A 57671-nucleotide genomic window follows, 5' to 3' on the forward strand; every position below is an offset into this window, starting at 1 on the left:
CCAGGCTGGTGCGCGCCTTGCCGGTGAGGTCCGGGTCGCCGAACAGTGCCACGCCGAGCACGCGATCCCGCTGTGCGGTGGTCAACGCCCGGTAGACGGTCCCGGTGACCTCCGCGCCTTGGCTGTAGCCCGCCAGAATCAGCTGGGTCGACGCACAGACAGCCAGCGTGCTTTCGATCTTGACCTTGAGAGTGGCCTGCCCCTTGGCCACCGACCGGTCGTACCGGCCGAACATGCCCTTGGGCACGTTGAGCCCGGCGCCGATCAGGTCGGCCACGCCCTCCCAGCCACCAGCCACCGGGGCGGCCGGGTACCGGGCGTTCGTTTCCTCCTGCGTGGCCGCCTCGCCATTGGCCCACAGTTTCACTGTCCGCCCCGCGGCTTCAACGCGCTGTTGAAACGCGTCGTAGAACTGTTCGACCGCAGGCCCGATCCCCTTGTTGGCGCCGATGCTCTCGCCGGAGCCGCGCGAACCGAGAACCAGCACATCCGGACATTGCACGTCGGCCCGCGCCGTACCGGCAGGCGGCGCCGCGACCAACGAAACAATCGAAAAAAGCACGCAGAAAACCGCACGGCCCCGCACACGATCCCCCTATGACATCACCCGGATTTCGCACTGTAGTCGGCCACGGAAGCCCCTGTCAGCCGCGGTGGGGCAAGAGACAGCCGAATTGATATGGTGCGCGAACGGTTCACGGTCGCCGCGGTATGGTTGAGCCTTTCGGCGGTAGCGGCCCGCACCTGACTTAATAGTCGCCAATTCGCGGGAAGAACGAATTATCGTGACGCCGGTGAACGCGGCCCGCCTGCTGTTCGAACTCTGTGACTACTTGCTCTCGATGGTGTAGCCGCCGTCGTTGCTCCGCAGGGCTTTCCAGGGGGTGTCGTCGAGGCCGAAGACGTCCAGGAGGTAGGCGGACACCGCGTCCGCGACGAGAACCACGCGGTCGGCGTTCTCGTCGGTGGTCTCGGCGACCTTCTCCCCCGCGACGCCGCCGAGGGTGTGTTCGCCGTCGGTGATGGTGAGCAGGGTCTTCGGGGCCGGGCTGAGGTGGTAGGCGTCGGTGAACCAGTCCGGTCCGCGCGTGGACATCGCCGACTGGTCCTTGTCCCCGGCGATGACGAGCGCCGGTGCGGACATGGTGGAGTAGTCCGGCCTCATGAAGGGCAGGTGCTCGACGGCGAACGGGGTGAGCGAGTCGCCGGTGCCGGCCGCCGCGATGAGCGCCCCCGCCCTGACCGCGTGCTGGGTGAAATCGCCGTCGGCGCCGAACACGCGGGCGCCGAGCAGCGCACCGGCGGTCTGGGCGCCCCAGGAGTGGCCGACCGCCGCGATCCGCTCGCGGTCGATCCGCGTGTCCAGCCCACCGGCCTGCCGCACAACCTCGTCGAGGTTGTCCAGGATCGCGTGCAGATCGGCGATCCGGGCCCGCCAGATGGCGCCGAACCGCGGGTCGTCGAACCCGATGCCGTTGCGGCGGGAGTCGAGGTGGGTCGGCTGCACGACGACGAACCCGGCGGCGGCCCACCGGTCGGCGAGGGGTTCGTAGCCGTCCATCGACCAGGCGTTGCCGTGCGAGAACACGATCACCGGCAGGCGCTCGCCCCGCACCGGCGCGGTGAGCTTCACCTGCAGGTCGATCGAGCGGCCGGTGGTGGGGACGGTGATGGGCTTGACGGCGACGATCTGCCGTTCGAGCTGATGGGCAGTCATGGGTGCTGCTTTCGCTGAGTCGGGTAAATTTGGCGGAACCATGTTCCGTCAAAGTTAGCGGAACATGGTTCCGCGAACAAGGGAGGCTGTCGTGGCGGAGTCGGCCGGCGCACGCCAAGCCGGGATGGAACGCAACCGCGAGGCGCTGCTGGCCGCCGCGGCGGCGGTGTTCGTCGAGCAGGGCGTGCAGGCACCCATCCGGGACATCGCCGGGCGCGCCGGGGTCGGCGTCGGCACCGTCTACCGGCACTTCCCCACCCGGGCCGAGCTGGTCACCGCCGTCTACCGGCACCAGCTCGACGAGTGCGCCGCGCTGGCCCCGCAGCTCCTGCGCGAGCCGATCGCCCCCACCGAGGCGCTGACCCGGTGGGTGGCGACGTTCGTCGAGTTCCTCGTGACCAAACACGGCCTCGGGGTCGCCCTGCAGTCCGAGGACCCCAGCCTGCTGAGCCTGCACCGGCTCATGCTCGAGAAGCTCATCCCGGCCTGCGCCACACTGATCGACGCGGGCGTGGCCGCCGGCGAGATCGACCCGGAGGTCACCGCGTACCGGCTCATGCGCGCCGTCGGCAACCTGTGCATCCTCGGCGCCGGCTACGACCGCGCCGACGCGAAGGACATGGTCGCCCGCCTGCTCACCGGCTGCCGCCAGACCCGCGACTGACCGCCGGAATGGGTGTCAGACCCGATCGACAGGACGGGGCCGGGCGGGCAGCCTGGTGGTGTCGGACTTGTCGAGGAGGTCGGTGCGGGCGTGTCGCTGTTCTGGCGGATCTTCCTGCTGAACGCCGTGGTGGTGATCGTGGCCGCCGGGGTGGTGATGCTGGCGCCCGTGACGGTGTCCACGCAGGTCACGGTGACCGAGGCGGTGATCATCACCGGCGGTGTGGTCGCGATGTTCGTGGTGAACGCGGTGCTGCTGCGGGCGGGACTCGCGCCATTGCGGCGGCTGACCCGCGCGATGACCACGACCGATCTGCTGCGGCCAGGCCCGCGGCCGACGGTCACCGGACATGGCGGGATCGCTGAACTCATCGAGACGTTCAACAGCATGCTCGACCGGCTGGCGGCCGAACGGGGACAGAGCAGCGCGCGGGCGTTGTCGGCGCAGGAGGCCGAGCGGCACCGGATCGCGCAGGAGCTGCACGACGAGGTCGGTCAGACCCTCACCGCTGTGCTGCTGGAACTCAAGCGGGTCGCCGATCACGCGCCCGGCCCGGTCCGCGACGAGATCCTGCAGGTGCAGGAGACGACCCGGGGCAGCCTGGACGAGATCCGCCGGATCGCCCGGCGGCTGCGGCCCGGGGTCCTGGAGGAGCTGGGCCTGGTGAGCGCGCTCAAGGCGTTGACGGTGGAGATCTTCGGCCCGACCGGCGTGGTGGTGCGCCGCGAGTTCGCCCGCGACCTCCCGCCGCTGGGGCAGGCGGCCGAGCTGGTGGTCTACCGGGTCGCCCAGGAGAGCCTGACCAACACCGCCCGGCACGCCCACGCCGGGCACGTCGACCTCGTGCTCACCCGCACCGCGACGGGCGTCCGGTTGCGGATCGCCGACGACGGACGCGGGCTGGGCACCGCGGTTGAAGGCGCTGGGATTCAGGGCATGCGGGAACGCGCTCTGCTGATCGGAGCCAAGATCACCATCGGGCCGGGACCACGCGGCGGTACGGAAGTCTGCCTCGACGTGCCGAGGGGGACCGATGCCTGAGCCGATCCGGATCCTGCTGGCCGACGATCACGCGCTGGTCCGGCGCGGTGTCCGGCTGATCCTTGACGCCGAACCCGGCCTGAGCGTGGTCGGCGAGGCCGGAGACGGCGCCGAAGCGGTGGCGCTGGCCCGGGAACTGGAGCCCGACCTGGTCGTCCTGGACATCGCGATGCCGCGGATGACCGGGTTGCAGGCCGCGCGCGAACTGTCCCGGCGCTCCCCCGACCTGCGGATCCTGATCCTGACGATGTACGACAACGAGCAGTTCTTCTTCGAGGCGCTCAAGGCCGGGGCGTCCGGGTACGTGCTCAAGTCGGTCGCCGACCGGGATCTCGTCGAGGCCTGCCGGGCGGCGATCCGGGGTGAGCCGTTGCTGTACCCGGGCGCGGTGACCGCGCTGGTCCGCGACTACCTCGACCGGGCACGGCAGGGCGAGCTGCCCGTCCGGGCGATCACCGACCGCGAGGAGGAGGTGCTCAAGCTGGTCGCCGAGGGCCACTCGTCCAAGGAGATCGCGGGCATGCTGGTGATCAGCGTGAAGACGGTGGAACGCCACCGCGCCAACATGATGCAGAAGCTCGGCATGCGCGACCGGCTGGAGCTGACCCGGTACGCGATCCGGGCGGGGCTCATCGAACCATGACTCCGGCGAAGGCATCTCGACCGGGACCGCGGCTGTTCCTGCTTGTGGCCATGGTCCTGGCCGCGTTCGCCGTGCCAGGGGTGCCGCCAGGTGCTGGCGGCACCCCGCTTTCCGGTACCACCACCGTCTGGTCGGCCGACCAGGTGCTCACCGCACCGCAGCCGTTGCCGCGGCGAGCGGTCGAACCGTTGCTGTTCATCGTGGTGCCGGACGCGGTCCGGCTCGGGCTGCCGGGACCGGCGGTCGAGCAGGCCGCCGACACCCCGCACCAGCCGTCGAACGAACAACGCGCGCCCCGCGGCGGCCGCGCACCTCCCCCGGGACGGGTCTGACAGATCCCGAGCCGGTATGCGAGCGCATACCGGCTGAATCCCGTTCCCAGGAGGAAAAATCGTGCCGCGTACCAACGCGCGGCGGGGACTGCGTGGCCGGGCCGTGGTGTGCCTGGCCGTCCTCGCCGCGTCCGTCTACTTGCTACTGACCACCGCCCCGCGTCTCGGGCTCGATCTGCGTGGTGGCACACAGGTGGTGCTGCAGACCCGGGACTCACCGACCACGAAGGCCGACGCCGAGGCCACCGACCGCACGCTGGAATCGTTGCGGCGCAGGGTGGACGCGCTCGGCGTGGCCGAGCCGACGCTCGTGCGGTCCGGCGACAACCGGATCATCGTCGAGCTTCCCGGCGTGCAGGACCCGGCCAAGGCGGTCGAGGTCATCGGGCGCACCGCCCAGCTCAGCTTCCACCCCGTCGAGGCGGTCGCCGGACCGGACGCGCAAGGCGATCTGGTCCTGCCCGACGACACGGGTCAGCGCCTGCGGCTCGGACCGGCGGCGTTCACCGGCGAAGGCGTGGACGACGCCAGCCACGGCACCGACACGCAACCCGGCGCCGGATGGCACGTCGCCGTGCGGTTCCGTGGTGACGCCGAGCGCACGTGGGAGCAGCTCACCGGGCAGGCCGCGTGCTCGCCGGCAGGCAGTCCGCAGCGGCGGGTGGCCATCGTGCTCGACCAGAAGATCATCTCCTCGCCGCAGGTGGACCCGTCTGTCCGATGTGGAGTCGGCATCATCGGCGGCACCACCCAGATCACCGGCCGGTTCTCCCAGACCGAGGCCGCCGACCTGGCGTTGCTGATCAAAGCCGGTGCGCTGCCGGTGCCGGTGGAGATCCTGGAGCAGCGGACCATCGGCGCCACGCTCGGCGCGCAGGCCATCGACACCAGTGCCCGGGCCGCGATCATCGGGCTCGCTTTGACCGCGGTGTTCCTGGTCGTTGTCTACTGGCTGGCCGGGGCGGTGGCCGTTCTCGCCCTGCTCGCCTACGCGCTGATCTCGTACGCCGCGCTGCTGGCCATCGGGGCGACCCTGACCTTGCCCGGTCTCGCGGGTCTCGTGCTGGCCATCGGCATGGCCGTGGACGCGACCGTGCTGGTGTTCGAACGGACCCGCGAGGAGTACCTGGGCCGACGGCGAAGTTCGTTGCCCGGCGCGCTGGAACGGGGGTTCGGTGGCGCCCTTCCGGCCATTGTGGACTCCAACGTCACCACCCTGATCGCCGGTGGACTGCTGTTCTGGCTCGCATCCGGTCCGGTGCAAGGGTTCGGGGTCACGCTCGCGATCGGGGTGCTGGCGTCCCTGTTCACCACGTTGATGCTGACCAGGGTGCTGCTGATGGTCACGATGTCACGCAAACCGCCGTTGTCCGGTCTGGTCCACGAAGGTGCCGTGCGCCGGTGGGTCGCCCGGCAGAACCCTGGTTTCCTCAGTCGCCCCAAGCGGTGGCTGACCGTGGCGGGGTGCACGTTGGCCGTCGCGCTCGCCGGTTTGCTTGTGGCCGGACCGAATCTCGGCGTGGAGTTCACCGGCGGCCGGGTGCTCGAGTACAGCACGCCGGCCGCCGCGAACCCCGACCAGATCCGGGCCGCGGTGGCCGACGCCGGGTTCCCGCGTGCGGTGGTGCAGGCCTCCGGGGACTCGGCGGTGACCGTGCGCACCGAACCGCTGGAACAGCAGCAGCCCGAGCAGATCCGGGTCGCCGTCGCCAGTGCCGCGGGTGGTGCGACGCAGCTGCGGGACGAGCAGATCGGGCCGAGCCTGGGCACCGAGCTGCGGGTCAAGGCGGTCATCGCGCTCGGGCTGGCGGTGCTGGCGCAGCTGGCATACCTCGCGATCCGGTTCGACTGGCGGCTGGGCCTGGCGACCGTCGTCGCGCTGGCGCAGGATGTCCTGCTCGTGCTGGGCCTGTTCACCTGGCTGGGCAAGACTTTCGACGGGGTGTTCCTCGCCGCCTTGCTCACCGTCATCGGATACTCCGTCAACGACTCGGTGGTGGTGTTCGACCGGGTCCGCGAACTGCGCAAGGCACGTCCGGGCGACCCGTTCTCGCGCTCGGTCGGGTCCGCCGTGCTGCAGACCTTGCCCCGCACGGTGAACACCGGCATCGGAGTGCTGTTCGTGCTGACCGCGTTGCTGGTGCTCGGCGACGGATCGCTCGCGGACTTCGCCCTCGCGCTGTTGTTCGGGCTGGTCGTCGGCACAGTGTCCACTGTGGCCACTGCCGGCCCGGTCGCGATCCTGCTGCACCGGAGGGTCACATGAAGTAACGCAGCCACACGTACAGCCAGGCGACGATCGTGCTCATCACGGTGACCACGATGCCGTACCTGGTGAACTGCCAGAAGCTGATCCGGTGACCGGTGCGGGCGGCGATGCCCAGCGCGACCACGTTGGCGCTCGCCGCCACCGCGGTGCCGTTGCCGCCGAAGTCCGCGCCCAGCGCGAACGCCACCACAACGCCTGCCCGGTCACCGGATCCGGCGCCTGCGCCTGCGCCACCACGCCTTCCACGATAGGCGTCATCGTGGCCACGTACGGGATGTTGTCGAAGAACGCGCCCAGAACGCCGGACCCGAACAACAACGCCGTCGCCGCCACGAAGTAGTTGTCGCCCAGCACGTCCACGACCCACTCGCCGATGCCGCCGATCAGACCCGTGTGCACGAGACCGGACACCATCACGAACAGACCCATGAAGAACACCAGCGTCGGCCATTCGACCTCACGCAGGATCTCGCCGATGTCCACCTTGGACACCAGCACCATCACCCCGGCGCCGACCAGAGCGACGATCGACGGGTCGATGTGCACCACCGCGTGCAGCCCGAACCCGACGATCACGCCACCCAGCACCACGAGACACCGCGCCAGCAGGCGGACATCGGTGATCGCCCGCCGTTCCCGCAACGCCATCACCGCGGCGACGTGCTCGGGGTGGTACTGGAACGACTTGCCGAACAACACCCGGGTCATCAGCACGAAGATCACGAACACCACGACGGTCACCGGGGCCATGTGCGCCAGGAAGTCGTTGAACGTCAGGCCCGCGCGGCTGCCGATGATGATGTTCGGCGGGTCGCCGATCAGGGTGGCCGCCCCGCCGATGTTCGACGCCAGCACCTCCGCGATCAGGTACGGCTGAACACCCCGGTCTGCCGGATCACCCCGACGATGATCATCATGCCCAGCAGCAGGAAGATGACGTTCCAGTCGATGCCCTCGTGCTCGGAGAAGAACACCTCCGACCCCGCAACCAGCCCCAGCACGGCCATCGCACCGGCCGCGATGAGCACGACGGCGACCTTGTTCGCCTTCTCGGTGGCGATGAAGAAGAACGCCACCAGGAAGATCGCCAGCGCCAGAACCGCCGTCATGTGCCCAGTCCCGCCACGGCGAGGCTGGTCAGCAGCCGTTCCAGCGTGATCACCCCGGCCAGCACTCCCCCGTGCCCGGTCATCGCGACCACCGGGCTGTTCGACCGGACCAGCACGGCCGCCACCTCCAGCAGCGTCGCCCCGGCCGACACGGTCACCGGCTTGCGCGGTTCCCGGGGCAGGCAGTCACCGACCGTCAGTTCGGCGACCTCCAGCCAGAACTGGTCCGCGCTTTGTTCGTCCACAGTGCGCGCGAGCGCCGGATCCTCCTGGTACGAACCGGGAACCACCAGCCGCAACACCTGCGTCGCGGTCAGCAGTACCCTCGGTCGCGACAATCCGTCCACCACGACCAGTCCCGGCAACCGCCCGACCGCCATCACCCGGACCGCCTTGGCCACCGGATCATCCACCGTCACAGCGGGAAGACTCACAGCAACATCTCGCGCCAGCACACACAACCCTTTCAGACCGGGAAAACGCGCATTCACTCCACAATGGACATACGCGCAGCAACTCCTCCAGCCTGCCCGACGTCATGCTTCAGACCAATCGGGCGCAACACCCAACTCGCCTGGGGCTCACCATGTAGTGGCAGGCCAACCGGCCCGGGGTGGTGTCCGGAACGGTTCTTCCCGCGGCCACCGGTTCCGGCCATGGGGCAGCATGCCTGCAATGTCCTTGGGCGTCCCGCAAGGGCGTCGATACTTGGGTATGCGCAAGGCTCTCGCACTGGCCGGGCTGCTCGTCCTGACCGCCTGCGGCACGCAGGGCGGCGGTATCGAGCCGCCCGGGAACATCGCGGTGACTGATGTCCTGACGAGAGATGCTTTGACGCTCGGCCCCGACGGTCACGCGGTCGAACTCGGCGCCTCGGAGGCCGAGGTCACCGCGGCCGGATGGACGGTCCGTGACCAGCCTGCGCCGGGCCGCGCACAGGACTGTCCGGAGATCGCCACCATCCAGCTGCCGAACGGAGAGGACGGCACCCTCACCATCTCGGCCAAGGCCGGGGTGTCCCACATCAGTGCCGGGGGCGACATGCACACACCGGAAGGCGTCCGGATCCACTCGCTGGCGGCCGACGTGACGAAGGCCTATCCAGAGGTGAAGGACGCGGGATCCGGCGCGGACCTCACGGTCCCGGTCCCGGGCAACCCGCAGGCGAGCTACGTCATCAAGTTCCAGTCCGGCCAGGTCCTGTTCCTGGACCTGAAGCTCAACGACACCGATTGCTAGTATCCCGCGCCGTTCAGCGTCTGTTGCGCCCGGACCGCGCCCGGATCACCTTCACCAGAAGCAATGCCGTGACCAGGGCCGCCAGTGGCGCCAATGCCGCGACGACCAGTGCGGTGATCACCGGCAGGCCGGCCGACGGGGGTGGATTACCGGGCGGTACCGGCGGCGGAGCGAACCGCAGGTGCGAGTCCATGTGGTGCCACCGGGTCACCTCGAGATAGATGATCCGCCAGCTGCCCGCCCACAGTACGAGCGCGATCACCAGCGTCCCCAGCAGCCGGCGCCGCGCACAGTGTGCCTGTGTGATGCCCACTCGAAGCCCCTTCCGATCGTTTCGCTGGTCACGACCTCTCGGCCCGGTTCACGCCATCGGGCAGGGATCCTGCAATGCCCTCGGGTTTCGCGTGCGGGCGCGATACCGTTGGCACTCAACGCCTCTGGCCACAGCTTACGTTGGGAGCGGGTCTCGTCGTCCCGGCACGGGATTTGAGAGGGCGGCAGGAGAGGTAGGGGGCCATGTGGGGTTCGGGTGTTGTCCGCGGGAGACGGGTCCACGCAGGTACGGTCGTCGTGGCCGCGCTGCTGGTGGGTGGCGTGGTGGTGGCCGGTCAGGACGATGGCCATCCCGCGCAGCAGGTGCAGTTGCTGCCCGGGGCCGCCTGGTTGCCGTCGTCCCGGGTGGGCCAGGTGACGCTGCTGGACGGCAGTTCGGTCGAGGTGGCCGCCCAACTGCAGGCCGCGCCGCCAGGCAACGCCCTCGACGTGGTCCAGCAAGGGGCGACGGCCTACGTCATCGACCAGACCGCCGGCACGGTGCGCAGGGTGGACGGCGCCACCTTCGAGCTGACCTCACCCGCATCGCCGATTCCCGACGCCCACGCCGGGCTCACCGCGATCCCCAGCCGCAACTCACTGTACACTGTGGACACGCAACGTGGAATCGTGGCGGACACCGACCCGCACACACTGGCCCGCCGCGGCGAGATGCTTTCCCTGGCAAGCAAGCTGTCCGCCGGAGCGGCCACAGTGGACGACAACGGCACCCTGTGGGCGGTCGATACGGCCACCGGTGATCTCACCCGGGTATCGGGCGGGAGCCGCACCATCCAGCGCCAGGTGGCGCAGCCCGGGCGCAGCATTCTCGCCGTGGCCAACGGAAGCCCGGTCGTGCTCGACACCGCGGGCCGCAAGGCGATCACCATCGACCGGGACACCGGCCGGGTCCGCGACACCGTGGACCTGGACGTGCGGACCAACGACACGTTCGAGGTCTCCGGTTCGCCGCACTCCGACCGGCTCTATCTCGTCGTCGGCCGCGGCGTGCTGACCATCTGCGACCTGGCGGCCGTCAAGTGCGACAAGGCGATCCCGCTCGACGTCGGCAACAAGTACGGTGCCGCGGTGGAAGCCGGGAACCGTCTGTTCGTGCCGGACTACACCACCGGGCAGGTGTGGATCATCGACCTCGCCCGCTCCCAGGTGATCGCGAAACCCACCGTGCTCACCCGGCCCGGCCAGTTCCAGCTGCTCAGCCGCGACAGCCTGGTCTTCTACAACGACGCCAGCACCGAACACGCCGGTGTGATCCACCTCGACGGGTCGGTCGCGGCCGCCGCCAAGTACAACCCGGACAACCCGGCCAAAGGCGTGACCAACCCCAACCCGCCGCCCGGACGCCAGCCGGACGCACCCAATCCGTCGCCGGACAAACCCAAACCGCCGCAAGACACTCCCGGCACACCGCCACCCAGTTCCCGGCCGCCCCAACCCGATCCGCAACCAGGCACGCCCACCGGTGCGCCACGCCCCGCGGATCCAGGCGACCCACCAGTCAATCGTCCAGACCCGCCAGGGAATCCGGGTGATCCACCGGTGGATCGTCCGGACCCGCCAGGGAATCCAGGCGGCCCGCCGGAACCGCGGCTCGAGATCGCCATGAGCGAAGTCAATCCGGTCGTCGACGAGTCCATCACCCTGCGGGTCACCAACTCCTCGGGGGAGGCGCCCACCAGCGCGCACTGGACCTTCGGCGACGGCGCCCAGGGCGACGGGGTGACCACGTCGCACAGTTGGACCGCCGCAAGGCCCACCGGCTACCTGGTGGCCGCCGTCGTCACCTTGCCCGACGGCCGGGAACGCACCGTCTCGGTCACCGTTCCCGTGACGGAGAAGCCAACTGTCCCACTGACTGTGGCCGTTCCCGGCGGTGGCGGCACCATCACGGGCGGTGGCCTCAACTGTCCCGGCGTTTGCACCGTCGGTGTGGAACCCGGCAAACAGGTCACACTCACCGCGCGGCCCGACGGCGACCACGTGCTCGGGACCTGGTCGGGTGACGCTTGTGCCGGCAGCAAAGCGGCCACCTGCGTGGTGACCATGGACAGCGCCAAGACCGTCAGCCACCGCTTCGACAGTCCACTCCGGACGTTCACGCTGACCGCCATCCGCCCCAGCAGCGGATCCATCCGGTCCAACAATCCCCCGATCAGCTGCGGCGGCATCATCAGCGGGGCATGCAGCGCCACCGTCAACCAGGGCACCCAGATCCAGCTCACCCCCGCGCCGGACCAGAACCACGACTTCGTCAGCTGGGGCGGCGCGTGCGCCGGGCAAGGGACCACGTGCGTTCTCACGATGACCAAGGACGAAACCGTCTCGGCCACCTTCAATCGCACGCTTCCGCCCGACATCACCAGCTTGACCTGCGAGTTCTCCGGCAACAACAAGTTCTTCTGCGATGTCTCGCACAGCAACGGCGGCACTGTCGAGTGGATCATCGACAACAACCCCGCACCACAGTTCGACGGCCAGAACTCGATCAGCACGTCGTGCGGCAGCAGAACCGTGACCGGCATCAAGGTGGTGATCACCAACAGGGTCGGCCAGGACATCAAAACGACCTCGGTCAGCTGCCAGGGCGAACCGAAGTGACCACTCTGGTCCTGGCTCTGTGAAAGTGGTATTCCTGTCTGTGCCGCCGCAACGGCCCGCAGGGAGTACCCGTGATCCGTCGGATCGTCGTCGCGGCAGTAGCCGCGTGCAGTTTCCTGTCACTGGGACAAGTCGTGTCGGCGGCGCCCGAAACGCCGTCGAATGTCCATGTCGTCGCGGTCACCCAGACGAGCATCACGCTCGCGTGGGATGCCGTTCCCGGTGACCTGCTGTCCTATGAGGTGTACCAGAACGGCAGCATGTCCCGGATCGTCGGCGGCCGGACGACCACGAAGACCGTCGACAACCTGCAGCCCGGCCGGGAGTACCGCTGGACCGTGCTGGCCCGCGGGCGCGACCGGGTGCTGTCCGCGCAGAGTTCGTTGGTACTGGCCACAACCGCTGCCCGCCCGCCAGACGTGACGCCACCCACGGCGCCTGCGGGGATCGCAGTCGTCCACAGTGGAGCGAACAACGTCTCGCTTGTGTGGCAGCCGTCGACGGACGATGTGGCGGTCACCGGGTACGAAGTCCGGCTGGCGGACAAACGAATCGCGATGTCCACCGGTCCGTCGGCCTCGGTGAACGGGCTCAAGGCGAATACTGACTACGCGTTCACCGTGGTGGCCAAGGATGTTGGTGGTCATTTTTCCGCGCCGACACCAATCTCGGTTCGCACCGGCGAGGGGGCGGACCCGGTGGGCGAGGCTGTGCCGTTGGCTGTCAGCGACGATGTTCCCTGGGGGCTGACCTTCCTGCCGGACGGTTCGGCGTTGTACAGCGAGCGGGACACCTTCCGGGTCTATCACCTGACTCCGGACGGGACCAAGACCTTCGTCGCGACCATCCCGGACGTCGCCGGGACCTCCGGCGAGGGCGGTCTGATGGGCCTGGCGTACAAGGACTCCTGGCTGTACGTCATGCACACGACCGCGACGGACAACCGGATCGTGCGGTTCAGGTACTCGTCGGACGTGCTGGACCTGGCGTCGCGGGAGATTCTCGTGTCCGGCATCGCGCGCAGCAAGTTCCACAACGGCGGCCGGCTGCGGTTCGGCCCCGACGGCAAGCTCTACGCGTCCACCGGCGACGCCCAGAACTCCGCCAACGCCCAGGACCTGAACTCCCTCAACGGAAAGATCCTCCGGCTCAACCCGGACGGCACCGTCCCGTGGGACAACCCGTTCCACGGCAGCTACATCTGGAGCTACGGACACCGCAACCCGCAGGGCCTCGCCTTCGACTCACTGGGCCGGTTGTGGCAAGCGGAGTTCGGCAACTCCGAGACCGACGAGCTGAACCTGATCCGCAAAGGCGGCAACTACGGCTGGCCGTACTGCGAGGGCCGGTGCGGCCTGCACGACCGGGCGCTGCTGGACCCGGTGCAGACCTGGCGCACCTTCAACGGGTCACCCAGCGGGATCACCATCGTGCACGACACGATCTACGTCGCGGGCGAAGCGGGTCAGCGGCTGTACCGGATGGACATCCACGGCAACACGGTGACCGTGCCGGAGACGTACTTCTTCGGCACATTCGGCCGCCTGCGCACGGTCGAAGCCACCCGCGACGGCAACCTCTGGCTTACCGCCACCAACGGCGACAAGGACAACACGCCAGGAAACGACGCGAACACTGTGACGCTCATCAAGCTGAACTAGTGCCCCGCGGCTGCCGGTGATCGCGATACTCAAGGCATGACACACACCGGTCCGGCATCCGCGGAGTCAGTGATCGACAGCCCGCTCGAGGCCCAGTTCGAGACGTTCATCGACCAGCACCGGGCGGCCCTGCAGGCCTGCCTCGACGGCCTGACCGAGGAACAGGCCCGCAGGTCGCTCGTGGCGTCCCGCACGACGCTGCTCGGTCTGGTCAAACACGCCACCTTCGTGGAGAAGGTCTGGTTCGACGAGGCGGTGACCGGCCGCTCCCGCGCCGAGATCGGCATCCCCGCCACTCCCGACGAGTCGTTCGAACTCACCGGCGAGGACTCCATCGATACGGTCCGTGCAGCGCACCGCGAAGCGTGTGAGGCGTCCCGCCAGGCCACAGCCGGCATGCGGCTCGATCACATCCTGCCGGGCAACCGGCGCGGCCCACTCCCCCTGCAGTGGGTCTACCTGCACGTCCTGCGCGAACTGGCCCAGCACTGCGGCCACGCCGACATCCTGCGCGAGCAAATCCTCGGGTAGGGGGTCATGGCCGGTAGTAGTCGTCGATCGGGATGCGGGCCTCCTCGAACAGGGCCGGTCCGTCCTGCGGTACCACCGGCCAGGCAGAGCCCGGGTTGAGTCCGACGAGCTGGTCGGTGGACAGGGCGTAGACCACGCGGCCGAGTCCGGAGCGGACGATGCCACCGGTGCACATGCCGCATGGCTGGCAACTGGTGTACATGGTGGTTTGCGCGGCTGTGTCCTTGTCGAGCTCGCGGGCGGCCCAGCGGGCGAGCTTCAGCTCCGGGTGGGCGCTGATGTCGTTGTCGCGCTGCACGGTGTTGTGCGCCTCGACGAGGATCGTGCCGTCCGGCGCGGCCAGCAGGGAGCCGTACGGTGCGTCGCCCTCGGTGACGGCGTGCGCCGCGATCTCGATCGCGCGCCGCAGCAGGGCCTCGTCGGCACTGGTGATCACGATGATGTCCTCCAGTGGGTCGCCACGGCGGTGAGCGCCCGCCAGGCCTCCTGCGGCCGGCGGGTCTCTTCGGGATCGCCGTGGTACGGGTCGAGCAGCACCGTGTCGGCGCCGAGCTGCTGCAACTGGTCGAGATCGCCCAGGATCTGCTCCAGGGTGCCGACGCCCGTGAGCCGCTCGGGGTCGTCGACTGGCGTCGTGGTTATCCGCAGGGCGATGCGGGGCGTGAACGCCGGCAGTTCGTTGTCCGCCAGCGTCTGGCGCAGCCACGGCATGGTGAACCGCAGTGGGTGCCAGGGATAGCCGAACCGGACCGCGCGGCGGATCGCCGCCTCGCTGTTGCCGCCGATCCAGATGGGCGGCGCGTCCGCACCCCACGCTTCGCGCAGCGTGACCAGGTACTCGTCGGTCAGCTTGCCCCGCGCGGTGAACGGCACCCCCAGCGCCTCGAACTCCTGCCGCGCCCACCCCACCCCCACACCGAGCACCAGCCTGCCGCCGCTGAACTGGTTGAGGTTGGCCGCCATCCGCGCCACCAACATCGGGTGGCGGTACGGCAGGATGAGCACCGTAGTCCCCAACCGCACCCTGCTGGTGACGCCCGCGAGCCACGACAACGTGGTGAACGGCTCGTAGAACGGCTCCGGATAGTCCTGGGCCACATCCGCGGTGACCACCACGTGATCCGACATCATCAGCAGGGCGAAGCCGAGACCCTCCACCGTCCGCGCCCACTCACGCAGCACACCGGGATCCGTTCCGGGCCCGAAGTTGGGCACGTTGACGCCGAGACGCATGATCCCAGGCTATCCCGATGTGATCACCGAACACCATCGGCGGCCACTGTGGACTACCGACGGTGCAGCCGCGGCGCAGGGCCTCGGCCGGTGCGAGTCGAGCGGCGCGGACCGCCGGGTAGATGCCCGCCAGCACCGAGCCGGCCATGACGTTGGCCACGCCGACACCACCGGCAACAGCGCCCGAGCCCCCGACGCAAGGCCGCGCGGTGGTCGCCCGGGCGATCAACAGGTCGGATGGGCGGTCGACGGTGACCATGCCGGGGTTGGCGGGGTTGGTCGTGGCAGACCCGGTCCGGGTCGGCGCGCAGGTAGATTCGGCTCGGCTCGCCGGTGAAGCCGAACTCGTCGCGCGCCAGTGGCATCCCACCAGGGCGGCCGTGTCCAGTTCCGGCGCCAGCACACCGGCGACCACCGCGTACCGGCCACCGCGCCCCACCGGCGGCCCTCAGATTCCCCACCACCGATGTCCACGGCCGGGGCCATCAGTCGTTGGCGTAGCGAAGGTGCGGGCACCGACCTAGCCGATGCCCGCACCCATTCTCGTCGTCAGCCGCCGCTGACTCGGGTGGTCTTCATCAACCGACCTTCTCGATCTTCGCGTTCCGGATGAGCTGCTTGCCAGCCTCATGAATCTTGTTGAACGCCGCGTTGTTCAACAGCGCACAGCTACCCGATGTCGAGGTCACCGGCACAGTGATCGACTTGCCATTGTCCAGGTTCGTGACCTTCAGCATCGTGCCGACCGGGAACTGGTTGCTCGACGCCGCAGGGTCACCCGCCTCGCCCGACAACGTCACGGTCGACCCGGCACAGACCACACGGCCCTTGGCGGCCGCAGCACCAGACTGGTTCGCGTTGTTCCCAGCCTGGTCGAGGCCTTCGTTGGCCGCTGCGACACAGGCGGCGTCGGCAGCTGCGGCGTCGGCGTTGGGGTCGGCGTTGTCCTTGGCTGCCGCCTTGTCTTTGGCGGCCTTGTCCTTAGCCTTGTCCTTAGCTGCCGCGTTGTTCTGGGCTCCGGCCTTCTCCTCGTTCTTGGCTGCCGCCTCGTCCTCGGCTCCGGCCTTCTCCTTGTCCTTGGCTGCCGCCTCGTCCTCGGCTCCAGCGTTCGCCTTGTCCTTGTTGTTGTCCTTCGCCGCTGCCTTGGCCTTGTCCTTGGCAGCCTTGTCGTTCTGCTTGGCAGCCATGCCGTTTTGGTCGGCCATGCCGTTGGCCGCGGCCTGTGGGTCCGCAGCCACCTGGCACGCGATGATGGCCGCACAGTCGACACTGTTCACAGCAGCCGCGTTGTTGTCGGCAGCCGCGCCGCCTTCATCGGCAGCCATCCCGCCCTGGTCGGCAGCCATCCCGCTCTCGTCGGCCGCCATCCCGTTGTCGGCCTTGCCGTTCTGGTTAGCTGCCTTGCCGTTCTGGTTAGCTGCCTTGCCGTTCTGGTTAGCTGCCTTGCCGTTCTGGTTAGCTGCCTTGCCGTTGTCAGCCTTCTTGCCGTTGTTCGCCATGCCGCTCTCGTCGGCCGCCATCCCGTTGTCGGCCATGCCGTGCTGGTTTTCGGCCATGCCGTTCTGGTCGGCTGCCTTGTCCTTTTGCTTGGCTGCCTTGCCGTTGTCGGCCTTCTTGCCGTTGTTGGCCTTGCCGTTCTCGTCGGCTGCCATGCCGTTGGCTGCGGCGTTGGGGTCGGTGGCCGCCGCGCTGGCCTGACAGGCGGCGATGGCGGCACAGTCAGCAGTGTTGGCAGCATCCTTGGCCGCCGCACCGTTCTGATCAGCCGCCATGCCGTTGTCGGCCAGCCCGTTCTGATCGGCTGCCATCCCGTTGTGGGCCATGCCGTTCAGGTCGGCCGCCTTGCCATTCTGGTCGGCCATGCCGTTCTGGTCGGCCGCCTTGCCGTTGTCGGCCATGCCGTTCTCGTTGGCCGCCTTGCTGTTCCGGTCGGCGGCCTTGTCCTTCTGGTTGGCCGCCTTGTCCTTTTGCTTGGCGGCCTTGCCGTTGTCGGCCATGCCGCTACTGGGATCGGCGGCACCATCGACGGCACAGTTCAGTGCCACAGCGGCGGCCTTGCCAGCGTTGCCCTTCGCACCGCACCCGGCTGCCAGCCGCTGCTGGATCAGGTGGACGACGGCCTGCCGGTTGGCGATCCGGTCGGCGGACTGCGCGTCGGGTTTCGCCTGCTGACCTGCGATGAAGTTCTGATTGTTCTGCAGCGCCGCCTCAAGGTCACTACAGTTCTGGCTTGCTGCTGTCGTCGCGGCGTTGCTGTCCGGACTGCTCACCGCAATCACTGCCGCAGTTACCCCGGCGACTCCCAGCAGCGCGAAGAGCCCGATCTTCGCCTGCTTGCGGTGACGGCCGGAGCTACTAAAGCGGGGCATACGCCCTTCCCTTCGAATCGGCGCCTCACCCAAGGACACGACCGGATCACGCCACCGGTTCAGGGCGATTTCCCATAAACCACCAAAAAGCCCTGTGACCTCGACAGACACCACCCAGAAAACCTTTGCCCGGCAACGATTGCCCATCAGGCACGGTCACCCACGGAACCGGTTCCAGCGAACGGCATCACCACGTCAGGACGTGTCCACTATGGACTCAGCCGATGAACTCGCCAGCAAAACCACCAGGTTATGTCCCCGATGTATTTCCACACCCCCGCGCCAGCTGCTCAGCAATCCCTCGTATCAGACCGAACAGTTAAGCGAGCCTATTCGTCGGCGAACCCGGCGGCGCCTCGCCCTAGCCGATACGGATCCTGTGGTGACGATGCCAGCGCGGCGCGGGCGTGGCTGCGCCTAGGAACCTGTCAGCAGAGCGCCCAGCTGGTTGGGGGACGTCGGGCTTCCGGACGAGCTTTCCGTCCACTGTGGATAGAAATTCGGCAAGGGCGGGGCGTTTTCGTCGACTCCCTTCTCACAACGGCAGTTCGGTGCCGGTGTTCTCGGCGGTCATGTACTGGGCGTACCAGTCCGGCCAGTTCGGGTCGGCCTCGCCGGTGCGCTTCTCGTGCTCGCCGTGGGCTTTGGCCGCGCGTTGCAACGCGCCCGACAGGTCGCTCACCGAGCTGTACGTTGTGACACCGGTGTCCACGCGCCCGGGCAGCCGGGAGGTGATCTCCTGCAGGATCCAGGTATTGCCGTCCGGGTCGCTCAACAGGGCGCGGGACCGGTAGGTGCGGCGCTCGGGATCCAGGCCCGGCTGCAGCCCATCGGCGCCAGAGTGGAAGAACTCCCCCACCTCGACACCCACGCCGACCAACGCGTCCCTGGCGGCCACGATGTCGGACACCACCAGGTACCCCTTCGCCGATCCCGGCGCCGCGTCGGTCAGCGTCGGGCCGAACTGGATCGACGTCGCCGACCCGGGTGGCGTGAACTGCACGACGCCGGGCGGCGTGGCATCCAGCCGCCAGCCCAGCCGGCCGTAGAACTCCTTCGCCCGCTCGACATCCGCGACCGGGATGATGAGAACTTCCACCTTCATGTCGATGTCCACGATCATGGCGGACTCCTCTGGTGTTGTGGTGGCACTAACGACTAGCGGTGGCGGCAAGACGATGTTCGCGCGGTCGGCGCCACCAGAGCGCCGACGAGTTGTCGTGAGGAACACCCAACTCCGGTGCGCTCACGACGTCCAGCCGCCGGTCCGCAGGGCTGGGAACAGGCCAGCGCCGAACCTGGGATTCCCGCGGGAGTTTCCCTGTCGCTGGCACAGAATTTGCCGTTGACCGGCGGCCTACGGTGATGAGATGGAGTTCGTCGAAGGTTCACCGCCACCGCCCGGCACTCCGCCGCCCGCGCGACCGCAATGGTTCGGGCCGCCGGAGGACTTGGCCGGCGCGATCGTGCCGCTGGAGCGGGTCGTGGCGCGCCGCAGTGACCTCGGGCTCGTACTGACCCACGCCACCGTCTATCCACTGGGTTGTCAACTGCATCTCCAGTTCATTGCCCTGCGCGACTACGACGACGTCGAGGCGACGGGTCATCGGCCGGCGTTCCCGGAGATCGACACTGATGACCTGCACTTCGACCTGCGGTACCCGGACGGCGCGGTCAGCAGCACCCGCCGGTTCGGGATCGCCGGCATGGTGGACCATTTCCGGGTCGGCGGGTCACCACCAGGACCACTGTTGATGAACTTGGGCGGCGGCAGCTCCGGAGACGACCGACGGGTGTGCGGCGATCGCTCGTTGTGGATCTACCCGCTGCTCCCACCCCAGGTCTGCACATTGACCGTCGAATGGGCACGCCTCGCCGTCCCGCCGACCGATATCGAGATCGACGGCGCCGAACTGACAGCCGCCGCCAGCCGCGCCCGTCCCCTCCTGGACTAGGAGCCGGCTACCGCGGCGGGCTGGTGTCCGCGGCGGAGGGCAGCTCGTGCTGGAGCTGGAAACTGCGCACGAGCTGGTCGGTGAAGGCCCTGGGCATGGGGTCCCCGGTGACCAGTGCGCGGTAGTAGAGCGGGCCGAGCAGCTGGTCCACCGCGAGATCGACGTCCAGCCCGGCGGGCAGTTCGCCGCGGTCGATCGCACGCTGCAGCGGGACCCGGTCACGGCTGCGCTGCTGACTCAGATAGCCAGTGCGCAGCCGTTCGGCCAGTTCGGGATCGTGCTGGGCCTGGCCCGCCAGCGCACGGAACACCACTCCCGGAGCCGATCTGGTCAGGAAACGCGCGACGTTGGCCAGGTGGGCGCGCAGGTCGCTGACCAGGTCACCGTGGTCCGGCGGGGTGAGGTGCTGGGCCATGTCCTCGATGAACGTGTCCAGCAGGATGTCGACCTTGGAGGACCACCAGCGGTAGATCGTCTGCTTGGCGACCCCGGCCCGGGCCGCGATCCCCTCGATCGTCACCCCGGCGAAACCCCGTTCCACCACCAGGTCGTCGGCTGCCTGCAGGACCGCCTGGCGGGCCTGCTCACTGCGTCCATGCCGGTTGCCGTGGTGCATGACCGGACCCTACCCCGTTCTAGACAAGACGAGACGTTGCGTCTAGTCTAGCGCTCATGACAGCCATGCTGCACACACCACGAATCCGCACTGCCCTTGACCGGTTGTTCGCCGCGGCCGAGCTCGACGCCAACGTCTCCGCTCCCCCGCCGTCGGCCACCGCGCAGGAACTCGCCGACGCCATGGCAGGCGTGTACATGCCGATCTCCGCACGCGGCGGCGAGCTGCTCTACGCGCTGGTACGAGCGGTCCGCCCGCAGACCGTCGTGGAGTTCGGCACCTCGTTCGGGATCTCCACGGTCTACCTGGCTGCCGCGGTGGCCGACAACGGCACCGGGCGAGTCTTCGGCACCGAGATGAACGCCACCAAGGCCGCCGCCGCACAGTCCAATCTGGACGAGGCGGGACTCGGTGACGTGGCCACGATCCTGCCCGGCGACGCCCGCCACACCCTCGCGGACATCCCGGGACCGATCCAGCTCGTGCTGCTCGACGGCTGGAAGGACCTGTGCCTGCCGGTCCTCACCGCGCTGGAACCCCGCCTGGCCACCGGCGCCCTCGTGGTGGCCGACGACATCACCCTGCCGTCCATGGCCGGCTATCTCGACTACGTGCGCGATCCCGCCAACGGCTACGTCAGCATCGCCTTCCCGGTGGAGGACGGCATGGAGATCAGTTGCCGCGCATAGGGTTCGGTCACCACGTAACGTGCAGCGCGACCATTCGGGCCAGCTGGGCTCCGACGCAGTAGTGGACGCCGTGCCCGAAGGCCAGGTGGCCGGTCACGGCCTGGGCATTCAGCGGGGCGAACTGGCCGGGATGAGTGGGCAACAGGTGGACGAAGTTGGCGATCTCGTTCGCGGTGGTCTCGAAACCGGCGGCCAGCATCCCGAAGGCGAGCCTGATCATCTCGTCCTCGGTGAGCTGGTCGTCCTCCTCCCCGGCCAGGACCATGGCGCCTGCTCGCGGTCGTCGCCGGGCACACCCAGTAGTTCGTAGATCACTCCGATCGGCAGCGGGCGGGTGAACGAGCCAACCAGGTCTGCCGGTGGACCGGTGTCGATGATGGCGATGACCAGCTCGGTGGCGAGCCGCTGCGTGAACGGCCGGATCCGCTCCGCGCCGCGCACGGTGAACGCCTTGGTGAGCAGCCGGCGGCTCCTGCTGTGTTTGGGCGGCTCCATGTCCAGCAGGCCCATCGGCAGGGAGTCGGGAACCATCCGGGGCTGGTCGTGCATCGTGGCCTGGGCCCGGCTGAAACCCGGGTCGCCCAACACCGTCTTGACACAGAGAATCGCGCCGACTCAGCGGTGCTGGCCCAGAGCGGCGGCGGCGTCCTTCGCGAACACGAGCACGCACTTCTCGGGTTCGATGGTCTCGAACTCACGATAGGCCTCCGGATAGGCTTCCGCGCTTCCGGAGAACACTGCCTGAAGGCTGATCCGGACAACGACATTGCCGTCCCGGGCAAGAGCGACTTGCGTGGTGGGGTCGTGCGGCGCGATCGACAGACCCTCAAAACCGGGCACGTCACTGTAATCCGCCGGCTGGACCTTCCGGGCCCGATCGACCCCGGTCGCGCCGTCACCGGTGGAGTAGCGCAGGACCTGCACCGCGAGGAACAACCTGGAGTGCTCGTCCTGGAAATCGCGGTCGCATTCGGTGGCTTCGACGTGATCGCCGCTGCTGGTCCGGGCCTCGTCCTTGGTCTTCTGGAACGGGCGGGTCAGCTCGCCCACTGTCACATCGTTCAGCATGTCGCACGCGGGGATCGGCAGCCGGTACTTGTCCGGCGCGGGGACGCTCTCGGGCCGCCCGCACGCGGCTGCCAGCACCAGCACCGTGATTCCGGCCAGCCAACGCAGCATCCGCTCCCCAGTCACTCGCCGCGGATGTTACCCCCACGCAGATCGCGGCGTGGCGGGTGTGCGGCGCGTGTGGTGGCGGGTTTTATTGTGCCGGGTCATGTCTCTGGGTCCGGACGTTTTCGCCGCTGAAACAACTGAAGATGACCTGCGCGTCGCGATCCAGCTGGTCGCCGAGGTCAACGAGATCGAGGCCGGCAGGGTTGCCGAGCCGGATATGAGCTGGTTCACGCAAGTGGTGGCGTCCGGGGGTTCACTGGACAAGCAGGACTCGAGCAAGAAGAAAGAGACCCCGCTCATCAGAGCCATACATGGAAGCTGGCTGGCCGGTGGCATGCCTGGTGTGGTGAAGGTGCTCCTCGCGGCGGGCGCTGATGTCCATGCCACCGACTGGTTCAACAACACGCCACTGCATCACGCGGCCTACTACGGCGAACCGGACAGCCTCGAGCAACTGCTGCGGGCGGGCGCCGAGGTGGACGCGCTCAACGACTTCAAGTCGACCCCACTCAACGACATGTGCACGCGGTCCATCATCGAGGGCCCGGACGGCTCGGATCTGCCCTCACCCCGGTTCGCCGCGATCGCGCGGATGTTGATCGAGGCCGGTACGAACCTCGACTCCCAGGACAACAACGGCTGTACACCGTTGAACAACGTGTGTTACCGCGGCGGCGCTTCGCTGGCCCGCCAGCTCATCGAAGCGGGCGCGACCGTGGACATCCCGAACAACAAGGGCTTCAGCCCGCTGCACGCCGCCTGCGAGTACAAGCACCATCACGTGGTCTACGTCCTGCTGGAGTCGGGCGCCGACCTCAACCTCCGCGACAACTGTGGCTTTACCGCCCTGCACGGGGCCGCGGCGGTGGGTGAGAGCAGGATCGTCAGCAGCCTGCTCAGGGCCGGGGCGAACGCCGCCCTCCTCATTGACGGTGAGGGCTACGAGAAAGCCAAGCCGGGGATGACCGCCGCCGACGTCGCGTTCGCCCATGGCCACCGCGAACTCGCCGTTCAGCTGGCCAAGGCCGTACCGCAGGATCCCGGCGTCCACGTCGCTGCTCTCGTGGTCGCTGACTGCAACGGCGGTGAACCAGGACCGATCCGGGCATCGGGGCTGGCGCAGTACGTCACGTCCGGCGGCTCACTGGACACGCACAAACCCGGGCCGACCGGGTACACCCCGCTCATCCTGGCGGCAAGCGCCGGCTCGCTCGACGCGGTGAAGGCACTCGTCACGGCGGGCGCCAACATCCACACCGGCGACACCGCGAACACCACGCCAGTGCACCACGCGGCGGCCTTCGGCGAGGACCGCATCGTCGCCGAACTCGTCAAGTCGGCCCCGAGTGTGGTGCACGCCGTCAACGACACGGGCGCCACCCCGCTCACCTACGTCTGCCAGCACGCCGAAGCCGACTTGTACGCAGAATCCGAGCGACCGTCCCTGTACACATATCAAGCCACGGCCGCCGTGCGGTTGATCGAGGCGGGCGCCAACGTCGATCATCAAGACCACGAAGGCAAGTCCCCTTTGCACCACGCCAGCGCCAGCGGCCACCGCGGACTGGTCACCCGCCTCATCAAAGCAGGCGCCACCATCGACCTGACGGACGCAACCGGCGCCACTCCCTTGCACGCTGCCTGCGCAAACAAGCGCTACGACGCGGTCCGGGCCCTCCTCAAGGGAGGCGCCGACCTCAACGTCCGCGACAACCGCGGCGCCACCGCCCTGCACATCGCCGCCGCCATGGGCGCCCGGGCCCCGATCACCCAACTCCGCAAAGCCGGCGCCGATCCCACCCTCACCATCACCGGCGACGGCTGGGACAAAGCCACAGCAGGCATGACCCCCGCTCAAGTCGCAACCGCTTACGGCTACAAGAAACTCGCCGCTGCACTCGACGCCAGCCAGTGATGGTGTCCCGTGCCGCCTCACGCTGACGGCTGTGCTACGTCAGCGGCTGGTAGTCGAACCAGTCGAAGTGGACGGTGCCGGTCGAGGCGTACATGCCGATAACGCGGCCGGTGAAGCCGCCCGCCACCTCGGTGGACAGGTAGCGGCCGTCGAGGGTGGCGAGCACGATGAACGTGCCGTCCACGTCGACGCCGAACGCCACGGTGTCCGGACCCGTGCGGGGGTCGCGTGGTGACTGGACGGCAGTCACGTCGACACCCAGGACCAGCGGACCCGCCGATACCTGCCGCGAGGCCACGACTGTCCTCAGTGGACCTATTCGGGCGATGACCTTCACCTCGCCGGAATCCACCTCCATTTCGTAGTGGTGGTTCTCGTCGAGCCGGACCGCGAGGCCGCCGATGCCTTGTGCTGGGTCGATCAACGTACGTGCCCGGCAGGACAGGTGTTGCTGGCGGCGGCCCACGAACACGACATCCGTGGCATCCAGGGAACTTCCGCGGGCGTGGAGGGTCAGCCAGCCGGGCCGTTCCAGGGTCGTGCAGTGCTGGGCGGGGCGGTCGCGCAGCGACATCCAGGAGGGGTGCAGCTCGCCGAGGTCGAAGTCGTCCCGAGTGGACAGTTCGGGCCAGGGCTGGAGTGGCCATGGGGGCACGGGCATGTTCAGGTCCAACGAGGCCGCGACCGGCCAGCCGCCGACCCAGGTCACCGGCACCAGAAAGGTCTCCCGGCCCAGCACGTGCCAGCCCGGGGTGCCACCGCCCGGCCGGACGCCGAGCAACACCATCCACCAGGAACCATCCGGCCCCTGCACGAGATCCGCGTGGCCGGTGTTCTGGATAGGACGGTCCAAGCCGCGGTGGGTCAGGATCGGGTTGGCCGGACACGGTTCGAAGGGCCCGTTGATGGTCGGTCCACGGGCGATCGACACGCCGTGGCCGCGTTCCGTCCCACCCTCGGCGATGAGCAGGTACCAGTACTCGCCGATCCGGTACAGGTGCGGCGCTTCCGGCGCTTTGCCGGTACCTGACCACAGTGGACGCACCGCGCCGGAGGTCTGGCCGGTGTACGGGTCGATGCGGATCTGCTCAACGCCCGCGTAGGTGCACCAGCAGGTGCCGTCCTCGTCCCACGCGAGATCCGGGTCTATACCGGTGATCCCGGGCGCCGGAATCGGCGAGGACCAGGGACCGGCGGGGTCGGTAGCCGTCATCAGAAAGGTGCCGACGGACACATCGGTGACGATCAGCCAGAACCGGCCGTCGTGGTGGCGCAGAGTGGGCGCGTAGATCCCGCCGGACGAAGGTGTGTCCAGCGGGCGGTGCAGGGCATTGCCGATCTGCGTCCAGTGCACCAAGTCGCGACTGTGGAACACCGGCAAGCCAGGGAAATACTCGAAACTGGAGCACACGAGGTAGTAGTCGTCGCCCGCACGGCAGACGCTCGGATCTGGGTGGAACCCGGGGACGACCGGGTTGCTGAAGCCAGAAGTCATGTCAGCACCGCACAACCGCCGGGTGGCAACGAGGTCACCTGGCCGCCGGTGAGCAGATCGTGGGCGGGTTGCGGCAGGGCAACGGCGTCGGCGCGATGGTTGAGCACGAAGCGCCAGCGGCGGCCGTCCGCAGCGGAGCGGGTCACGCTCTCGACGCCGTCGGGCAGCCCGGGAAGTTCCGGGCCGACCCCGGCCTCGCCCAGCAGCCGGGCGATCAGAGCGGTGTAGGCCTCGTCACCAAGGCGAGTGGACAGATACCAACTCCGGCCGGCCTCGAAGCAATACTCCGTGAGCGCTGGGGCGTCCGCGAGCATGCCGTGCGTGTAAGTGGCCAGTGGTGAGGCGCCTTCGGTGTGCACGACTTCGCTCCAGGCGGTGGCATGCGAACCGTCGGACAGTACGATCCGCTCGTCCTGGCGCAGTGGCCGGTGCTCCTCGACGCGGATTCCCAAGGCTTCGCGCAGCGGCTGAGCCGGATAGCCACCGAGGCGAGCGTGCAGGCGTTCGTCGACAACGCCTGTGAAGTACTGCACGAGCAAAGCCCCACCACCTCCCACATACCGTTGCAGGTTCAGGGCACCAGCATCGGACAGCACGAAAAGCGCTGGAGCCACCACGAAATGGTAGCTACTGAGGTCGCCCTCCGGGTCGGCGAAGTCGACGGTGACACCCGCATCCCACAACGCCCGGTGAGCGCGGCGAAGTGTGCCGTGGTAGTCGAGTTCGGCCGAGGGGAGGCCGTCGCCGTCCATCGCCCACCAGGCGTCGGAGTCGTGCAGCACGGCCACCCGGCTGGTGACCGTCGACCCGGCCAGTTCGGCGAGCCGGGCGACGACCGCGCCGGTCTCGGTCACCTCCCGGAAGATGCGGCTGCCGGGTCCGGCGTGCGGCACAATCGCCGAGTGCCACTGTTCGGCGCCCGCGCGGGACTGGCGCCACTGGAAGAACAACGCGCCCTCCGAGCCCCGGCCGATGTGCCCGAGGGTGTGCCGCAGGATCTCCCCCGGCTCCTTGCCCAGGGTCCGATCTCCGGCATGAACCGTGCTCGGGCCCTGTTCCATCAACAGCCAAGGTCGCCCGTGGGCGAACGAACGAGCACGGTCCGCACCGAAAGCCGTGTCGGCGGCCGCGTCGAGACCCGGTGCGGCCGGGTAGTGGTCGATCGCGACGAGGTCGACCTCACGGCCTAGCGCCCACAAGTCCACGTTCTGGTAGCCGGGCAGCATGAGGTTCGTCGTCACCGGCCGGTCACTGTGGGCGCGGATGGCGTCGCGCTGCTCCCGGTACGCGGCAAGGACTTCGTCCGACCAGAACCGGCGGAAGTCCAAGGCCTGGCCGGGATTGCGATGCCACTGGGTGGCGCGCGGCGGCAGCACCTGGTCCCAGGACGTGTAGTGCTGGCTCCAGAAGGCCGTTCCCCAGGCCGAGTTGAGGGCGTCGAGTGAACCGTGGTGGGCGCGCAACCACGCACGGAACGCGGCGGCGGTGTGGTCACACCAGCAGAGCGTGGCGTACTCGTTGTGCACGTGCCACAACGCGAGCGCCGGATGATCACCGTACCGTTCGGCCAGCGCGGCGGCGATCCGGCGCGCGGCAGAGCGGTACGCGGGCGCGACAAGGCAATACGTGTCGCGGCTGCCGTGGACGAGCGTGGTGCCCTCGGGAGTGACCGGCAAGGCGTCCGGGTGCGCGTGAGTGAACCACGGCGGCGGTGAGGCGGTCGGAGTGGCCAGATCGACAGCGACACCGTTGGCCTGCAAGCGATCCAGGTGGGTGTCGAGCCAGGCGAAGTCGTAGCGGCCTTCCTCCGGCTCCAGCAGGGCCCACGCGAACACGCCGACCGTGGCGAGGTTCACCCTGGCCTGGCGCATCAGTTCGTCGTCCTGCAGCCAGACCTGCTCGTCCCATTGTTCGGGGTTGTAGTCGCCGCCGAACGCGAGGCCGCCGAGCCGGCCGGTCAGCCGCTGGGCCGTCATGCCCGTTCCTGGTTGGGCCCGGTGCTTTCCCGGACCGTCAGCACGGGGGTGAGCAGGACCAGTTCGTCGTCCGGCAGCTCGTCGCGCGCGGCCGCGGCGAGCCTGCGCATGACCTGGTCGACGGCGATCCGGCCGAGTTCCTTCGTCGGCCCGGTCACCGCGGTCAGGCGGGGTGCGTACTGTTCGGCGAGCTGATCAGGGCACAGGGCGATCACCGACGCGTCCTCGGGCACCGTCCGCCCGCTGGACCGCAGCAGGCTGAGCAGCGGGCCGATGGCGCCCTCGTTCTGCACCACGAACCCGGTGGTCTCCGGCCGGTCGGCCAGGATCCTGCCGACAGTCCCGGCCGTGCTCTCGTAGGTGCCCTCGCAGGGCCGGTGCACGAAGCGCAGACCGCGTTGCTGGGCGCGTTCGCGGAAACCGGTGAGCGTGCGCTCGGCGTAGCCGGCGTGCCGGTCGTACACGCCGGAGCCGTAACCGATGAAAGCGATCTCCCGGTGCCCCAGATCGGCCAGGTGATCCGCGCAGAGCGCGCCCGCCCCGGCGAAGTCGTGGTCCACACAGGACAGTCCACCGGGGTCGTCCGGCAGGCCGATCAGCGCCGTCTGCGTGCCCTGCTCGCGCAGCACCGGGATGCGCTGGTCGCCCAGCTCGACGTCCATCAGGATCACGCCGTCGGCCAGCCCGCTCGCGGCGACCCTGCGCACGCCGTCGGGGCCTTCGTCGTTGGTGATCAGCAGCACGTCGTAGCCGTGCTCCCGGGCGGCGACGGTGACCGAGATGGCGATCTCCATCATGATCGGCACGTAGACGTCCGCGCGCAGCGGCACCACCAGCGCCACGATGTGCGAACGGCGGCCGGCCAGCGCCCGCGCGCCCGCGTTGGGGTGGTAGCCCAGCTCGGACACGGCGCGCTCGACCCGCCGCCGGGTCTCCTCGGAGATGGCGCGTTTGCCGCTGAGCACGTAGCTGACCGTGCTCGACGAGACGCCCGCGTGCCGGGCCACATCGGCGAGTGTCACCATGGGTGGCGCTGTGCTCCCTTCTCAGCCCTTGACCGCGCCGGTGAGCACACCGGTGCGGAAATGCTTCTGCACGAACGGGTACACGATCAGCAGCGGCACCAGGGTCAACACCACCACCGCCATCTGCAGGGCCAGCGGCGCGGTCTGCGCGTGTGCCGTGCCGAAGCCCGCGTTGAGTGAGCCCGGCATCCCGTTGCCGCGGTTGACATAGGTGTACAGCACGTACTGCAACGGCCATTTCTCGCTGTCCGTCGGCATGTACAGCATCACGTTGAAGAACGAGTTCCAGTAGCCCACGGCGTAGAACAGCGCGGTCACCGCGGTCACCGCACGGGAAGTGGGCAGCACGACCGACCACAGGATCCGCCAGTCCCCGGCGCCGTCCACCCGGGCCGCGTCGATCAGGTCGGCAGACGTCTGGGTGTAGAAAGCGCGCAGCACCAGGATGTTGAACACGGACACCGCGCTCGGCAGGATCAGCGCCCACCACTGGTCGTACCCGCCGAGCCCGGTGACCACGAGGAAGGTCGGGATCAGCCCGCCGTTGACGAACATGGTCACGATCAGCAGCCCCAGCAGGAACCGGTGACCGACCGAGCGCGACCGGGACAGCCCGTAGGCGCAGAGAATCGACACCGCCATCGACAGGGCCGTCCCGACCAGCGTGATGCCGAGGCTGACCAGCAACGCCATGCGGACGGTCGGGTCCTCCAGCATCTCCCGGTAGGCCTCGAAGGTCAGCCCGTCCGGCCAGATCACCAGGCCACCGGCCCGGTTCACCGCGCCCTGGGTGGACAGGCTGGTGACCACCACGATCCACAGTGGAAGGAGGATCAGCAGCAGGAACCCGCCCAGCGTCAGCCCTTTGGCGGCCTGCCCGGCGACGGTCGGCGGCTCCTCCCACCGCGGCCGCGCGGAATGTCTCGTGTGGACATCCGGCCCGGTGCGCCGCGGCTTCGTGCCGGTGCGGTCGATCGTGAGTGTGTCGGTCATCGGCGGTACAACCCGTCCTCACCGAAGGCGTGCGCCAGTTTGTTCGCGCCCCAGATCAGCAGCAGCGAGATGACGCTCTTGAAAAGCCCCGCCGCGGCGCCGTAGCTGTAGTTGCCGGTGGCGATGCCGTAGTAGAACGAGAACGTGTCCAGCACGTCCGCGGCTTCGTGGCCGACCGCGTCCCGCTGGATCAGGAACTGCTCGAAGCCGACGGTCAGCGCGTTGCCCAGGCGCAGCACCAGCATCAGCATGATCACGCCGCGCAGGCCCGGCAACGTGATGTGCCACAACCGCCGCCACCGTCCGGCGCCGTCCACCGCGGCCGCCTCGTAGAGATCGGTGTTGATGGCGGCCAGGGCGGCGAGGAACACGATGATCCCCCAGCCGGCCTCCTTCCAGATCGCCTGGGAGGTGACCAGCAGCGCGAAGGTGTGCGGGTTGGTCATGATGTCCCAGGTGCCGATGTCGTTGCCGCGCAGGAACTGGTTGAGCACGCCCGCGCCGCCGAGCATCTGCTGGAAGACCGTGATCGCCAGCACCCACGAGAAGAAGTGCGGCAGGTACACGACGGACTGCACGAAGTTGCGGATCCGCTGCGAGATCACCGAGTTGAGCAGCAGGGCCAGTGCGATCGGGATCGGGAAGAACAGCACCAGCTGCACGAAGCTGAGGTACAGCGTGTTGTTCAACGCGCCCCAGAACAGCGAGTCGGCGAACAGCCGCGTGAACTGGTCGAAGCCGACCCATTCGCTGTTCCAGACGCCGACCAGCGGGTCGTACTCCTGGAACGCGGTGGCCAGCCCGAACAGCGGCACGTAGTTGAACACCAGCAACAGGACGACCGCGGGCACGGTCATCAGCAGCAGCGACCGGTCCCGGCGCAGCCGTACCCGCCAGCTCAGCCGGGGCCGTGCCGTGGTCACTGGGGTCGCCGTCGATGTCACTGCCCCGTGCCGTACTTGCTGAGGACGTTGTCGGTCATCCACTGGGTCAGCTTGTCGCCGCCGCTGGACTTCCAGGTCGCGATCGCGGACTGCACGTCGGCGACCTTCTTCTTGCCGTGGTAGCAGTCCTTGATGGCGTCCTCGACGGGCTGGGCGGCATCGGCGGTCGCCACCGACTGCGGCATGCTGATGTTCATGTTCCAGAACACCGGCTTGTACAGGGATTTCGCGTTGGCGGCCTGCCAGGCGGCGTAGTCCTTGGTGACCACGTCGCCGCCCGGGTTGCTGATCACGGCCCGCGGCGAGGCCAGGAACGGGAACGTCTGTGCCTGAACCTCTTTCTTGCCCGCGTCGGTGGCCGTCGGCACGCCGTTCTGCCGCGTGTAGTGCAGCCCCTCGACGCCGAAGTTGACCATTGTGTACTCGGCGGAACCGTAGGGCGCGGCCAGGTAGTTCGCGACCGCCAGCAGCTCCTCGATCTGCTCGGGCTTGAGATTGCCGTTGAGGTAGCTCAGCTCGCTGGTGGACGGGCCCAGGAACAGCTGCGGTGTGGCCTTGCCGTCGGCGGAGATCACGTTGAACGCGCCACGGCGGAAGCTCGCGGTGGCTGCGGTGCCGGACTGGTAGTCGGCGAGGTTCCACGCGCCGGTCCCGTCGCCCGTGATCAGCGTTTTGCCGGCGTAGAACCGGGTGTTGGCGTTGGACTTGTCGCCTGCCATGCCGTCCGGGTGCAGGTAACCGTTGGCCGCGAGCTTGTTGTGCCAGTCCAAGGCGTCCAGGAACTGCGGCAGCTCGTACTTGTGCACCAGCTTGCCGTTGTCGACGGCCCATTTGTTGGGCAGGCCCCACGCCGGGTACAGGTAGGTCCACACGTCGTCGAAGGCCCAGACACCAGCCTTGGCGTCGGTGAGCTCCTTGCCCAGGTTCATCAGGTCGTCGGCCGAACGCACCTGGTCGGCGGTGATGCCCTTGGCGTCGAAGATGTCCCGCCGGAAGAAGACCACCCCGGCGAGCGCGATGCTGCTGGAGAACGAGGGAATCCCGTAGAGCTTGTCGCCCCAGGCACCGGCCCGCCAGGCGCCGGTGGGGATGGCGGCGAGGTTCGGGTACTTCTTGATCTTGTCGCCGGCCAGGTACGGGGTGAGGTCGGCCAGCTGCGTGCCGGCCAGGCCGCCGACGTTGAAGTTGGAGTTCCACCAGCTCGGCAGCTGGATCCAGTCCGGCAGCTTCTTGGCCGCGGTCATGGTGGGGATGATCGTGTTGTAGTTGTTGCCGTCCGCGGGTTTCATCGTCAGCTCGACGCCGAGGGCCTTGTTCATGGCTTGGTAGAAGGCGTTCCCGGCCGGTGGCACGGTTCCCCACAGCGGCGTGACCGCCGAGTAGCTGCCGCCGCGGCCGGGAACGCCCGGCACGGTGGCCACCGGGTTGGCCGGGTAGGTCAGGAAACCGGGGTCGGTCATGATGTCGGGACCGCCGGGCACCGACGGGATGTCCGGCGTGACCGGGGAACTCGGGGCGTAGGCGGGCAGGGCCGCCTGCAGCCCGGACTCGGTGTTCGCGCCGGTCTTCTGCGCCGGGCCGCTGCCGCACGCGGCCAGCAACGGGCTCATCGCGGCGACTCCGACGAGCGAGGCACTCAGGAAGCTTCTGCGGTTCAACTCGGTACCCATGGCTCCAGCCGGCCCTTCTCCGTTGAAGTGTCGAAGCGCTTAAATAGTGTTGCGCACACTAGTAACCAACCGCTAGTCCGGCAAGAGGATGCCTCCAGCCGGGTTACCCGCGTATTGACAGTGCACCTGAGCCCGTGCGAGCGTCGAAACGCTTCACCACCGGATTCGAGCAAGGGGCCTGCCAGGTGAGTTCCCCGTCCGCGGCCGCCACCGGGCGACTGCCGTTCCGCGAGCCCGAGCGGCCGATCGGCGAGCGCGCCGACGACCTGCTCGCCCGGCTCACGCTCGACGAGCGGCTCGCGATGCTGCACCAGTACGCACCGGCCATACCCCGCCTGGGTATCGCGGCGTTCCGCACCGGGACCGAGGCGCTGCACGGCGTCGCGTGGCTCGGTGTGGCCACCGTGTTCCCGCAGGCGGTGGGGCTCGGCGCCACCTGGGACGAGGACCTCGTGCGGCGGGTCGCCGAGGCCACGTCGGTCGAACTGCGCGCCTTCCACTACCACCGGCCGCCGGTGGTCGGTACCGGTTCCACCAGCCTGCAGGCGTGGGCGCCGGTGGTGAACCTGTTGCGGGACCCGCGCTGGGGACGCAACGAGGAGGGCTACTCGGAGGATCCCGTGCACACCGCCCGCCTCGCGGTGGCCTACTGCCGCGGCTTGGCCGGGGAGCACCCCGTGTTCCTGCGCACCGCGCCCGTGCTCAAGCACTTCCTGGCGTACAACAACGAGGACGACCGCTGCACCACCTCATCGGGCCTGCGGCCAAGGGTGCTGCACGAGTACGATCTCGCCGCGTTCCGCCCGGTCATCGCGGACGGCGCCGCGACCGGCGTGATGGCCGCCTACAACCTGGTCAACGGCCGCCCATGCCACGTCACCCCGCTCATCGGCGACCTTCGCCGGGCGGCCGCGCAGGAGCTGTTCGTGGTCAGCGACGCCGAGGCACCATCCAATTTGGTCACCGAGGAGCACTACTTCGACGACCACGCCGAGGCGCACGCGGCCGCGCTCAGAGCCGGGATCGACAGTTTCACCGACCACGGCGAGGACAGCGCCACCCCGGTCGGCCGGTTGCGGGAGGCGCTGGACCGCGGCCTGATCGACGAGTCCGATGTGGACCGCGCGGTCCGGCGGCAGCTGCTGGTCCGGTTGCGGCTGGGCGAGTTCGACCCGGACCTCGACCCGTACGCGGACATCGGCCCAGAGGTGATCGACTGCCCCGAGCACCGTGCTCTCGCGTTGCGTGCCGCGACCGAGTCGGTGGTTCTGCTGCGCAACAAGGGGCTGCTGCCACTCGATCCTGCTCGTCCGCCGCGCATCGCGGTGATCGGCCCGCTGGCCGACATGCTGTGCGAGGACTGGTACAGCGGCACCATGCCCTACGGCATCACCATCGCGGCCGGGCTGGCCGAGCGCGGCGGCGAGGTGGTCCGGGTGGCCGGTTCGGACCGGATCACGCTGCGCTCCAGCACATCCGGCGAACTCCTGTGCGGGACCGCGTTCGACGTCGTGGACTGGGGCGGAGGCGTGCTGACCCTGCGGTCCGCGGGCGGCTATCTCACCCTCAAGGGCACGGCATTGCTCGCTGACCGGGAGGTGATCAAGACCTGGGACGTGCACGAGACGTTCCGCCTTGAGCCCGACGGGGACAAGGTCCTGCTACGCAGTGTCCTCACTGGACTGTACGCGGTAGTCGATCCCAGCGACGGAACGGTGAGTGTCACCGGGACGCCCGAAACCGCCGAGCGCTGGCATCGTGAGCTGCTCCGCGACGGCACGGCGGACGCCCAGAACGCCGCCCAGGCGGCCGAAGTCGCGATCGTTGTACTCGGCAACCATCCGCTCATCAACGGCCGTGAGACCCAAGACCGCATGGGCATCGCGCTTCCCGAAGCGCAGGAGGCGTTGCTGCGTGCGGTCGCCGCGGTACGACCGGAGACGGCGTTGGTAGTCATGAGCAGCTACCCGTACGCACTCGACTGGGCCGACGAGCATCTGCCCGCGGCGGTGTGGATGTCCCATGGCGGGCAGGAGACGGGCCGCGCACTGGCCTCGGTGCTGTTCGGTGACACCGATCCGGCTGGGCGGCTGCCGCAAACCTGGTACCGCGGCGACGACGAACTGCCCGGTCGCCTCGACTACGACATCATCAAGGCCGGCTGGACCTACCAGTACCACCGGGCCGCGCCGCTCTACCCGTTCGGACATGGCTTGTCCTACACCGACTTCGCCTACCGCGATCTACGGCTGTCCGCGATGTCCATGCCACAGAACGGTTCCATCGACGTCTCGGTGACGCTGGCCAACATCGGCGGACGCCGAGGCAGCGACGTGGTCCAGGTGTACGTCCGCGAGCTGAACCCCCGGCACGAGGCGCCCCGGCTGCGGCTGGCCGGCTTCCGCAAGGTCAGCCTGGCGCCCGGTGGCAGCGCGGAGGTGACCTTCCGGCTGCCCGCGGACCGGTTCGCCCACTGGGACGTCGCGACCGGCGCCTTCGTCGTCGATCCCGGCGCCTACGAGATCCTGGTGGCCCGTTCCGCCGAGAACGTCGTCCTCACGGCGCCACTCACCGTGACCGGTCCGGCCCCTGAGCCGCGCATCGTCGTCGACCGGCGCACCCTGGCCGTCGACTTCGACGACCACACGGGCGCCGAACTGGTCGACGCGAGCCGCACCACCGGTGACGCGGTCAGTTCGGCCGGGCTGGCGACGTTGTTGTTCCGATCCACCGATTTGTCCGGTGCGAGCCGGGTCGAGGCCGAGGTCGCCCGTGCCGATCGCGGGCCGGGTCCGGCGCGGCTGGAGTTCTGGGCCCAGGACCGGCTGCTGGCGGCCATCGCGGTCCCGGTCACCGACGGTCCCTACCGGTGGGCTACCGTCGCCGCTGGCCTTCCGGCGACGCGGGGAGGCGTCCATGACCTGCGGCTGGTGTTGCACGGGGGCTTCCGGCTCAGCGCCTTCCGCTTCAGCTCGCCCGCCGGAGGACAACCGCCATGCCGTTGACGGACCTGACGCTCGAGGAGCTCACCGGGTATCGCCCGCAATCGCAGGCACCGGAGGACTTCGACGCCTTCTGGGAGCAGACCCTCGCCGAGGCACGCAGCCATGGCGGGACGGTCACAACTGACCGGGTGACCGGCCTGTTGCGGACCGTCGACGTCGATGACGTGCGCTTCCCCGGCTGGAACGGTGAACCGGTGGCGGCCTGGTTGCTGCGCCCACGTGCCGCCGAGGGGCCGTTGCCCGTCGTGGTGACCTACATCGGCTACACCGGCGGCCGGGGCCGGCCCACCGATCACACGCTCTGGTCCGCCGCCGGGTACGCACAGCTCGTCGTCGACAGCCGCGGTCAGGGCCACGACACGCCGGACCGCGACGCGGGCGGCGGCACGCAGTGGGCCGAGGGGTTCATGACCCGCGGCATCGACTCGCCCGGCGACTACTACTACCGGCGCATCATCACCGACTGTGTCCGGGCGGTGGACGCGGCCGGCGAGCTGCCCGGCCTGGACCCGGAACGGGTGATCATCACCGGTGGCAGCCAGGGTGGCGGCCTCACCATCGCCGTGGCCGGGCTCGCCCGCGACCGGGTGGCGGCGGCCCTGCCGGACGTGCCGTTCCTGTGCCATTTCCGGCGGGCGGCGGACATCAGCGCCGAAGGCCCGTACGTCGAGCTGGCGAAGTACCTGCGCAGGCACAGCCAGAACCGGGTGGTCCCGACCTTCGAGACGCTGGCGTACTTCGACGGCGTCCACTTCGCACAGCGGGCCACCGCGCCGGCCCTGTTCAGCGTCGGCCTGATGGACCCGATCTGCCCGCCCTCCACCGTCTACGCGGCCTTCAACCACTACGCGGGCGCCGACCGGACGATCACCGTGTGGCCGTTCGCCGACCACGGCGGCGGCTATGGCGCCAACCCGGTCGTACAACTGGAATGGCTGAACGACCGCGGGCTCACGCCGTAGCCCGCCTTCCTCGGCCGCAGCAGCATGCCGTCCCCGGTTACCTCCACTGAGGACGGTTTGTTCGCACGTCCACCGAGAAGCGCGGTCACGGCCGCCTTGATCCACAATAGACGGTCACGATGGCCTTGACCGCCGTCACACGCGGTGCGATAGTCGAAGCGCTTCGACTCAGTCGATGCACCCTGCACCCGTCCGCGCAACGACGCCCGGAAGGAAACCCATCCATGCGTAATCCATTGCGCTCCTTGGTCTGCGCCACGGCAGTAGTGACCCTCACTCTCACAACCGGAGTGACCGCACAGGCCGCCACCTGGTCCTCATCGGACAAGTGGGCGACCTGGTCCAACGGCGGCTACACGGTCCGCAACGACGTCTGGGGCGGCGGCGCCGGCCCGCAGACGATCTGGGCCAACTCGTACAGCAACTTCGGCGTCTGGTCCGACCAGCCCAACACCGGCGGCGTGAAGTCCTACCCGCACTCGGCCAGGAACGTGGGCCGCAAGCTCAGCGCGCTGCGCAGCGTTTCCAGCAACTTCAACGTATCCAGGCCCGGCAGCGGCGCCTACGAGACGGCATACGACATCTGGGCGAACAACAACGCCTACGAGGTCATGCTGTGGATGAACAAGCAAGGTGCCGTCGGCCCCTTGGGCACCAAGCAGACCACCGCATCCGTCGGCGGCCACACCTGGGATGTCTACAAGGGAAGCAACGGGTCCAACGCCGTTTTCTCGTTCGTGCGCACGTCGAACACCAACTCCGGCTCGGTGGACGTGCTCGCCGTGCTCAACTGGATCCGCAACCGGGGCTGGTACGGCGACGTCACCCTCGGCGAGGTCCAGTTCGGCTTCGAGATCACCTCGGCCGCCGGCGGCCTGAACTTCACCAGCAACAGCTACTCGGTCTCGTTCTCCTGACCGCGCGACCCGCCAGACCCGCACTGGTGTGACAGCAGCGGAGGTCCTACCCTCGGGACCCGAAACCTCGAGCCGGAGAGGGATGCGATGAGCACCTCGTCCAACGGTGGCACGCGGCCGGTCTCGATCGCGGCGATCGCGAAGGCGGCGGGTGTTTCGGTACCGACGGTGTCGAAGGTGCTCAACGGGCGCCCGGACGTCGCCGCGGGCACCCGCGCCCGGGTCGAGAGCATCCTCGAACAGCAGCACTACCAGCGCAGGCGGGCGCGCAAGTCGTCCCGGCCGGCCCTGATCGACCTGGTGTTCCACGAGATGCACTCGGCGTGGGCCACCGAGATCATCCGCGGTGTCGAGCTGGCCGCGGCCGAGGAGCGCGCGGCCATCGTGCTGTCCGAGCTCGGCGGCGAGCACCGGCCGCGGCGCGAGTGGTTCGACGACCTGCTCGCCCGCGGCCCGCTCGGGGTGATCCTCGTCCTCGCCGAGCTGGACGCCGGCCAGCGGCTGCGGCTCACCACCCGCGGCATCCCGTTCGTGGTAGTGGACACGGCGGGGGAACCGTCGCCCGGGGTGCCGACCGTGGGCTCGGCGAACTGGGCCGGCGGGCTGGCCGCCACCCGCCACCTGCTCGGCCTCGGCCACCGCCGGATCGCGATGATCTCCGGCCCCACCGACATGTTGTGCAGCCGGGCCCGGGTGGACGGCTACCGCTCGGCACTGGAGGAGGCCGGCATCCCGGTGCGGCCCGGTTTCGTCCGGTACGGCGACTTCTACATGAACGGCGGCCACAACCACGGCCTGGACCTGCTCAGAGGCCCGGACCGGCCGACGGCCATCTTCGCCGGGTCGGACTTCCAGGCGCTCGGCGTGATGCGCGCCGCCCGCGAGCTCGGCCTGTCCGTGCCGGCCGACCTGTCCGTGGTGGGCTACGACGACCTGCCGGTCACCGAGTGGATCGGGCCGCCGCTGACCACGGTCCGCCAGCCGCTGCGCGAGATGGCCAGCACCGCGACGCACATGGTGTTCACCCTGGCCCGTGGTGAACGGCCGCCCAGCGACCGGATCGACCTCGCCACCGAGCTGATCATCCGGGACAGCACCTGCCCACCGGCCGGCTGAGCGCGGTGTCCTCTTTCGACGGTACGCCGCCTGTCCACAGTAGAGCGTTCGAAAGTTTCAGCGCTCCGGCTTGTGCGACCATCGGCCGGCCTCCCGATCGATCCGCTGGCGGGTAGGCGATATCCAGGGCAAACGCGGCTACCGATGATCCACTGAACGTGGGGTGGTTTCCGAAACTTCTCCGAAACCATTGACCACCAACGGGAGCCGCTTCGATACTGCCTGTGTCGACAGCACCCGCGCCGCTGCCGACCTGTTTCGCGCTGGTTGTCCGGTCCTCGACCGTGCGATGACCGGGCCCGGACATCACCCTGCCTGGCCGCAGTCCAGCCTCAATGAGGAGGAAACATGCACACGGACGACTCCCCTGCCCGCCCGCTCACCCGCCGGGGCTTCATCGGCGGCGCCGGCGCACTGGCCGCATCCGCGATCCTGTTGCCGGGCAACGCCTACGCCGACACGACCATCACGACGAACCAGACCGGGACGAACAACGGCTACTACTACTCGTTCTGGACCGCGGGTGGCGGCTCGGTCGCGATGACCCTGGCAGCCGGTGGCAGCTACCGGATGTCGTGGACCAACTGCAACAACTTCGTCGGCGGCAAGGGATGGAGCAACGGCAGCCGCCGGAACGTCAACTATTCGGGCAGCTTCAGCCCGTCGGGCAACGGATATCTGGCGCTCTACGGGTGGACGTCGAACCCGCTCGTGGAGTACTACATCGTGGACAACTGGGGATCGTACCGGCCGACGGGCTCGTACAGGGGCACGGTGACCAGCGACGGCGGTACGTACGACATCTACCAGACAACGCGTTACAACGCGCCTTCCGTCGAGGGAAACCGGACTTTCAACCAGTACTGGAGTGTCCGGCAGTCGAGGAGGACCGGCGGAACCATCAACACGGGCAACCACTTCGACGCGTGGGCCCGCGCAGGCATGCCCATGGGCGCCTTCAGGTACTACATGATCCTGGCGACCGAGGGCTACCAGAGCAGCGGGAACTCGGCCATCACGGTGAGCTGAAAGGACCAGGCATGCGCACAAGTTCACGGCTGTCCCTGGTCATCGGGCTGGCGGTCGCCGCGGCGAGCGTTGCCGGTCCGGCCCCGGCACAAGCCGCGCCCTGCAACGGGTACGTCGGGCTCACGTTCGACGACGGCCCGTCCAACGCGCACACCCCGGCTTTGCTCAACGCCCTGCGGCAGAACGGTCTGCGGGCCACGATGTTCAACGAGGGCCAGTACGCCGCCGCCTACCCGGCCCAGGTCCGGGCCCAGACCGCGGCCGGGATGTGGGTCGGCAACCACAGCTACACCCACCCACACCTGACCCAGCTGGGCCAGTCGCAGGTCGATTCGGAGATTTCCCGTACCCAGCAGGCGATCGCCAGCGCGGGCGGGGGCACCCCACGCCTGTTCCGGCCGCCGTACGGCGAGACCAACCAGACTGTGCAGGCGGTCGCGTCCCGGTACGGACTGCGGCAGATCATCTGGGACGTCGACTCCCAGGACTGGAACGGCGCCAGCGTCGACGCGATCGTGCAGGCCAACGGCAGGCTCACCAACGGCCAGATCATCCTCATGCACGAATGGCCCGCCAACACACTGGCAGCGATACCCCGCATCGCACAGACCCTGGCCGGCCGTGGGTTGTGCGCGGGCATGATCTCCCCGCAGACCGGCCGCGCCGTCGCGCCGAACTGACCCTGCAGTGGCGGCCGGAGCGGCTGCCGGAACCAGCTCGCCAGGCAATCCTGTTCCCGCAACGCCCTGGCGACGAGTCCGGCATCTTGCCCGCTCCGGCCGCTTCGCCATGCCTGCGGTCCGCACCGGACAAGGCGGCCGCGCCACCTTGATATCGCGCACCCATTCTGGGACCGCTCCCGGAACGAAGGGCCTCGGCGCCCATGTCACGCGGACCACCGATCATCGTTTCGTGCATCAACCAGCTGCCCATCCCCGCTGATCGCCAACACAGCCAGCGTGTATTGGGCCTGGGGTACGAATCTTGGCCCGGCTGGCGGAATGTCTTCGGACGTGCGGCCGGTTACAGTGCTATCTGGGAGCGCTCCCAGATAGCACTGCGTGAAGGAGGCTGGGATGTGGCGTTCTAGGCCGACCGGCGCGGGATACGCCCGGTCACAGCATCGATGGATGGCCTTGTCGCGGGTGCTTGCGGCCGGTGCCGGTGCGCTGCTGGTGATCACAGGGGCCCCGTGGGTCGCCGTGGCCGCGCCCGTGACCGGCAACGCCACCCACTTCGACGCGCTGGGTGCGCCGTACGGCGGTTGCGGGCTGCCGCAGGATGTCCTGGACTCGCAGGACTTCGTGGCGCTCAACGTGTACAACACCCCTGGTGACTACAGCTTCTACCCGCGGCCGCTGCCTCCCTCACAGGCGGGGAAGATCGGGTTGTGGGACAACGGCCGCAACTGTGGACGGTTCGTTCAGGTGACCATCGGCGACTACTGCACCGGCACCAACGACGGCGCACCCGGGCAGCCGTTCTGCCGCAACGGTTCCTGGATCAGCGACAGCTACAACGGCGCCACGCTGACCATGGTGGTCGCCGACAGCTGCGGCGACTCCAACGCCTGGTGCCGTGACGACCCGAACCACCTCGACCTGGCCACGCCGTCGCTCAACCGGTTCGTCAAGAACGGCGTGCCCGTCGGCGATCTCAACCCCGGGCACTGGAACAACCGGCACGTGTCGTGGTCGTTCGTGCCGAGCCCCAACTACACCGGGGACATCCGCATCGGCTTCCTGCAGGGCGCGCAGCGGTACTGGCCCGCCATCGCGGTTTCGCACCTGCCCAACGGCATTCACGGTGTGGAGTACCTGGCCGCGGACGGCTCCTGGCAACAGGCCCAGCCGGACAGTGACATGGGCGAGGCGTTCATCATCGGCCCGGCCACCACCGCGGGAACCGGCTACCAGATCCGGGTGCGGGACGCCTCGGACGCGCTGCTCAACAACGGCCGCGTCTACAACTTCACGCTGCCGAGCCAGTGCTCCGCCAACTGTTCAGCCGCCTACACCAGCGTCACCTACACCACTGGAACCGGCGACCCGACCACGCCACCCCCACCACCGCCCCCGGGTGGCTGCTCAGCCACGGCGGCGGTCACCGGCTCCTGGCCCGGCGGCTTCCAGCTGGCGTTCACGGTCAAGAACACCGGCGCCAGCGCGATCGCGGGCTGGAACACGTCGTTCTCGTTCCCGGCCGGTCAGCAACTGGCCTCCTCCTGGAACGCCACGGCTACCCAGTCCGGCCAACAGGTCACCGCGGCCAACCAGGCGTACAACGGAACCCTGGCCGCGGGCGCAAGCACCACTTGGGGCGCAACGGTCAACGGGGCCAACCAGCCACTCACCAACCTCGCCTGCGCGGCACGCCCCGCCAGCTGAGCGGTCCGTGACCGGAAACCGTCGCCGCCAAGCAGGTTTCCGGTCACGGCCGCGTTTCCCCCAGCGGATCGGGTCCCCCAGATGACCTCCCCTCGCCCCAGCCGGCCTGCAGGGCGGGGGTGTTGTTGGTGGGCCGGGCTCGCCGCCAGTGAAGTGCGACGAGCCCGGTTTTCCGGTGCGCGCACACCGGAAGCCTTGACCGTGCTCAGCAGATCTGCCCCACCACTACCCCACGGCCGTTGGTGCCGAGGTAGACGCGGCCGTACACGCGGGGGTCACCAGTGATGGCGTCGCCGATGTTGCCGTACTGGTGCCGGTCGTCGTTGATCCGTGTCCACGTGGTGCCGGAGTCGTCGGACCGGAAGACGCCGCGGACGTTGCCAATCCTTGCGATCACATACAGGGCGGGGTAGTTCCGTCCCGGGGCCGCCTTTCCGAAGCCGACGTTGTCCGCTTCCTGCACAGCGGCGACTTTGCTGAAGGTCGCACCGGAATCAGTGGAATGCCACAAACCTTGGCCACCGGCGAGCCAGATGTCACCCTCGCGTCCGGCCACGGCCTTGAAATGCCCGGAAGTCGGCAAGCCCGAAGCAGCCGAGACGCCGAAGCTCACGCCACCGTCCGTGCTGGTGTAGAACTTCCCACCCGCGAAGCCGTAGAACTTCTTGGGGTTGACCCGGTCCGACTCGACGATCGCACCGGCCGGGACACCGCTCGACGCGGTCCAGGATCCGCCGTATCCCACCGAGTAGTACACACCCGTCCCCGCCGGGCTCCACACGAACCGGCTGGCGTCCGCGCCGGCCGCGACCGTGCCGCCGCCGGTCACGCCGGGCGGTTCCTGTCCCTGCCACCAGTTCGAGCCGCCATCGGTGGAGAACGCGATCCGGTTGTCGTTGGGGCGCGCGGACTTGTCCAAGGAGCCGACCCGCACCACGGATCCCGGGTTCAGTTCCGCGTAGTCCAGGCTGCTGGTCGAGGTGAACACCGGCGAGGTGAACATCTTGGCGGGCACGGCATCGAGCCGGTCGTGCCGGAAGCCGCCGATGTCACCGAGCGCGGACAGCAGCGGCGCCCCGGCCGGCGGGCTGATCAGGTCCTGCACCGCGGTCTCCTCGAGACCCGCCACCACCGGTTTGATGGTGATCTTGCCGCCGGTGTCCCACGCGGTCAGGTTCGTCGTGCCGTAGATGGTCGCGCCGGTGCCGTAGAGCATCCGGTTGGAGTTGAACGGGTCGATCTCCATCGACTCGGTCATCCAGCCGAGCTTCGGGGCGAGTTCCGGCGGTTGCGGGTTGGCGCCGAACGTGAGCCACGGTGCCGCGGAGATGTCCTGGGTGTAGCGCAGCGTGCGGTCGGGATAGCTTGCCCAGTCCCAGATCCTGGTCCACGTGGCGCCGCTGTCGGTGCTGCGGAACAGGACGATGTCCGGCCACCACGACACCTGCGTGGCCACCATGACCGTGCCGGGATGCTTGCGGTCGATGGTGAGCCCGCTGTAGCCGAAGTAGTCGTCCGAACTGGACGATGGGACGGGGCTGATCTGTGTCCACTGCCCGGTGGCGGTGTTCAGCTTCCAGACGTCGCCCTTGCCGCCGTCGTACGGGCCGCCGGTGTCGCTGGTGGCGATGTAGAGCACGCCGTTGACCGTGTCGAGCACGCCCTTGTGCGCCAGGTATCCGGTCGGCTGCCCCGGCACACGCTCCCACGTGGCGCCGCCGTTAGTGCTGCGGTACAACGTGTTCTGCTTGTCCGCCACGCCGACGTAGATGGTCTGGGTGGTGTTGCCGCGGGTACCCGTGCGCGGATCGAACACGACCCAGGTGACGCCTTGGTTGTCGTTGAGGTATCCGTTGGGGTCGTTCGGGTCCTGGGCGTAGTTGCCCGGATTCGGGAACGCCGAGACCTTGTTCCACGTCACGCCGTAGTCCGTGCTGCGCCACAAGCCGTTCCCGCTCGGCGCGGCCAGGTACAGCACGCTGTCGCGGTTGGGGTCGATGGCCAGCCGTTCCCCCATCCCACGGCCGGGCATGTTGCCGCCCAGCTTGAACGGCAACGCGGTCGACCGCCAGGTGGCGCCCCGGTCGGTTGACCGGAGAATGGCGCCGTTGTTGGGATCCCAGCTGTTGGTGTACATCCCGGCGGCCACGTACACCCGGTTCGGGTCGACCGGATCGGTCGCCAGGCTGGCGACGCCGTTGAGGCCCCAGTTGTCGTGTCCAATGTGGTCAAGCAGCGGAATCCACCTGCTGGTGGCGGGGTTCCACCGGTACGCGCCGCCGATGTCGGTCCTGGCGTAGATCAGGTTCGGCTCGGTCTGGTTGAACACGATGCCGGGCACGAAACCGCCACCGGCGATCTCGGCGTTGCTCCAGGTGTAGGCCGCGGCCCGCGGCGCGGAATTCGCCGCCGCCGTCGTGCTCGCGATCATCGTCACCGCCAGCACGCCCACCAGGACGCGTCTCGCCGGACTGGGTCTCATCAGGTCACCTCGCTATGACGCGCCGGAGGACGGGCGCTCACCAGGACGGGACTTGCAGGGCACATTCTGGGAGCGCTCCCAGATCGGACTGTATCGAGTCGGGCCCGGGAAGGCACTCCGCCAACCGGGCCATCCGGCGGTCACCCTCCGCTGCCTGGCTCGTTATTCGATTACCCGCAGGGATATCACCCCTCCGTCGGACCGCACGGTGACTCCGTCCGAAGTGGACTGCACGGTGCCACCGGTCACGGCGTCCACCTCAGTGACGCCTGCCAGCAGGATCCGCCAGCTCGGCGGCGGTGCTGTCGTTTCGATCCGGACATCGTCGCCTCGCCGATGGGTCACGAACACCGTGTCGCCCACCGGGGTGACCTGAGTTCCCTCGCCGAGGCCGTAGATTCGCAACGTGACGCCGTCCGCGTAGTCGTAGTCCGGTCTCGAGTCGACGGCCCCGACGGGCAGGATTGTGTTGGGACGTACAAGAATGGGCATCTCCAGGAACCCGCGCCGGTCGCGGATCCACCGCGGCCCCCAGACCGCCTGGCCGGTCAGCAGGTCGGTCCACTCCCCTTCGGGCACGTAGTACTCGACCTCGCCGTCGTCGGAGAACACCGGCGCCACAAGCAAACTGCCGCCGAGCATGTACTGGCGCTCCAGATGCGTGCACGCCGGGTCGTCCGGGAACTCCAGCACCATGGCCCGCATCATCGGCACGCCTTCGGACACCGCCTGCCGTGCCGCCTGCTCCAGATAGGGCATCAGCTGGGCTTTCAGCTTCGAGTACCGCCGCAGCACGTCGACCGATTCCTCGTCGAACAGCCACGGCACGCGGTAGGAATGACTGCCGTGCAACCGGCTGTGCGACGAGAGCAGGCCGAACGCGATCCACCGCTTGAACAACGCCGGTGACGGCGTGCCCTCGAACCCGCCGATGTCGTGGCTCCAGAACCCGAACCCGGACATCCCCAGCGACAGCCCGCCACGCAGGCTTTCGGCCATCGCCTCGTAGGTCGATTCGCAGTCCCCGCCCCAATGCACCGGGAACCGCTGTGACCCCGCGGTGGCCGAGCGCGCGAAGACCACGGCCTGGCCGCGTTTACGCAGAACCTCGAAAACGGTCTGGTTGTAAAGAAAGGTGTAGTAGTTGTGCATCCGCTGCGGATCGGAACCGTCGTGGTAGACGACGTCCGTGGGAATGCGCTCACCGAAGTCGGTCTTGAAGCAGTCCACCCCCTGGTCCAGCAGACTGTCCAATTTGGACGCATACCAGGCCCGGGCGGCCGGGTTGGTGAAGTCCACCAAAGCCATCCCCGGCTGCCACTTGTCCCACTGCCACACATCGCCATTGGTTCTGCGCAACAGGTATCCGCCCGCCACCGCCTCGGCGAACAACGGCGACCGTTGCGCGATGTACGGGTTGATCCACACCGAGATCCGCAGACCACGGGCTTTCAGCCGGGCCAGCATCCCGGCGGGGTCGGGAAACGTCCGCGGGTCCCATTCGAAGTCGCACCAGTGCAGTTCACGCATCCAGAAACAGTCGAAGTGGAACACGCTCAACGGCAGGTCTCGCTCGGCCATGCCGTCGATGAAGCCGGTGACCGTCTGCTCGTCGTAATCGGTGGTGAAGGAGGTCGACAGCCACAGGCCGAACGACCACGCGGGTGGCAGCACCGGCCGGCCGGTCAGCTCCGTGTACCTGCGGAGGATGTCCTTGGGCGTCGGACCGTGGATGAGGAAGTACTCCAGTGACTGGCCTTCGACGCTGAACTGCACCCGGGAGGTCACCTCGGACGCGACTTCGAACGACACCCGGCCGGGGTGATTGACGAACACGCCGTATCCCGCGTTGGTCAGGTAGAACGGGATGTTCTTGTACGCCTGCTCGCTTGTGGTGCCCGCGTCCGCGTTCCAGATGTCGACTTCCTGGCCGTTGCGGACCAGCGGGCCGAACCGCTCGCCCAGACCGTAGACGAAGTCGCCGACGCCGAGGCTCAGCTGGTCGCGCACATAGTGGCGGCCGTCGAGCGTCAGGAAACCCATGCCCTTGACGGCACTCGAGGTGAGCACCTCGCCGCCGGCCGCGAAGTCGACCCGCCACTCGTCCAGGCTCACCCGCGCCGACAGATCCCCGGAGGTCAGGACGACACCACCGTCGTCGCTCGACACCTTGCCGCCGGGTTCACCGCCCGCGACCTCGAAATGCGGGCCACGGTCGGCTTCCCCGGCGAAATGCGTGATCCGCACGCCGATCACATCCGCCATGGGCGCGGCCAGCTCGACGGTGACCAACGGGCCCTTGAGCAGATCACCCCGGTGCCGGACGTGCTGCACGGGCGCGTACACCACAACGGAGTCCGGGCCTTCGACGACGTCGTGCACCTCCGCCGGATATGCCGCTTCCACACCCGGTCTGAGCAACCAGTACCCATCGCTGAACTTCATCGGACCGCCCAACGGTGGGTCATGCACCCTCCATCGCAGTGTGTCGAAGCGCTTCGACACACTAACCGCCCGACCGATCCGCACACAACCCACGGATGAGCGCACGTCCTCAGCCGAACACCTGGCGGCATGCCAGATGGCGCGAGGTCTGCCGTGTCAGCCGAAGGCCGTCACCGTGGAGCCACACTCCAGGATCACTTCGCCCGCGGCCATGGACATCGCGGCCGGTTGCGCGCACGGCAGGGTTTCGCTGGGCGGGTTCTCCGTGCCGGTGGTGGTGTCGACCGCGATGAGGTGGCCGGAGGTGGGGCCGGTGGCGCGGTAGGTGATGTATGTGGCGCCGTCGCGGGCGAACACGGTGTTCTTGCGCGGCATGGCATCCGGCGGCAGGAGTGTGGGCGTGGCGGCTTTGGGCGGGAGGACGGAACGGCGGTCTGCCGGTGCCGGGGTGTGGGACTGGAGGGTGCCGAACGGGTCGAAGGTCAGCAGTTCCGTCGCGGTCTGGACCACGACGTGTTCGGGTGTGGCGTAGGCGTCGGCCAGGTCGCAGCCCTGGGGTTCGCAGCCCACCGGGGCGGCCGGGGTCTGGCTCTGGGGAATGCCGTCCATCAGCCTGGTCAGGGTGGGGGCGCCGCACCCGGATCCGTCCCGCAGCAACCAGGTCGTGCTGCTGCTGAGATTGGTGTACTCGTCGTTCCGGATCGCGCGGACACGACACAGCCGGGGCAGTCCGGCGGCGACTGTGGTGACGGTGCCGTTGGTGAGGCTGACGGCGAGCACGTCGATCTGGCCGAGGAGACCCCGTACGAGGATTGGCGCGACGGTGCCGGTGAGCTCGATCAGCGGCGGCGAGTTCTCGTCGAACAGGTCGTGCGGCTGCGGTCCGGCGACGACGTAGTGCACCTGCGGGGATCCCGGCTGGAGAACCGGTTGCTGCAGCGCGAAACGCTTCAGTTCGGCGCCGCTGTACAGGTCGAGCAGGATCGCCGACGACTTGACGACGATTAGAACCCGGCCGGCCGAGCTGACCGCGGCATAGCTGTCGTAGAACAGCCGGCTGCGCCAATGCCAGCGTTCGACGCCGGTCCGGCTGTCGTACACGGTGATCCCGGACTGGTCGCCTACGTTGAGATCGGCGGCCACCAGCACCGGTTTGGTGGGCGTGCTGACCAAGGTGCGGTTGTCCCCCACCGGCTGCTGCCACAGTTTCCGCCATCCGGCCGGTGCGCTCACGGTGTCGGCTTTCGTGCTGAGCGTGGGATCCGTGGTGGTGTTCACGGTGTGGTCGACGGTGCTGCCGGCGATCGCGTCCGTCCGCAGGTCCGCCACCGCCCGTCCACCGAGCCATACCGCAGTGCCCGCCACACCTGCGGCAACCACCGCGGCCGCCAGCAGCACGCACCACAACCGGCCTGGGAGCCCGGTGAAGTCGGCGCGCCACAACACCGTCACGATCCCGGCAAGCACGACCACGATGATCAGCAGCCAGCTCACCGCCGTCAGAACCGACGGTGCTCCCGCTCCCAGCAGCGTCGTCGGCTCGTCGGATTCATCGACCGTCGGTGTGCTCCACACCGCCCACCCGGATACCACCGCGGCTGCCGCAAGCCCACCGACACCTACCCACGCGTACCGGCCATGCGCGGCCGACGCGAGCAGCACCAACGCTCCCACCACCGCCAACCCGAAGGCCGGCCACAACAGCCCGCCACCGCTGATCCCGGCCAGCAGCGCCAGCACCACCGCTGCCACCGCGAGCGGCACCAGCACAAGAACAATTCCCACCCGCCACCGGCCGACCAGGTTCACGCTCACACCCGTTGGTATAGCAGTCATCGCCGCCGCGGCTCACTGCGGTCCGGGTGGATCGTTCCGCCTTGTGTCCCAGCGAGGCCGGCCGGGTGTCGGGTCGTGGGCTTGGGAGATGTCGATCGGCCACGTCGAGGTCACCTCGCCGCCCGCCGAAAGCGCCGAATCGGCCTGGCCGCTGTAACGGGTGTCCGACGCTGGTCAGCGAACCGCACTGCCCACTCCGGACAGTGCGGTTCACGGGGGTGTTCTCAGGCCGCGAGCGCCCGGATGCGGCGCAGGACCTCCTCGGCGCCGAGGGCCTGGGTGATCGCGTGGAGGTCCGGGCTGCGGGTGGAGCCGGTCAGCGCGACGCGGACGAGCTGCGAGGCTTCGCGGATCGAACCGGCGAAGGCGTCCGGGTTCTTCTTGTACTCCTTGGCCGAGGCCGCGAAGCCGTGCTTCGCCGCGAGCTGCCGGATCTGGTCGAACCACTCCTGCGGATCGGCCAGCTGCTCGTAGCCGTCGGCGAAGTCACGGGCGAAGGCGGAGACCACCTCGGGTGCGACGCCAAGCGCCGTCACGCGCTCATCGGCCGCGCCGGACACCGCTTCGAACAGCTGCGGGAAGAAGAACCCATACGCGGGACGGAAGTCCGACCACTTACGGAGATCCTTGCGCGGGTTCTCGGCACCTTCGCGCTCCACCGCGATCGCGCGCAGCGCCAGCGCGGTTTCGGCGGCCAGCACGTCGGCGAGCTCATGGTCGTACTGCGCCGCCCACACCCGCACGGCGTCGAAGACCTGCTGGCTCGTCAGCGTGGCGATGTGGTCGGCGCTGATGTCCTCCAGCTTGACCAGGTCGACCAGCGGGCCGGCGACCCCGCACTGGTCGAGCCGGATCGGCGTCGCCAGCGCGGTCTCCAGCGGCATCTCGGCCAGGCGGCCGTTGGCCAGCCCGCGCAGGTAGTACAGGACCGCGTCCGCGGGATAGCCGGCCTCGATGTAGAAGTCGACACCGGCCTCGGGGTCCTTGCGCTTGGAGAGCTTGCGCTTGCCGCCGGAGATCTGCTTCATCAGCGGCGCGATGTGCGCGTACGTCGGCGGTTCGAACTCCAGCGCGCCGAACAGCTGCTGGTGCAACGGCACCGAGTTGATCCACTCGTCACCGCGGATGACCAGGTTCACGCGCATCAGGTGGTCGTCGACGGCGTGCGCGAAGTGGTAGGTCGGCAGGCGCGGCGAGGTGTCCGAGGACTTCAGGATGACCGCGTCGTTGCGGTTGGCCTCGTGCTCCAGCTCGCCGCGGATGGCGTCGGTGAACCGGGTCCGCCGGCCCTCGGCATCGTCCGGGGCACGGAACCGGACCACGTACGGGGCGCCTTCGGCGAGCTTGGCCGCCACCTCGGCCGGCTCGGCGTCGCGCCAGATCGCCCACTGCCCGTAGTAGCCGGTGGGGATCTTCGCGGCCTGCTGGCGGGCGGTGATGTCGGCCAGCTCGTCCTTGGTGGCGAAGCACAGGTACGCCTTGCCCTGGCGGAGCAGGTGCCGCACGAAGGTGAGGTAGATCCGCTCGCGCGCGGACTGGTGATAGGGGCCGTACGCACCGTGGTCGTCGGCCTCGTCCGCGGCGATGTGGAAGTACTCGAACGCCCGCGCGAACTGGGCGAGCGCGCCCTCGACCTCGCGGGACTGGTCGGTGTCCTCCACCCGGACGAGGTAAACACCACCCGAGTGGGTGGCGATGTCCCGGTCGATCGTGGCGACATAGATACCGCCGATGTGCACGAACCCGGTGGGCGACGGCCCGAACCGGGTGACCTGGGCGCCCTCAGGCAGCTGACGCGCCGGGTATTGCTGCTCCCAATGCTCGGGCTCGGGCAGGTCGGCAGGGAACAGGGCGTCAATGACCGCGCGATCGAGCATGTCTCTCTTCCAGGGTGAGGGTGGTGCGACGCCTCCACCGTAGCGGTCGCCGCCATCCCGATTCACCGGGAACGGCGGGCGCCGCTCGCGCCGCCCGCCGCCGTGCCCGGATCAGGCCGCCACGAAGACCCAGCGGGAGGAGTTCGCGCAGAGCCTCAGCGTGGGATATTCCAGCGCGGCACCGGACGAGTGCATGCAGAGCCCTTAGTAGTCGTTACTGACCCACTTCTTCGTGGTGGAGTCGACCGTCCACTGCTGCGGCACGAAGTTGTCGATGCAGGGATAGGTCAGGATGCCGATGTCGTCGGCCGTCAGGCACCGGTTGTTGCCCTGGCTGGTGAACCTGCCGCCGGCGATGTGCCACTTCTGGGAGGCCGCGTTGACGCAGGTGTTGGTGAACACCGAGTTCCGAGGCTGCTCCAGCTGGTTGGCGGTCAGGCACAGTCCCGTGTTCGCGTTCTTCACGTAGTGGAAAGTGGCTGCCGCCGATCCCTGCACGCCGGGAGCCGCCATGGCGGCTCCCGGTCCCGCCATGACGAGCAATGCCGCGGCTATCGCGGCTGTGGACGCCAGACAGGTTCAGCCGCCGTACGTGTGATCCGCTTGCAGGGTTTCTGCACGGTCCAGTTCAGAGCGCGAGGCCTGACGCTCAATTCTTGACTGACTCAGTCAGTCAGTTGAGAATGGGCGTATGGCGGGACGGGTGGCAGCGCGGTCGCTGGCGGACATCGCCACGGCCGCCGCGCAGGTGTTCACAGAGCGTGGGTATCGGGAGACCGGCATCTCCGACGTGTCGAAAGCGCTCGGCCTGAGCCACGGAGCGCTCTACACCTACGTGCAGAGCAAAGAGGCGCTGCTCTACGTCGCCCTGGCCTGGTCGATCCGGCCGGACCTGCTGGACGGCCTGGCCATTCCGGTACCACTGCCGGGCGAGGAGGACATCGTCGCGCTGGCTCGCGGGTGGGCCGACGGCGAGGACTTCCCGCGGCTGACCGCCGCGCTGACGCGCCGGCGGGTCCGATCGACCCGCGAGGAGTTCGGCGAGATCGTCGACGAGCTCTACGGCTTCATCGAGCGCAACAGGGGCGTCCTCGCGCTGGTCGAGCAGTGTGCCCGTGAGCTGCCGGAGATGTTCCGGTTCTGGTTCGTCCAGCGCCGCCGGGGAGCCTTCGAAGCGCTGGGCATGTACCTGGACAAGCGCATCCAGTCCGGGCACCTGCGGAACGTGCCCGACGTGCCCACGGCCGCCCGGTTCATCGCCGAGACCGCGGCCTGGTTCGCCTGGCACCGGCTGGGCGACCCGGACTCCGCGATGCTGACCGACGAACTGTGCCGGGCCACGGTCCATCACCTCGTGCTCAACGCTTTTCTACCTGCTGAGGGGAACCCATGAGCGAGATCGACGAGTTGGCCAGGCCGGCGGGCCCGGTTCACCAGCAGCACAAGATGGCGTGGCGGCCAGTGCTGGCCATCACCGCCGTAGCGGCTGTCGTCCACCTCCTGGTGGCCGCCAGGTACGGCTGGCATCGCGACGAGTTCTACTACGTGATCACCGGCCGTCACCTGGCTTGGGGGTACGCCGACCAGCCGCCGCTGACCCCGCTGCTGGCCCGGTTCGCCGCTGAGCTGCCCGGCGGCGTGCTGCCGTTGCGGATACTCGCGATCGCCTGTCAGACCGGCTGCGTCCTGCTCGGCGCCAAGCTGGCCGCCGAGTTCGGTGGCCGGGCACGTGCCCAGGCCATCGCCGCCGGTGCCGTGGCGACCAGCACGGCGTTCGTCGCGGCATCGGTGTTGTTCGGCACGACCGTGACCGACCAGGTTGTCTGGGCCGCGATGTTCGTCGCGGTCGCCAGGGCCCTGCGGCTGCGCACCACAGGAGCTTGGCTGCTGGCAGGTCTGATCGGTGGTATCGGCCTGGAGAACAAGGACACCGTCGCCGTGCTGCTGCTGGGTGTGCTCGTCGGTCTCCTGATGTGGCACAGGGACACCCTGCGCACACCGGGTCCTTGGCTGGCCGCCGGTCTCGCCGTTGCCATGGCCGTCCCGAACGTGCTGTGGGACGCCCAGCACGGCTGGCCGAACCTGGCGATGGCGCAGGTGCTGTCCGAGCGGACCGGTGGACCGCTTGGCGCGTTGGCGCAGTTGCCGTTGCTGGCGCTGCTGGCCGGGCCGCCGCTGATCGTGCTGTGCGTGATGGGGGTCCGTTGGCTGGGCTGGGGAGCCGGACGTGACCATCGGTGGACGTTGGCGATCGCCGTGACCGCGGTCGTCGTGTTCACCGCCACCGGCGGCAAGGTCTACTACCCCGCACCGGCGCTGATCGCGTTGTTCGCGGCCGGCGCCGTGCGTGCCGAGGCGACGTACCGGTCGCGGCTGCGCTGGCCCGCCGTGATCGTCCTCTCCGGACTGATCGCGGTCCTTTCCGGATACCCCGTCCTGCCGCCCCGCGCGCAGAACTCGTTGCGGGCGCTCAACCCCACGGTGATGGAAACCTTTGGCTGGCCCGAATTCGTCGACCAAGTCAAGACCGCGGCGGCCACAATGCCCGCAGGCACACCGATCTTCACCAGCAACTACGGCGAAGCAGGCGCGCTCACCATCCTCGGCCCGTCCGCCGGGCTGCGCAATCCGGTAGTCACCGCGCAGAACGCCTATGGTGACTGGGGCCCACCGGACGGCAACCCCGGCACCGTGCTGTGCGTCGGTGAGTTCAAAACCCCGTACCTGCAACAGTTCTGGTCGGACGTGCGGGAAATCGCCCCGATCACCATGCCCGGCAACGTGCGGAACGAGGAGACCGACCACCACGCCGCGATCTACGTGTGCCAGCACCCCCAAGGCACCTGGGCGCAGCTCTGGCCTTCCTTGCGGCGCTACAGCTGAGAGCGGCTACTGGTCTTCCGGTGCGCCGCCGGGGAACGCGGCCAGACCGCCCTCGATCAGCCGGGCGGCGCGGCGGACCTCGTCGGCCGCCGCGGAAAGCCCGTCGTGGATGGGGCGGCCGGGGCGCAGGTGCGTCCGCAGGGAGCGGAACTGGATCCGCCACAGGCCCAGCAGCGCCGCCGCGGCGGCCTGCGGTTCCGGGTCGGCGGGCCGGAGTCCGGCCCGGGCGGCCAGTACTTCGGCGGCCACGTCGGCGAACCGTTCGGCGGTGTCGCTCTGGTAGGCCCGTAGCTGCGGGGTGTCACGGATGAGATCGCCGAACCTGCGATAGCCCGCCAGCGCCTGGTCGTGATCGTCGGCGCTGGTCAGGCCCGCTTCGACGACCCGCAGCTCCTCGTCCAGGATCCTCAGCATCGCGGCGACCGGGGACCGGGTCGGGTCGGCCAGGTGGGTGCGCAACGCGTCGGCCGTGGCCTCCAGCCGGTCCATGACCAGCGCTTCTTTGCTGGGGAAGTAGTTGAAGACCGTCCGTTCGGTCACTCCGCAGGCCTCGGCGACATCGGCCACGCGTACCGCGTCGAAGCCGTGCTCGATGAACATCCGCGCGGCCGTGTCGGACAGCCGCTGGCGCATGGCGCGTTTGTTGCGCTCGCGCAGACCGTCCTTGCCTCGTTGCCCGGCTCGCGTGGTCGTCATGCCCGCAGACTACTGCAGTCACTGAAAGGATGCTGGTAGCATAAAGTTTCAGTGACTGAAGATAACTCGTCTACCTGCGAGGAGACCGCCGTGAGCGAGATCAACATCGTGTGCGACTACCCCCACTCCCCCTTGAAGGTCTGGCGGGCGGTGACCGATCCGGACCTCATCCCGCACTGGACGTCCACTGGCAAGGGCGCTCGTGCCGTCGGCTTCGAACCCGTGGTGGGCAACCGGTTCCAGTTCGTCGCAAAGCCGATGCCGGGCTGGCGCGGGATCGTCGACTGCGAGGTGCTGGAGGTGCGCGACCAGGAGCTGCTGCGCTACACCTGGGTCGGCGCCGAGGGTGAGCAGCCCAGTTACGTCACCTACCGGCTGGAGCCCACCGCGGAAGGGACCCGGTTCACCTACCACCACAACGGTTTCGCCGGGATCGGCGGGTTCGCCATGGCCAAGATGCTGGGGTCGATCCGCCGGAAGATGCTCACCGTCGGGATGCCTCGCCTGCTGGCCGAGCTGGACGAGACCGGTGCCCTGCGCCCGGACGGGACCGCTGGATGACCGTGCTCGCTCAGGCGCTCGCCATCGTCGCGGCGCTCATGCACCTGTGGATCTTCACGATGGAAAGCCTTCGGTTCCGCCGTCCCCACGTTCACGCCATGTTCCAGGTACGCGCCGCGGACCTCGACGTAGTCCGCCCCTGGGCGTTCCACCAGGGCTGCTACAACGCATTCCTGGCCATCCAGACGCTCACCGGGGTGGCCACCGTGCACCTCGGCAGCGTCTCCGCAGGCCGGGCCCTGGTGCTCGGCGCGGCGGCGTCGATGCTCGCGGCGAGTCTGGCCCTGGTCGCCTTCGATCCGCGCCGGTCCCGGATCAAAGGTCTGATCGGCCAGGGAGCACCCGCCCTGGCCACCCTCGCCGCCGTCCTGATCTGAGCCGGCCGTGCGCGAGAAAATCCGGCGACGGCGGTGATCATCCCGGGCGATAATCACCGCCGTGGACGAGGTCGAGGTCGTGGTCGCCCATCGGGAGCGCACGACCCTGCGGGTGGGTGACGTGTTCCTGAAGGTCGACGCGGATCAGACGCGCCTCGACGTCGAGGTCGAGGCGATGGCCATGGCGCCGATCCCGACACCGGAGGTGCTGTGGCGCAAGCCGCCCGCGCTCGCGATCGCCGCGGTCCAAGGCACAGCACTCGGCTGCCTCGGCCAGCCGTCGACCGCGTCACCGGCGGCCTGGGCCGCAGCGGGCGCCGCCATCCGCACGCTGCACGACGCGCCGCTGCCGCCATGGCCCGGCCGCAGCCGCGAGGAGATCGCGGCCGAACTCGACAGCGAATGCGAATGGCTGCTCGCCAACGACGTCCTGCCCACCGACCTGGTCATCCGCAACCGCGAGCTCGCCGAAACCGCGCTCCGGCCGTGGACACCGGTGTTCATCCACGGCGACCTGCAGATCACCCACGTGTTCGTCGACGGCGACAAGATCACCGGCGTGATCGACTGGTCCGAGGCGGCCCAGGGCGACGCCCTGTTCGACCTCGCCATCCTCACACTCGGCCACGAGGAACACCTCGCCGACGTCGTCGCCGGCTACGGCAAGGACGTCGACCTCGGCCTGATCCGCGCCTGGTGGTCGTTGCGCAGCCTGGTGGTGGTCCGCTGGCTGGCCGAACACGGCTTCGACCCACACGCACCAGGCTGCGAGATCGACGTACTCCGGAAGGTCATGAACTGAGTGCGTCGGGGATCAGTGTGAGTCCGGCGGCGACGACCCGCTCCCGGCTGAGCTGCCCCGCTTCGGCTTCGACGACCTGGTGGTGCGGTTGAGGTGCACGGGGAGGGGTATTTCCCGGGTACGAAAGACGCTGACCGGGAGGGTGGCTGGCGCCATGGGTTCCGCTGAGGGCAGGGGAAATGGCTGGCGTCATCACGGCCGGGAGTCGCTGTCCGGCGCGGCGCAGGTCCTGGATCGGGTCACGGGTTCTCCGTGGACCAGTGGTATCAGCATGATCGTGGTGGCTGGGCTGCTGATCATCGGGCTGGTCGTGCGGTTCGAGCCGTGGTGGCAGGCGGTCGTCCACTCCACCGGGGCGCTGGTGAGCCTGTTGGTGCTGTTCAGCATCCAGCACACCAACAACCGCAGGACCCAGGCGGTGCTGCTCAAGCTCGACGAGCTCATCCAGGCCACGCACGGCGCCGACAACAAGGTCATCGCCGCCGAAGACCGCGACCTGCACGACCAGGAACACCTCCACCGGCGGCAACGCGACCTGCACGAAACAGCCGACGACCCCTCCGCGCCTTGACGCCGGGACCGCTCCGTCCACAGTGGAGCCCGAATGGGGAGTTGCGGCGTTCGGCTGATTCCACGACCGGATCACACCGGGCCAGGATGGCGGATGCGGCCTGGAGGAGGCGGTCATGGCAGACACCACGACAGTGCGGTCATACCCGTTCGGCCCCATTCGGGGGCTGGTGATCGATCCGATGTACTTCTGGCTCCAGGAGCACGAGCCGCTCGCACGGGTGCAACTGCCCTACGGAGAGCCAGGGTGGCTGCTGACCCGTTACGACGATGTGCGTACCGCGTTGGGTGACCCGCGGTTCAGCCTGGCCGAAGCCACGGTGCGGGACGTACCCCGGCTGACTCCGCAACGCTACGGCGGCATCCTGACCGACCAGGACCCGCCGGACCACACCCGGTTGCGCCGGCTGGTAGCGAAGGCGTTCACGGCACGCCGGATCGAGCAGCTGCGCGGCCACGCCGAGCAGATCACCAACGAGCTGCTCGACGAGATGGTCAAGCAAGGTCCGCCCGTGGATCTGTCCGAGGCGCTGGCATTGCCGCTGCCCGGCCTGATGGTCTGCGAACTGCTCGGGGTGCCCTACGCCGACCGCGACCAGTTCCGGGACTGGGTCGGCGCGTGGATGTCAGTCACCGCACTGACCCCCGAGCAGCGCGGGGACTACGTCGGCCGGCTCGCCGGGTACCTGACCGACCTCGCGGAGCAGCGCCGCCAGAACCCCACCGACGACCTGCTCGGCGCGCTGGTGATTGCCTCGGACGACGGCGACCGGCTCACCCAGGACGAGGTGGTCCAGCTGACCCTGGTGATCCTCGCCGCCGGGTACGAGTCCACGGCCAGCCAGATCGTCAACTTCGTGTACGCCCTGCTGACCCATCCCGACCAGCTGGCTCTGCTGCGGTCCCGGCCCGACCTGATGCCCGGCGCCGTCGACGAGCTGATGCGTTGGGTGCCACTGCTCGCCGTCGCCGACGTGTTGCCGCGGTACGCCCTGAAGGACGTCGAACTCAGCGGCGGCACGGTACGCGCGGGCGAGCCGGTGCTGCTGGCCAAGCACGCTGCCAACCGGGACTGGCGGAGGTACGAGGATCCCGCCCGCCTCGACATCACCCGCGATGCCCAGGGCCAGCTCGGGTTCGGCCATGGCGCCCACCACTGCCTCGGCGTCTCGCTGGCCCGGATGGACATCCAGACCGCGCTGGCCGCCCTGCTGGACCGCTTCCCCGGCCTGCGCCTGGCGGTACCCGAGGCCGAGCTGGAATGGAAGAGCGGCATGGCGGTCCGCGGCCCCGTCGCCCTCCCGATCGCCTGGTGACAACCGGAGATCAGTACTCGGCGAGCAGGTCCCGGAGCAGCTCCTCCCCCTGCGGCCACGGGCCGAAACCGGCGTCGGGGTTGACGTGACCGGCGTCGCCGAGGTCGACGAACCGTGCGCCCCACTGTTTGGCGATCAGCCGGGACCAGTCGAGGTCCGCCCAGCGATCGGTGCTGCTGGCCGCCAGCACAGCCGGGAACGGCAGGGGGTTCGCGGC

General features: G+C 68.8%; 53 protein-coding genes (2 of these 53 running past the window's edge). 26 read left to right on the plus strand and 27 right to left on the minus strand.

Going from position 1 to position 57671, the window contains the following annotated elements:
• Positions 1-487: the 5' portion of a cutinase family protein gene (locus tag AB0J95_RS22530; RefSeq protein WP_364760858.1), read on the minus strand. Its footprint begins 2372 nt before the window's first position; the window shows 487 of its 2859 coding nt (coding positions 1-487); the start codon lies at positions 485-487; the stop codon falls past the left edge of the window.
• A 342-nt stretch (positions 488-829) separates the two neighbouring features.
• Entirely contained in the window at positions 830-1717 is an 888-nt protein-coding gene (locus AB0J95_RS22535; protein ID WP_364760861.1) for an alpha/beta fold hydrolase, read from the minus strand.
• A gap of 124 nt (positions 1718-1841) precedes the next feature.
• Here AB0J95_RS22535 and AB0J95_RS22540 point away from each other — a divergent pair, with 124 nt between their 5' ends.
• The 5 genes from AB0J95_RS22540 to secD all read left to right on the plus strand — a co-directional run bounded on the left by AB0J95_RS22540 (position 1842) and on the right by secD (position 6663).
• The gene (locus AB0J95_RS22540; RefSeq protein ID WP_364761123.1) at positions 1842-2381 is read left to right on the plus strand and encodes a TetR/AcrR family transcriptional regulator; all 540 of its coding nucleotides are present in this window, start codon (positions 1842-1844) and stop codon (positions 2379-2381) included.
• Positions 2382-2393: 12 nt separating this feature from the next.
• Positions 2394-3422, plus strand: a complete 1029-nt coding sequence (locus AB0J95_RS22545; protein WP_364760864.1) for a HAMP domain-containing sensor histidine kinase — start codon at positions 2394-2396, stop codon at positions 3420-3422.
• The gene (locus AB0J95_RS22550; protein WP_364760867.1) at positions 3415-4065 is read left to right on the plus strand and encodes a response regulator transcription factor; all 651 of its coding nucleotides are present in this window, start codon (positions 3415-3417) and stop codon (positions 4063-4065) included. The genes AB0J95_RS22545 and AB0J95_RS22550 overlap by 8 nt, the downstream gene beginning before the upstream one ends.
• The gene (locus AB0J95_RS22555) at positions 4062-4397 is read left to right on the plus strand and encodes a hypothetical protein (RefSeq protein WP_364760870.1); all 336 of its coding nucleotides are present in this window, start codon (positions 4062-4064) and stop codon (positions 4395-4397) included. Before AB0J95_RS22550 ends, AB0J95_RS22555 begins: the two co-directional genes overlap by 4 nt.
• A 61-nt stretch (positions 4398-4458) precedes the next feature.
• Positions 4459-6663: a protein translocase subunit SecD gene (gene secD, locus AB0J95_RS22560; protein ID WP_364760873.1), complete on the plus strand. Its 2205-nt coding sequence runs from the start codon at positions 4459-4461 to the stop codon at positions 6661-6663.
• Between the two features lie 42 nt (positions 6664-6705).
• Here the strand turns inward: secD and AB0J95_RS22565 are convergent, their stop codons facing one another.
• From AB0J95_RS22565 to AB0J95_RS22575, 3 genes are read right to left on the minus strand one after another with little or no spacing between them, the layout of a single operon-like run.
• Positions 6706-7521, minus strand: coding sequence for an SLC13 family permease (locus tag AB0J95_RS22565; protein ID WP_364760876.1), 816 nt, complete (start codon positions 7519-7521; stop codon positions 6706-6708).
• An 8-nt stretch (positions 7522-7529) separates the two neighbouring features.
• Positions 7530-7775, minus strand: coding sequence for an SLC13 family permease (locus AB0J95_RS22570; RefSeq protein WP_364760879.1), 246 nt, complete (start codon positions 7773-7775; stop codon positions 7530-7532).
• A complete protein-coding gene (locus tag AB0J95_RS22575; RefSeq protein ID WP_364760882.1) occupies positions 7772-8194 on the minus strand; it encodes a CBS domain-containing protein in 423 nt (140 codons plus the stop codon). The genes AB0J95_RS22570 and AB0J95_RS22575 overlap by 4 nt, the downstream gene beginning before the upstream one ends.
• A gap of 295 nt (positions 8195-8489) precedes the next feature.
• Here AB0J95_RS22575 and AB0J95_RS22580 point away from each other — a divergent pair, with 295 nt between their 5' ends.
• Positions 8490-9014, plus strand: coding sequence for a hypothetical protein (locus AB0J95_RS22580; protein WP_364760885.1), 525 nt, complete (start codon positions 8490-8492; stop codon positions 9012-9014).
• 13 nt (positions 9015-9027) lie between these two features.
• On the opposite strand, the gene AB0J95_RS22585 is transcribed toward AB0J95_RS22580, so the two are convergent.
• Positions 9028-9327 (minus strand): hypothetical protein, encoded by a 300-nt coding sequence (locus tag AB0J95_RS22585; protein WP_364760888.1) that lies wholly within the window; start codon positions 9325-9327, stop codon positions 9028-9030.
• Positions 9328-9584: 257 nt separating this feature from the next.
• Here AB0J95_RS22585 and AB0J95_RS22590 point away from each other — a divergent pair, with 257 nt between their 5' ends.
• From AB0J95_RS22590 to AB0J95_RS22600, 3 genes are all read left to right on the plus strand, one after another.
• Positions 9585-11945, plus strand: coding sequence for a hypothetical protein (locus AB0J95_RS22590; protein WP_364760891.1), 2361 nt, complete (start codon positions 9585-9587; stop codon positions 11943-11945).
• Between the two features lie 71 nt (positions 11946-12016).
• Positions 12017-13606 carry a PQQ-dependent sugar dehydrogenase gene (locus tag AB0J95_RS22595; protein WP_364760894.1) on the plus strand — a complete coding sequence of 530 codons (1590 nt, stop codon included), beginning with the start codon at positions 12017-12019 and terminating at the stop codon, positions 13604-13606.
• Between the two features lie 36 nt (positions 13607-13642).
• Positions 13643-14137 (plus strand): DinB family protein, encoded by a 495-nt coding sequence (locus AB0J95_RS22600; RefSeq protein ID WP_364760897.1) that lies wholly within the window; start codon positions 13643-13645, stop codon positions 14135-14137.
• Between the two features lie 4 nt (positions 14138-14141).
• Here the strand turns inward: AB0J95_RS22600 and AB0J95_RS22605 are convergent, their stop codons facing one another.
• The 4 genes from AB0J95_RS22605 to AB0J95_RS22620 all read right to left on the minus strand — a co-directional run bounded on the left by AB0J95_RS22605 (position 14142) and on the right by AB0J95_RS22620 (position 18862).
• A complete protein-coding gene (locus AB0J95_RS22605) occupies positions 14142-14570 on the minus strand; it encodes a nucleoside deaminase (RefSeq protein ID WP_364761126.1) in 429 nt (142 codons plus the stop codon).
• A complete protein-coding gene (locus AB0J95_RS22610) occupies positions 14570-15370 on the minus strand; it encodes an LLM class flavin-dependent oxidoreductase (protein WP_364760900.1) in 801 nt (266 codons plus the stop codon). Before AB0J95_RS22610 ends, AB0J95_RS22605 begins: the two co-directional genes overlap by 1 nt.
• A 578-nt stretch (positions 15371-15948) precedes the next feature.
• Positions 15949-17853, minus strand: coding sequence for a hypothetical protein (locus tag AB0J95_RS22615; protein ID WP_364760903.1), 1905 nt, complete (start codon positions 17851-17853; stop codon positions 15949-15951).
• Between the two features lie 421 nt (positions 17854-18274).
• Complete coding sequence (locus AB0J95_RS22620) at positions 18275-18862, minus strand: VOC family protein (RefSeq protein ID WP_364760905.1); 588 nt, start codon at positions 18860-18862, stop codon at positions 18275-18277.
• Between the two features lie 247 nt (positions 18863-19109).
• On the opposite strand from AB0J95_RS22620, the gene AB0J95_RS22625 reads away from it, so the two are divergent.
• A complete protein-coding gene (locus AB0J95_RS22625) occupies positions 19110-19694 on the plus strand; it encodes a hypothetical protein (RefSeq protein ID WP_364760907.1) in 585 nt (194 codons plus the stop codon).
• A gap of 7 nt (positions 19695-19701) precedes the next feature.
• Here AB0J95_RS22625 and AB0J95_RS22630 read toward each other — a convergent pair whose 3' ends face one another.
• Positions 19702-20310 (minus strand): TetR/AcrR family transcriptional regulator, encoded by a 609-nt coding sequence (locus AB0J95_RS22630; protein WP_364760910.1) that lies wholly within the window; start codon positions 20308-20310, stop codon positions 19702-19704.
• Between the two features lie 56 nt (positions 20311-20366).
• Here AB0J95_RS22630 and AB0J95_RS22635 point away from each other — a divergent pair, with 56 nt between their 5' ends.
• Positions 20367-20999: a class I SAM-dependent methyltransferase gene (locus AB0J95_RS22635; RefSeq protein WP_364760913.1), complete on the plus strand. Its 633-nt coding sequence runs from the start codon at positions 20367-20369 to the stop codon at positions 20997-20999.
• A gap of 7 nt (positions 21000-21006) precedes the next feature.
• Here AB0J95_RS22635 and AB0J95_RS22640 read toward each other — a convergent pair whose 3' ends face one another.
• From AB0J95_RS22640 to AB0J95_RS22650, 3 genes are read right to left on the minus strand one after another with little or no spacing between them, the layout of a single operon-like run.
• Positions 21007-21264 carry a hypothetical protein gene (locus AB0J95_RS22640; RefSeq protein WP_364760916.1) on the minus strand — a complete coding sequence of 86 codons (258 nt, stop codon included), beginning with the start codon at positions 21262-21264 and terminating at the stop codon, positions 21007-21009.
• Positions 21216-21587 (minus strand): hypothetical protein, encoded by a 372-nt coding sequence (locus AB0J95_RS22645; RefSeq protein WP_364760919.1) that lies wholly within the window; start codon positions 21585-21587, stop codon positions 21216-21218. The genes AB0J95_RS22640 and AB0J95_RS22645 overlap by 49 nt, the downstream gene beginning before the upstream one ends.
• 27 nt (positions 21588-21614) lie before the next feature.
• Complete coding sequence (locus tag AB0J95_RS22650) at positions 21615-22178, minus strand: hypothetical protein (protein WP_364760922.1); 564 nt, start codon at positions 22176-22178, stop codon at positions 21615-21617.
• 97 nt (positions 22179-22275) lie between these two features.
• Here AB0J95_RS22650 and AB0J95_RS22655 point away from each other — a divergent pair, with 97 nt between their 5' ends.
• Entirely contained in the window at positions 22276-24090 is a 1815-nt protein-coding gene (locus AB0J95_RS22655) for an ankyrin repeat domain-containing protein (protein ID WP_364760925.1), read from the plus strand.
• Positions 24091-24124: 34 nt separating this feature from the next.
• Here AB0J95_RS22655 and AB0J95_RS22660 read toward each other — a convergent pair whose 3' ends face one another.
• Genes AB0J95_RS22660 through AB0J95_RS22685 form a run of 6 tightly spaced genes read right to left on the minus strand, consistent with a single transcriptional unit; the run spans position 24125 to position 32193 of the window.
• Complete coding sequence (locus AB0J95_RS22660; RefSeq protein ID WP_364760928.1) at positions 24125-25585, minus strand: glycoside hydrolase family 43 protein; 1461 nt, start codon at positions 25583-25585, stop codon at positions 24125-24127.
• Positions 25582-27561, minus strand: a complete 1980-nt coding sequence (locus AB0J95_RS22665; protein ID WP_364760930.1) for a beta-galactosidase — start codon at positions 27559-27561, stop codon at positions 25582-25584. Before AB0J95_RS22665 ends, AB0J95_RS22660 begins: the two co-directional genes overlap by 4 nt.
• Positions 27558-28586, minus strand: a complete 1029-nt coding sequence (locus AB0J95_RS22670; RefSeq protein ID WP_364760932.1) for a LacI family DNA-binding transcriptional regulator — start codon at positions 28584-28586, stop codon at positions 27558-27560. Before AB0J95_RS22670 ends, AB0J95_RS22665 begins: the two co-directional genes overlap by 4 nt.
• A 21-nt stretch (positions 28587-28607) precedes the next feature.
• Positions 28608-29579 carry a carbohydrate ABC transporter permease gene (locus AB0J95_RS22675; protein ID WP_364760934.1) on the minus strand — a complete coding sequence of 324 codons (972 nt, stop codon included), beginning with the start codon at positions 29577-29579 and terminating at the stop codon, positions 28608-28610.
• A complete protein-coding gene (locus AB0J95_RS22680; RefSeq protein ID WP_364760936.1) occupies positions 29576-30502 on the minus strand; it encodes an ABC transporter permease subunit in 927 nt (308 codons plus the stop codon). Before AB0J95_RS22680 ends, AB0J95_RS22675 begins: the two co-directional genes overlap by 4 nt.
• 17 nt (positions 30503-30519) lie before the next feature.
• A complete protein-coding gene (locus AB0J95_RS22685) occupies positions 30520-32193 on the minus strand; it encodes a hypothetical protein (protein ID WP_364760938.1) in 1674 nt (557 codons plus the stop codon).
• A gap of 185 nt (positions 32194-32378) precedes the next feature.
• Between AB0J95_RS22685 and AB0J95_RS22690 the strand changes: the two genes are divergently transcribed.
• The 7 genes from AB0J95_RS22690 (at position 32379) to AB0J95_RS22720 (ending at position 41609) form a co-directional block, all read left to right on the plus strand.
• Positions 32379-35198 carry a glycoside hydrolase family 3 C-terminal domain-containing protein gene (locus AB0J95_RS22690; RefSeq protein ID WP_364760941.1) on the plus strand — a complete coding sequence of 940 codons (2820 nt, stop codon included), beginning with the start codon at positions 32379-32381 and terminating at the stop codon, positions 35196-35198.
• A complete protein-coding gene (locus tag AB0J95_RS22695) occupies positions 35189-36160 on the plus strand; it encodes an acetylxylan esterase (protein WP_364760944.1) in 972 nt (323 codons plus the stop codon). Before AB0J95_RS22690 ends, AB0J95_RS22695 begins: the two co-directional genes overlap by 10 nt.
• Before the next feature lie 224 nt (positions 36161-36384).
• Positions 36385-37077, plus strand: coding sequence for a hypothetical protein (locus AB0J95_RS22700; protein WP_364760947.1), 693 nt, complete (start codon positions 36385-36387; stop codon positions 37075-37077).
• Positions 37078-37164: 87 nt separating this feature from the next.
• Positions 37165-38193: a LacI family DNA-binding transcriptional regulator gene (locus AB0J95_RS22705; RefSeq protein WP_364760950.1), complete on the plus strand. Its 1029-nt coding sequence runs from the start codon at positions 37165-37167 to the stop codon at positions 38191-38193.
• Between the two features lie 348 nt (positions 38194-38541).
• The gene (locus tag AB0J95_RS22710; RefSeq protein ID WP_364760953.1) at positions 38542-39222 is read left to right on the plus strand and encodes a glycoside hydrolase family 11 protein; all 681 of its coding nucleotides are present in this window, start codon (positions 38542-38544) and stop codon (positions 39220-39222) included.
• Between the two features lie 11 nt (positions 39223-39233).
• Positions 39234-39902, plus strand: a complete 669-nt coding sequence (locus AB0J95_RS22715; protein ID WP_364760956.1) for a polysaccharide deacetylase family protein — start codon at positions 39234-39236, stop codon at positions 39900-39902.
• A 450-nt stretch (positions 39903-40352) separates the two neighbouring features.
• The gene (locus AB0J95_RS22720; RefSeq protein WP_364760959.1) at positions 40353-41609 is read left to right on the plus strand and encodes a cellulose binding domain-containing protein; all 1257 of its coding nucleotides are present in this window, start codon (positions 40353-40355) and stop codon (positions 41607-41609) included.
• A 205-nt stretch (positions 41610-41814) separates the two neighbouring features.
• Here AB0J95_RS22720 and AB0J95_RS22725 read toward each other — a convergent pair whose 3' ends face one another.
• The 5 genes from AB0J95_RS22725 to AB0J95_RS22745 all read right to left on the minus strand — a co-directional run bounded on the left by AB0J95_RS22725 (position 41815) and on the right by AB0J95_RS22745 (position 50762).
• Positions 41815-44091, minus strand: a complete 2277-nt coding sequence (locus AB0J95_RS22725) for a xyloglucanase (RefSeq protein ID WP_364760962.1) — start codon at positions 44089-44091, stop codon at positions 41815-41817.
• Positions 44092-44253: 162 nt separating this feature from the next.
• Positions 44254-46536 carry an alpha-xylosidase gene (yicI, locus tag AB0J95_RS22730; protein WP_364760965.1) on the minus strand — a complete coding sequence of 761 codons (2283 nt, stop codon included), beginning with the start codon at positions 46534-46536 and terminating at the stop codon, positions 44254-44256.
• Between the two features lie 156 nt (positions 46537-46692).
• Positions 46693-48351: a hypothetical protein gene (locus tag AB0J95_RS22735; protein ID WP_364760968.1), complete on the minus strand. Its 1659-nt coding sequence runs from the start codon at positions 48349-48351 to the stop codon at positions 46693-46695.
• Between the two features lie 245 nt (positions 48352-48596).
• Complete coding sequence (locus AB0J95_RS22740; RefSeq protein WP_364760971.1) at positions 48597-50249, minus strand: glutamate--tRNA ligase family protein; 1653 nt, start codon at positions 50247-50249, stop codon at positions 48597-48599.
• Between the two features lie 204 nt (positions 50250-50453).
• Complete coding sequence (locus AB0J95_RS22745; protein WP_364760974.1) at positions 50454-50762, minus strand: ricin-type beta-trefoil lectin domain protein; 309 nt, start codon at positions 50760-50762, stop codon at positions 50454-50456.
• A 178-nt stretch (positions 50763-50940) separates the two neighbouring features.
• Between AB0J95_RS22745 and AB0J95_RS22750 the strand changes: the two genes are divergently transcribed.
• Together AB0J95_RS22750 and AB0J95_RS22755 are read left to right on the plus strand one after the other, a co-directional pair.
• Positions 50941-51642, plus strand: a complete 702-nt coding sequence (locus AB0J95_RS22750; protein WP_364760977.1) for a helix-turn-helix domain-containing protein — start codon at positions 50941-50943, stop codon at positions 51640-51642.
• A complete protein-coding gene (locus tag AB0J95_RS22755) occupies positions 51639-53132 on the plus strand; it encodes a glycosyltransferase family 39 protein (RefSeq protein ID WP_364760980.1) in 1494 nt (497 codons plus the stop codon). The genes AB0J95_RS22750 and AB0J95_RS22755 overlap by 4 nt, the downstream gene beginning before the upstream one ends.
• Positions 53133-53138: 6 nt before the next feature.
• Here AB0J95_RS22755 and AB0J95_RS22760 read toward each other — a convergent pair whose 3' ends face one another.
• Entirely contained in the window at positions 53139-53828 is a 690-nt protein-coding gene (locus AB0J95_RS22760; RefSeq protein ID WP_364760983.1) for a TetR family transcriptional regulator, read from the minus strand.
• Positions 53829-53918: 90 nt separating this feature from the next.
• On the opposite strand from AB0J95_RS22760, the gene AB0J95_RS22765 reads away from it, so the two are divergent.
• The 5 genes from AB0J95_RS22765 to AB0J95_RS22785 all read left to right on the plus strand — a co-directional run bounded on the left by AB0J95_RS22765 (position 53919) and on the right by AB0J95_RS22785 (position 57454).
• Positions 53919-54389 (plus strand): SRPBCC domain-containing protein, encoded by a 471-nt coding sequence (locus AB0J95_RS22765; RefSeq protein ID WP_364760986.1) that lies wholly within the window; start codon positions 53919-53921, stop codon positions 54387-54389.
• Complete coding sequence (locus AB0J95_RS22770; protein WP_364760989.1) at positions 54386-54766, plus strand: DUF1304 family protein; 381 nt, start codon at positions 54386-54388, stop codon at positions 54764-54766. Before AB0J95_RS22765 ends, AB0J95_RS22770 begins: the two co-directional genes overlap by 4 nt.
• A 61-nt stretch (positions 54767-54827) precedes the next feature.
• Complete coding sequence (locus tag AB0J95_RS22775; protein WP_364760992.1) at positions 54828-55568, plus strand: aminoglycoside phosphotransferase family protein; 741 nt, start codon at positions 54828-54830, stop codon at positions 55566-55568.
• Between the two features lie 154 nt (positions 55569-55722).
• A complete protein-coding gene (locus tag AB0J95_RS22780; RefSeq protein WP_364760995.1) occupies positions 55723-56139 on the plus strand; it encodes a low affinity iron permease family protein in 417 nt (138 codons plus the stop codon).
• Positions 56140-56254: 115 nt separating this feature from the next.
• Positions 56255-57454, plus strand: coding sequence for a cytochrome P450 (locus tag AB0J95_RS22785; protein WP_364760998.1), 1200 nt, complete (start codon positions 56255-56257; stop codon positions 57452-57454).
• A 10-nt stretch (positions 57455-57464) separates the two neighbouring features.
• Here the strand turns inward: AB0J95_RS22785 and AB0J95_RS22790 are convergent, their stop codons facing one another.
• Positions 57465-57671, minus strand: the 3' portion of a protein-coding gene (locus AB0J95_RS22790) for an alpha/beta hydrolase (RefSeq protein WP_364761129.1). It continues 321 nt past the right edge of the window; only the last 207 of its 528 coding nucleotides appear in the window; its start codon lies off the right edge, out of view; it ends in the stop codon at positions 57465-57467.

Source organism: Actinocrispum sp. NPDC049592 (assembly GCF_040675465.1).
Classification (GTDB): domain Bacteria; phylum Actinomycetota; class Actinomycetes; order Mycobacteriales; family Pseudonocardiaceae; genus Kibdelosporangium.

Bases quoted from the DNA above. Each gene is read 5' to 3' on its own strand.
- AB0J95_RS22665 (WP_364760930.1), bottom strand. From the start codon at position 27,561: ATGACGGCCCAGCGGCTGACCGGCCGGCTCGGCGGCCTCGCGTTCGGC.
- AB0J95_RS22655 (WP_364760925.1), top strand. From the start codon at position 22,276: ATGTCTCTGGGTCCGGACGTTTTCGCCGCTGAAACAACTGAAGATGAC.
- AB0J95_RS22675 (WP_364760934.1), bottom strand. From the start codon at position 29,579: ATGACCGACACACTCACGATCGACCGCACCGGCACGAAGCCGCGGCGC.
- AB0J95_RS22610 (WP_364760900.1), bottom strand. From the start codon at position 15,370: ATGCGTCTCGGCGTCAACGTGCCCAACTTCGGGCCCGGAACGGATCCC.
- AB0J95_RS22570 (WP_364760879.1), bottom strand. From the start codon at position 7,775: ATGACGGCGGTTCTGGCGCTGGCGATCTTCCTGGTGGCGTTCTTCTTC.
- AB0J95_RS22685 (WP_364760938.1), bottom strand. From the start codon at position 32,193: ATGGGTACCGAGTTGAACCGCAGAAGCTTCCTGAGTGCCTCGCTCGTC.
- AB0J95_RS22720 (WP_364760959.1), top strand. From the start codon at position 40,353: ATGGCCTTGTCGCGGGTGCTTGCGGCCGGTGCCGGTGCGCTGCTGGTG.
- AB0J95_RS22705 (WP_364760950.1), top strand. From the start codon at position 37,165: ATGAGCACCTCGTCCAACGGTGGCACGCGGCCGGTCTCGATCGCGGCG.
- AB0J95_RS22770 (WP_364760989.1), top strand. From the start codon at position 54,386: ATGACCGTGCTCGCTCAGGCGCTCGCCATCGTCGCGGCGCTCATGCAC.
- AB0J95_RS22700 (WP_364760947.1), top strand. From the start codon at position 36,385: ATGCGTAATCCATTGCGCTCCTTGGTCTGCGCCACGGCAGTAGTGACC.
- AB0J95_RS22695 (WP_364760944.1), top strand. From the start codon at position 35,189: ATGCCGTTGACGGACCTGACGCTCGAGGAGCTCACCGGGTATCGCCCG.
- AB0J95_RS22750 (WP_364760977.1), top strand. From the start codon at position 50,941: ATGGCGGGACGGGTGGCAGCGCGGTCGCTGGCGGACATCGCCACGGCC.
- AB0J95_RS22650 (WP_364760922.1), bottom strand. From the start codon at position 22,178: ATGCTGCGTTGGCTGGCCGGAATCACGGTGCTGGTGCTGGCAGCCGCG.
- AB0J95_RS22555 (WP_364760870.1), top strand. From the start codon at position 4,062: ATGACTCCGGCGAAGGCATCTCGACCGGGACCGCGGCTGTTCCTGCTT.
- yicI (WP_364760965.1), bottom strand. From the start codon at position 46,536: ATGAAGTTCAGCGATGGGTACTGGTTGCTCAGACCGGGTGTGGAAGCG.
- AB0J95_RS22535 (WP_364760861.1), bottom strand. From the start codon at position 1,717: ATGACTGCCCATCAGCTCGAACGGCAGATCGTCGCCGTCAAGCCCATC.
- AB0J95_RS22725 (WP_364760962.1), bottom strand. From the start codon at position 44,091: ATGAGACCCAGTCCGGCGAGACGCGTCCTGGTGGGCGTGCTGGCGGTG.
- AB0J95_RS22740 (WP_364760971.1), bottom strand. From the start codon at position 50,249: ATGCTCGATCGCGCGGTCATTGACGCCCTGTTCCCTGCCGACCTGCCC.
- AB0J95_RS22640 (WP_364760916.1), bottom strand. From the start codon at position 21,264: ATGGTCCTGGCCGGGGAGGAGGACGACCAGCTCACCGAGGACGAGATG.
- AB0J95_RS22635 (WP_364760913.1), top strand. From the start codon at position 20,367: ATGACAGCCATGCTGCACACACCACGAATCCGCACTGCCCTTGACCGG.
- AB0J95_RS22630 (WP_364760910.1), bottom strand. From the start codon at position 20,310: ATGCACCACGGCAACCGGCATGGACGCAGTGAGCAGGCCCGCCAGGCG.
- AB0J95_RS22620 (WP_364760905.1), bottom strand. From the start codon at position 18,862: ATGATCGTGGACATCGACATGAAGGTGGAAGTTCTCATCATCCCGGTC.
- AB0J95_RS22760 (WP_364760983.1), bottom strand. From the start codon at position 53,828: ATGACGACCACGCGAGCCGGGCAACGAGGCAAGGACGGTCTGCGCGAG.
- AB0J95_RS22715 (WP_364760956.1), top strand. From the start codon at position 39,234: ATGCGCACAAGTTCACGGCTGTCCCTGGTCATCGGGCTGGCGGTCGCC.
- AB0J95_RS22745 (WP_364760974.1), bottom strand. From the start codon at position 50,762: ATGGCGGCTCCCGGCGTGCAGGGATCGGCGGCAGCCACTTTCCACTAC.
- AB0J95_RS22670 (WP_364760932.1), bottom strand. From the start codon at position 28,586: ATGGTGACACTCGCCGATGTGGCCCGGCACGCGGGCGTCTCGTCGAGC.
- AB0J95_RS22755 (WP_364760980.1), top strand. From the start codon at position 51,639: ATGAGCGAGATCGACGAGTTGGCCAGGCCGGCGGGCCCGGTTCACCAG.
- AB0J95_RS22540 (WP_364761123.1), top strand. From the start codon at position 1,842: ATGGAACGCAACCGCGAGGCGCTGCTGGCCGCCGCGGCGGCGGTGTTC.
- AB0J95_RS22580 (WP_364760885.1), top strand. From the start codon at position 8,490: ATGCGCAAGGCTCTCGCACTGGCCGGGCTGCTCGTCCTGACCGCCTGC.
- AB0J95_RS22780 (WP_364760995.1), top strand. From the start codon at position 55,723: ATGGGTTCCGCTGAGGGCAGGGGAAATGGCTGGCGTCATCACGGCCGG.
- AB0J95_RS22710 (WP_364760953.1), top strand. From the start codon at position 38,542: ATGCACACGGACGACTCCCCTGCCCGCCCGCTCACCCGCCGGGGCTTC.
- AB0J95_RS22600 (WP_364760897.1), top strand. From the start codon at position 13,643: ATGACACACACCGGTCCGGCATCCGCGGAGTCAGTGATCGACAGCCCG.
- AB0J95_RS22785 (WP_364760998.1), top strand. From the start codon at position 56,255: ATGGCAGACACCACGACAGTGCGGTCATACCCGTTCGGCCCCATTCGG.
- AB0J95_RS22660 (WP_364760928.1), bottom strand. From the start codon at position 25,585: ATGACTTCTGGCTTCAGCAACCCGGTCGTCCCCGGGTTCCACCCAGAT.
- AB0J95_RS22625 (WP_364760907.1), top strand. From the start codon at position 19,110: ATGGAGTTCGTCGAAGGTTCACCGCCACCGCCCGGCACTCCGCCGCCC.
- AB0J95_RS22550 (WP_364760867.1), top strand. From the start codon at position 3,415: ATGCCTGAGCCGATCCGGATCCTGCTGGCCGACGATCACGCGCTGGTC.